Raw genomic sequence first — 57,671 nt, 5'->3', positions numbered from 1 at the left:
AGCTCCTTGACCGGACCGGTCAACTGCTGCTCGAACGGGGATGTATCCATCCGGGAAGTCATCGGCCTTGTGGAGAAGGCGACCGGCAAAACGGCCGTCATCCGGGAGCAGTCGGCGGACGAGCAGAGATCTCCTTTCGGCATCGGCAAGTCCTGGCATATGGACAACTCCCTCGCTGCGGAGGCCGGCTTTGAGTTCTACAGCCTTGAGCATTGGCTGCCCGAGCTTGCGGAAGAGCTCGCTGCAGCGGCGAAGGCTGCTCATGCCGGGAACTGATCTGCTGTACGGCTAGGCCGCTGTAGCATTCATGGCGGCCTGGATCGATCCAAGCTGCATTCTAGAAGCCGCTCCTTGCCGGAGCGGCTTTTCTGTTTTTGAGATGGCGGAGCAGGAGTGCGGCCGCCAAGGCGCAGAGCAGCGCGCACAAGCCGATGAACAGGAAGCCGGCCTGCATGCCGCGCATCTCGCCGCTGCCGGAGCTGCCGAACAGACGACCGAAGCCGTCGGTAATGGCTCCGATCAGGAGGTTGCCCGCTACGCTTGCAAACCCGAGCATCGTCACCGTAAACGTGATGGCCGCATCGCTCCGGCCTGCGTAGCGGACAGCCAGAAAGGCCATGACCGTCGGATAGATCGGAGCGATGCCGGCTCCGGCGAGAGCGAACAGCCAGGCTCCAGGTTCCCCGGCGAAAACGGCCGCCACGGTGCAAAGACCGGAAAACAGGGAGAAAATGAGAATGGAGCGGATAAGGCCGATTCGGTCGGTAAGAGGGCCAAGCACGAGCCGCGCAGCGGTGAAGCAGACGAAGAACCCGGAGAGCATGGCGGAAGCGGCCGTCCCGTCCCAGCGGTAGGCTTTTTCCAGAAAGGCGGGAAGCCAGCCTCCGAAAGCCATCTCGGCTACGACTCCCGCAGAGAGGATGGCAACGACAAACCAGGCGACGGGATCTCTCGCGTACTGGCGCACCGAGAGGCCGCCCGCTGCGGCCGGACCGTCAGGCTCCGCCTCTTGCTTCCCCGCGGAAGCTGGATCTTCGGGGGTTTCCTTGCCGGGGAAACGTGCGAGCAGAGCCGGAATGGCAGGCAAAATGGAAAGGGCCATGACGAGGGCATACATCCCTCCCCAGCCGAGGGGACCGCCGTCTCCCGGACGGAAAGCCATCAAATACGCGGCGGCCAGAGGCGCGGCCATGGAGCTGAGACCGTAAAAGAAATGCGCGAGATTCATCATCGTCCCCGCGTTGCGCGTAAAGATCCGCGCTCCCAGCAAGGAAAGGACGATCTCGAGGGCGCCGTTGCCGATGTAGAGGAAAAAGTAGGCGGCCGACAGCGAAAAAAAGCCTGAGGAGGCCCAGATGAACAGTCCCGACACGGCCATCGCCCCGAAGCTGGCGACCGTCGTCGCGCGCATGCCGAGCTTGCGCACAAGCAAGCCGGTGAAGGAGCAGGCGATCAAGTAACCGAGGGAGTTGAACGCTAGCAGCAGGCCAACCTGGAATTCGCTGATCCGCAGGTCGGCCTGCATGCGCGGAATGGCGGGGCCTTTAATGTTTTCCGATAGGCCGAAGACAAGATAGCCGGCAAAAACGACGGCAAGCAGCAAAAAAGAATTCCAAGTAAAAGAGCCTGCTCGCCCGCGCAAAGAATTCATAACAGGTGCCGCACCTCCGGGGACTGGCATCCGGTAAGGCCGGACACTTTTTCGTACCAATGTACCACACTGCCCGAGGGTGGACAATAACAGGCTTGCTCCGGCATTTTCGGGGAAGAATGAGAGGATGAGAAGATTCAGGAGAGGAAATCGCGTCATGAAATCCTGGGGAAGGCATGCGATAAACATAGCCGCCATTCTGGCCGGCTCCGCCCTCATGGGGTTCGGAATCAATGAAATCAATCTGGCCAACGGCTTGGCGGAAGGCGGAATTACGGGCGTCGCCCTGCTTCTCAATTACGTGCTTGGCTGGAGTCCAGGCTGGTCAAGCCTGATCATTAATGTCCCTATCTTTTTGCTGGGCTGGAGATACATGGGGCGAACGAGTTTTATTTATGCTGTGATCGGTTCGGTCAGCCTCTCGCTGTTCCTCATCTTTTTCGAACCGTTCCGGCTGCCGCTTAAAGACTTGCTGCTGGCTTCCCTATATGCGGGGGCTATCGTCGGAGCGGGGCTGGGAATCGTATTCCGGTACGGCGGCATGACCGACGGGGTTGATGTCCTGGCGATGCTGTGCAGGAAATCGTTCGGCTGGAGCCTCGGGAGGACGATCTTCGTCACCGATGCGGCCGTTGTGCTGCTTTCGTTGATTTATTTGGACCTGACAAGGGCCATGTATACGCTGATTGCGATGCTGGTCGGTGCGAGATTGATCGATCTCGTCCAGGAAGGCTCCTATTCGGCCAAAGCAGCGATTATCGTATCTCGGAAGCCGGAGCTGATCTCAAGCGAGATTTTGAGCGAGCTCAAGCGGGGAGCGACGTTTCTCGACGGGAGAGGCGCATTCGATAACAGACGCGCCGAAGTGATCTACTGTGTCGTCAGCCGCAAGGAGACAGGCCGTCTGAAACGGCTCGTGCATGAAGCCGATCCCGGCGCTTTTGTCACATTCAGCGACGTGCACGAAGTCGTCGGCAAAGGCTGGAGGCAGGAGCGGGATGAATCGGGTTTCTAGCATTGCCAGATGCTCATTCCTATGATATAGTATATCTATATGGGAACAAACGTTCTTGTCGGGAGGTAAGCTCATGAGCGCGAAGCGGTTGGAGACGGTCGTCGTCAAGCAAGCGATGACCCGGGTCAAGGAAGAGAAGATGCCGTTCGGCTGGTCGATCAATCCGTACCGCGGCTGCGCCCATGGCTGCAGCTTCTGTTATGCGAGAGCGTTTCAATCGTTCATCGGCCTTGGAAGCGACGAGTTCCAGGATCATATCCTCGTCAAGGACAATGCCGCGGAAGCGCTTCGCAAGCAGCTGCACAATATGGCGGCTTCCCGGCGCTTCGACCTTCAGGAGCTGGCGAGGGACGTCGGCCATATCGCGATCGGCACGGCTACGGATCCTTATCAGCCTGCCGAGAGCAGCCGGCAGGTGACGCGGGAGTGCCTCAAGGTGCTGGCCCGCTACCGAGTGCCGGTATCGATCACGACCCGTTCGCCGCTGGTCCTGCGGGATATGGACATCCTGGCCGATCTGAATCTGCTCTCGGTCAACATCAGCCTGAATACCCTCGACGATGAGCTCATCCGGTTCCTGGAGCCCGGCGCGCCGCTGCCGCGGCAGCGGCTTCAGGCTCTGGCCGAGCTCCGGAATGCCGGCTTGCCGGCCGGCGTGTTCGCTGCGCCGATCCTTCCGCTGCTGACCGACTCCCGTTCCCGGCTCGACGAGCTGATGGGAGCGGTCAAGGAGGCCGGCGCGGGTTATATGATGACTTCCTTGCTGCGCCTGACGCCTGACGTGAAGAGCTGGTACTATGGAATGCTTCAGCGGTACGATGCCTCTCTGCTTCCGGCTTACGACCGGATCTTTGCCGGAGCCTATGCGAGCCGGGATTATGCGGAGCGGATTCATGACATCGTCTCGGAGCTCAGGGTATTGCACGGAATTCCGGAGGACCGTTTTTATAGGGAAAGCGCGGGAAGCGTGCGGGAGAGTGGATTGGGACAGGCAGCTGCCATGCTTGCCGTTCCTATGCGTGAGGGAAGAACCGTACCCGTCGGTTCAGAATCAGCCAAGTCCTTGAGTGAAGGGATATCGAAGCCGAATGCCGGGGCCGATCTCTCCCCGGCGGCAGCGGATGGAGATGATGCGCAACGGCTTCTCTCCGAAGAGCCCGGCTTGGCGGGCAAGCTGGCCCGCCTCAGGGAAATCCCCGGCGCGGGATGCACGCCGGGGACGGAGATCGAAGTATTGGAGCAGATGTCTCTCCCATTCTGAGGCTTAGAAGCCGGTGTGATATTTACGCGCGCTGGAGGAATCGTTTTTGGTCTTGGTCTTGTCCTTCTCGTCCTGCTGCTCGATCGTCAGGTCTTCCACCGGAATGGAATCCACGTTCATCTGGGATGGATCTGCATCCATCAGGCTTTCCTTCTCCGTCGGCAGCTGCTCCGGATTGTCCCGGTCCTGGATGCTGGAGCCCTCAGGCTGATGGTCCAGCTTTTTCTTTGATGGTTCCGTCATTATGATCACCTCGTTGGATAGGTTGTACTTCTTTACCCGGCCGGGCCTGGAAGTGAACCTGGACGGTGCCATGACGAAGGATGGCAGCCTGCAGACGGCGGCCTGCCATGGATTGAATGCAAGGAGGGAACCCGATTGAAGCTGGAAAGACTGCTCGGCATCACGATGCTGCTGCTCGGCCGCAGGCGTGTCGGGGCTCAGGAGCTAGCCGAGCGCTTCGAAGTGTCGCTGCGCACCATATACCGCGACCTGGAAACGCTGAATATGGCCGGTATCCCCGTCATTTCCTATCCGGGCCTCTCGGGAGGCTACGAGATTATGGAGAGGTATCGTCTGGAGCGGCAATATTTGAGCTGCGATGAGCTGCAATCCATCGTGACAGCGCTGCGCGGAGTCGGGTCTGCCTTGAGCGGAGAGGAGCTCTCTTCGCTGATCGACAAGGTGATCGCCTTGGTGGAACGATCCGGCAACGGGAGCGGGAGCTCCTCCGGCGAGCGGGTGCTGATCGATCTGCATCCATGGAAGGAGAAGGAGCGGCATCAAGCGATGCTGAGAACCATCCATGAAGCGTTGGATGGATGCAGGCTGCTGAGCATCGTCTATCTCGACTGGCAGGGAACGAGCAGCGAGCGGATGGTGGAGCCGGTCGGACTTGCGCTGAAGGGTTACATTTGGTATTTGCACGCCTACTGCCTGAAGCGGGGCGATTACCGAACTTTCCGCCTCAACCGGATGGAACAGCTGGATCTCCTGCCGGAAACGTTCACCCGCCGTGATGTCGACCTGCGAGAGCTCGACAAGCGCATGGCGTGTCAAGACAGCCTCAAAATCGACTTGAAGCTGCTGTTTCACCCCTCGGTCAAGACAAGAGTGCTGGATGATTACGACCGGAGCTTCATTGTCATCCGGGATGACGGCTGGCTGGAGGTCGCGGATCGCGAAGAACAGGGCTATTGGCTCTATTCGCGGCTTCTCAGCTATGGGCCTCATGTCAAGGTCGTCGATCCTCCCTATGTAGCCCGCAAGCTCATGGATCAGGTAGCGGAAATCCAAGCGTTGTATGAAGCCTGATGGGCTGCCCGAACGCGGCTGGAACAGCCCGGCACGGCCGTATGGCGGAAGGCTGCATCTAGCAGAGCTCAGCTGCTCGTATGAGTGCTGCAAGCCGCTGTGCATGAATGAAGTAAGCCGCATGTATGATGAAGCGAGCCAATCTGCATGAATGAAACGAGCCGCAATGAATGAATGAATGAATGAAACGAGCCGCAATGAATGAATGAATGAATGAATGAATGAAACGAGCCGCCTTGTCTGTTGACAGGGCGGTTTTTGCCATGATAAAGTTCGATTATCAAACTATTTCAACATCGAACTTGTACAAGAAAGGAGGACTGGCGATGAGGGAAGAGCTGCTGCCGGACATCATCAAGCGGTACGAGGCCGCGAGCTTTGTCGTGACGAGGCGCTTCAACGCTTTGATCCAGGAGAAGCTTCCGGAGGATATGACCAGGGAGCAATTCGGCATTGTCCGTTATTTGAACTCGCGAGGCGAGTCGGGCGGAGGCTGCACTTCAACGGAGCTGGCGGACGCTTTTTGCGTGGGCAAGAGCACGATTACTTCCTTGATTACGCGGCTGGTCGACAAGGACTTGATCCAGCGCCATCCAGACGGCAAGGACCGCAGAGTCACGTATTTGTCGCTCACAGACAAAGGAATTCGGACAGCGAAGGAAACCGACCGGATCATCAAAGACACTCTCGGTCGTTATATCCAGGCATTCGAGGACGAAGAAGCTTTGCAGTTCATTGAAACGTTCGAGTTTCTAGCCGACAAACTAAAGAATTGATAACCGGAGGGGAATCATACGGTGAGAACGATATTGAAATGGCGCTGGGCCATATTGATTGTGTGGATAGCGGCGGCAGCCGGATTGATGCTGTCCGCTCCGGACATGCAGCAGCTCGTCAGGGACAAAGGCCAGATTACCGTCCCGGACGGCTATTCCTCGTCGATGGCTTCCAAGCTGATCAAGGAGAAGAACGCCCAGTCCTCCGACTCGTCCAAGAAGGATGAGTTGTCGGCCGTCCTGGTGTTCCACCGTGCCGAAGGGCTGAGCGCCGACGATAAAACCGCCATCCGTACGGGGCTGGACGCCATGAAGCAATCGGGCGGCAAGGAGGGGATCGTATCGGTTACAGGTCCCTTCGACCAGAAGGAGCTTGAGGACCAGCTCATCTCCAAGGACGGCAAAACGATGCTCGCCCTCGTGGGCATCCAGAAAAACGGCCGTGAAGCCGTCGACCTGCAGGATGCGCTGTACAATGCGGCTTCCGGCATCAAGACGGAGCATTACTACACTTCCGAATGGATGATCAACGAGGATCAGGTCAAAAGCTCGATGGAGGGCTTGGCGAAGACCGAGTCCATCACCGTCATTTTCATCCTTGTCATTTTGTTCATCGTTTTCCGCTCGGTCGTAGCGCCGTTCGTGCCTTTGCTCGCCGTAGGCTTGAGCTATCTGCTGTCGCAGTCGGTCGTGTCGTTCCTCGTCAAATACGCGGACTTCCCGCTCTCCAACTTCACCCAGATTTTCATGGTGGCGATTATGTTCGGCATCGGAACGGATTACTGCATCCTGCTGATCAGCCGGTACAAGGAAGAGCTGTCTCATGGACTGGACCGCACGGAAGCGATATTGGCCACTTACCGCACAGCCGGGCGCACGGTGCTGATCTCGGGGGCGGCGGTTCTGGTCGGCTTCGCTTCGATCGGCTTCTCCACCTTCGTGCTGTACCGCTCGGCGGTTGCTGTCGCCGTCGGGGTCGCCGTGCTTTTGATCGCGCTTGTCACGCTGGTTCCGTTTTTCATGGCCGTGCTCGGCAACGCGCTGTTCTGGCCGGCAAGAGGTTCTCTCGAGCATAAAGAAAGCCGCATGTGGGACCGCATGGGCCGCTTCTCCCTGCGCAAGCCGATATGGGCTCTCGTTATCCTCGCCATCTTCATCGTGCCGTTCATGGCCGCATACAAAAATACGATTTCCTTCAACTCGCTGCAGGAAATCGGGGATGAATACCGTTCCGTCAAGGCGTTCAATCTGATCTCCGACAGCTTCGGTCCCGGAGATTCAATGCCTTCGACCGTTATCCTGAAGGCGGATAAAAGCTTCGACAGCAAGGAAGGCCTGGCTGTCGTCGAGCAGATCAGCCGCGAGCTGTCGAAAGTGGACGGCGTCAAGCTCGTACGCAGCGCCACCCGGCCAGCCGGATCTCCGCTGGAAGACCTCGAGGTATCCAAGCAAGCCGATACGCTGGGCGGCGGCATCGGCCAGAGCACGGATGGACTCGACAAAATCGGCAAGGGGCTGAAGGAAGCCAGCACCAGCCTCGCGGACAATGCGCCGAAGCTGAAGCAGGCTGCCGACGGAGCCGGGGAGCTCGTCACCGGCACCGCCAGGCTGCAGGACGGAGTCGAGCAGCTCGGGCAAGGACTCGAGCGGATCCGCAAAGGGCTTGTGGACGGAACGGCAGGCGCCAAGGAACTTGGCGCCGGACTTGCGCAAGCGCAGCAGAGCGCCGAGCAGCTGGCGGCGGCAAGCGACAAGCTGCTTGCGGGCTACAAGAAGGTCGGAGGCGGATTGGGGCAGCTGTCTTCCGCATATGGAGACGCCGCCGCCAGCCAGAAGGAGCTGGCCCAAGGACTTGCCGGATTGGAGCAGGCCTTCCAGGCGCTCGGCGACAAATATCCGGAGCTGGCGGCCGACGCTCAGTTCCAGGGAGCGATGCAATCGCTCGGCCAGCTGTCCGGCGGAGCTTCCCGGCTTGCCGGTGGACTGGAGAAGCTCAATGCCCAGCTGAGCTCGGCTGCCAAAGGCATTGCGGATGCCAATGCCGGCTTGTCGCAGGCAGCAGCCGGTCAAGCGGCGCTTGGCGACGGCCTGAAGAAGCTGGCCGCGGGACTCGAATCGCTGCAGCAGGGGATTTCCCAAGCGGCAGCCGGCCAAGGTCAGGTCATCGGCCGCCTGCCGCAGGTGACGAGCGGCTTCAGCTCCCTGCAGGAAGGACAGAAGCAGCTGCAGACCGGCTTTGCCGATCTCAACAAGCAGCTGGGGCAGCTTACCGGCGGGCTTGACCAGAGTGTCGACGGAATCAGCCAAGTATCGAACGGACTCGGCGAAGCCCGGACTTATCTGGATGAGCTGTCGGCACAGCCGGATTCGGGACTCAGCGGCTGGAACCTGCCGGAGCAGGCTCTTGCCGATGCGGACTTCAAGAAGGCTCTTGAAACCTACTTGTCTCCTGAAGGCGACATAACGACTCTCGATGTCGTATTCTCTACGAATCCGTATGAAGAAACCACGCTCAATAAAATTCCGGATGTGAATGCGGCCGTGGAGCGCGGTCTGAAAGGAACCGGCTACGAAGGCTCCCAGTATGCGGTCGGAGGCATCACGAGCACGCAGCATGATCTCAATACGATTTCGGACGAGGATTATTCCCGTACCGTCATCCTGATGCTGATCGGCATATCCGTCATTCTGATCCTCCTGTTCCGTTCGATCGTCATTCCGGCCTACATCATGGCCTCGCTGCTCATTACGTACTATACGTCGATGGCTATCGCCGAGGTCGTCTTCACCCGGATTCTCGGTTATGACGGAATCAGCTGGGCCGTGCCGTTCTTCAGCTTCGTCCTGCTCATCGCGCTCGGCGTCGACTACAGCATCTTCCTGCTCGACCGCTTCCGCGAATACAAGCATCTGGCTCCCAAGGAAGGCATTCTGCGCGCCATGCGCAATATGGGATCGGTCATTCTGTCCGCCGCCGTCATTCTCGGCGGAACGTTCGCGGCGATGCTGCCTTCCGGCGTGATGTCGCTCATGCAGATCGCCACGATCGTCTTGTGCGGATTGGTCTTGTACGCATTCCTCATGCTTCCGCTGTTCGTTCCGGTCATGGTCAGGACGTTCGGAGCGGCGAACTGGTGGCCGTTCATGCAGCGCGAGAAAAGCGCGGATCATGGCTCCGAGATGCAAGGGGAGCCGTTCATGGCGGACCGGTAACGATCTGCAAGTCCGAAAGAGCAGCCCGTGAAGCCTCGCTTCGCGGGCTGCTTTCTTTTTCTCTGCATGCAGCCTTCTCCCTGCCGGATGCCGGAACCGGCGGCGTCAAGCGCCGGAATAGACGGCGCCAAGCTTGTGCTTGCAGGGCAACAAGCTTGTCAATTCGTATAGAACAGGTCGAAAAAAATATGGTACTCTAGTAGAAGCGGAATTTAGAGAGGAGCGGATATCCATATGAGCAGCGCGAGCAGTGCATTTGAGGGCATCTATCAGGGACAAAAGGCGATTTATCTGCGAGCGGGAGCCTACGAAGCGGTCATGCTTCCCGAAATCGGAGGCAATCTGGTTGCCTTCCGCGATCTGGTCAACGGATACCGGTTCCTGCGCGAGCCGGCACACGAGGACATGCAGAAGTTTCGGGAAAATTCCATCGTCTGGGGAATCCCGGTGCTTTTCCCGCCCAACCGGTACGAAGACGGCAAGTTCCCTTGGAACGGCAGAATTTATCAGCTTCCCATCAACGAGCCGGCGACGGACAACCATCTGCACGGTTTTCTCTATCAAACCCCCTGGGAAGTAGAAAGCTTCGGCCATAAGGGCGACGAGAGCTTCGTGACGGTATCGGTAAAGGTCGACGAGGACCATCCCGCCTACCGCCGGCTGCCTTTCAACTATACGGTGCGCCTGCACTACTCCCTCGGACCGGACGGCCTGTCCCAGCGGGTCACGCTCCGCAACGACGGAAGCGAATCGATGCCTTGCCTGCTGGCGTTCCATACGACGCTCAACGCGCCGTTCTCTCCGGGGAGCAAAGCGCAGGACTGCAAGCTCAAGCTGACGATCGGCGAGCGCTGGGAAATGAGCCCGAGGATGCTGCCTACCGGTTCCTTCATGCCTCTGAGCGCCGAAGAGGAGAACATGAAGGAAGACGGAGTCGATCCGTTCTGGACGGCGTTGGACCACCACTACACAGCCGTTCCCCAAAATGGCCGCAACCGGATGGAACTGACCGATACGAAGCGCGGCGTCACGCTCGTCTACGATGTCGGGACCTCCTACAAGCAGTGGATGCTGTACAACAATCAGGGCCGGGGAGAGTTTTTCTGTCCGGAGCCGCAAGTGAACCTCGTCAATGCTCCCAACATGAGCCTTCCAGCCGAGGAGATGGGGCTGTTCGGACTGGAGCCGGGCGAGATTTGGGAAGAGCGCGCCCGTTTCTACGTCAAGGTAGGCCGCTAATCTCCACAACCGAACCGGACGACAGGACGCGACATTGACGTCGATTTCCCGGGAAATGCAAGAGCCGATAGAGATCGATTCGATATCATCGAAGGAGGTTGACCATGGATCTCAACCTGAGCGGCAAACATGCGGTCATTACGGGAGGCAGCAAAGGCATCGGATACGCCACGGCGCTCACGCTGGCGCGGGAAGGCGCTCATGTCGCCCTGATCGCCCGCACGATAGAGGATCTCGAAGCGGCGGCGGAACGGATTGAGGAGGAGACCGGGGCCGGCGTCCTGACGGCGGCCTGCGATGTTGCCGATGCCGATGGAGTCAAACAAGCCGTCCTGGCCATCGCGGAGAAGTGGGACGGGAAAATCGACATTCTTGTCAATAATGCGGGAACGTCTGCGGCAGCCCCGTTCGAGGAGGTCGGCTTCGAGAGCTGGGAGGCCGATATCGGCTTGAAGCTGATGGGAGCCGTCCATATGACCCGCGAAGCGCTGCCGTTCATGAAGCGGGCCGGAAGCGGCGCCATCGTCAACGTGACGGCGATCGGAGGAAAGTCGCCTGGGGCGGCCGCGCTTCCTTCCTCGGTGACCAGAGCGGCAGGAATCGCGCTCACCAAAGCGATGAGCCGGGATCTCGCAGCCGACGGCATCCGCGTGAACGCGGTCTGCATCGGTTTGATCCGCAGCGATCAGATCGAGCGGAAGTGGAGATGCGACGCTCCCGAGCTCAGCTGGGAGGAGTATGCCCGGGATCCGCGCCATGCCGTCCCGCTCGGACGGATCGGAGAGACCCGGGAGGCAGCGGATGCCATCGTCTTCCTCGTTTCCGGCGCGGCTTCTTATATAACGGGGACGGCGCTGAATATTGACGGGGGCAAATCGCCTGTGACCTGATACCGGAGGCCGATTCGGCATCCGTCTCGAGCATTTGAGGGATAAATCCGGCGCAGAGCCAGCTTGTGCGCCTTCGCCGGCCAGAACAGGGGATAGAAAGTTGTCGAGCCAATCGAAGCGGAGAATTACGATCAGAACCAAGATTATCGCCGGTTATGCCGTCATTTTGATATGCCTGGCGATTTCGATTTTTGTCGTCTTCAACCAGCTGGACAAGGTCCAGCAAGAAACGAACTACATTACAAGCCATGATATCGAAGTGCATAATCTTACGAACAAAATCGAAAAAAACGTGCTGGACATGGAGACGGGCCAGCGGGGATTCATTGTCACCGGCGAGGATAATTATCTGGAGCCTTACCGGAACGGATTTTCGCAATGGCAGACCAACTATGACAGCTTGATGGCGCTAATATCAGACAACCCCCTTCAGATGAAAACATTGGAGTCGATCCGCTCGGTCATTGAAGAATGGCTGGCCATTACGATGCCTGTCATCGACTCCAAGCAAGACGGGGATGAAGAGGCGGTCAGGAAATTCTATGTCATCGACCGCGGCAAGCAGGACATGGACAAGCTGCGGGGAATGTTCGAGGGATTCCGCAGCACGGAGAAAACCCTTACCGCCAAGAGGCTTGCCAATCTGGAGGAAGGAAACAGCATGCTCCGCACGACGCTGCTGTCTCTGTTCGGACTGTCGATCTTCCTGTCGGCTCTGATCGGCTGGCTGCTGTCGCGCTCCATCGTCCGCACGATCCGAAATGTGACGGATTGCCTGGAGGGCATGTCCGGAGAAAGCGAGCAGAGCGCAGCCGATCTCTCGATTCGGGTCCCGATCTCGACCTCGGATGAGGTGGCCGATCTAGCCGCAGAGACGAACAAGCTGCTGGAGAAGCTCGAAGGCGAGAGCTGGATTCAGCGCTACAGCGTAGAACTGGGCTCCCGCCTGCAGGGCGCGGAGAATCTGAACGAGACGGCCGACATGGTGGTCCGCTACATCGCGGAGGCTCTGAAGGCGCCATATGGAGCGCTTTATATTTCCAATCCGCAGCATTCCCGAGCCAAGCTGACGCTTGCCGCGTCCGTCTCGGGCAGCGGATCGGGTCTGGAGGAGGCATCCGCTTCGTTCGGCTTCGGAGAAGGGCTTGTCGGCCGAACGGCTGCCGAAAAGCTCAAGCGAAGCTACACAGTGCCGGAGACGTATATTCGGATTTCCTCCGGACTGGGCAGCGCTCCGCCATCTCATTTGCTGCTGGTTCCGGTCCTGTTCGAAGGCAAGACGCTAGGCGTGCTGGAGCTCGCCTCCTTCAAGCCTTTCGAGCATCATCTGGAGACATTCGCCGAGAAAGCAGCCGACATGCTGGGCAGCGCCCTCAACAGGCTGTTCACGCAAATGCAAATCCAGAGCCTTCTTCGCGAGTCGCAGGCGATGACGGAGGAGCTGCAGGTCCAGACGGAAGAGCTTCAGACCCAGCAGGAGGAGCTGTCCGCCTCCAACGAGCAGCTTGGAAGGCAGTTCGTGCTGTCGGAGGAGAAGAACGACGAGCTGAGCCAGATTCAGGAGGAGCTGAAGCAGTATTCCGAACGGCTGGAGCAGACTTCCCGCTACAAAAGCGAATTTCTGGGCAACATGTCCCATGAGCTGCGGACGCCGCTCAACAGCATGCTGATTCTGTCGGAAATGCTGGCCGAGAATCCGGCCGGGAATCTGTCCGAGAAAGAAGAAGAATTCGCCCGCGTCATCCATTCCGCCGGGGAGGATCTGCTGGATCTGATCAACGACATCCTTGATCTGACGAAGATCGAGGCCGGACGCATGGATCTGCATGTGGATGCCATCAACATGTCGGAGCTGCCGGAGAGCGTGTTCTCCGGATTTTCCGGCATTGCGCACAAGCATCAGCTGGACTTCAAGATGAACTGCGGCGAGGATGTTCCGGCCACTCTGTACACGGATGAAAGAAAGCTGCGGCAAATTCTCAAAAACCTTCTTTCCAACGCCTTCAAGTTCACCCCTCAGGGAGGAGTGTCTCTGGAAATTGCGCTCGTCCCCGCTGAAGAAGCCGCTAAGCTGCTTCCGCAAGCCGGCGGGGAGAAGATCGTCTCCTTCAAAATCAGCGATACCGGAATCGGGATCGATCCTTCCAAGCAGGAAGTCATCTTCGATGCCTTCCAGCAGGCCGACGGCACGACGAGCCGCCAATTCGGAGGCACCGGCCTCGGCCTCTCGATTTCCCGCGAGCTTGCCGGATTGCTGCGCGGGCTCATCACGCTCGACAGCAGCCCGGGAGCGGGCAGCGCGTTCACCTTGTATGTTCCGTCGTTGTCCTCCTTGGCGAATGCCGAGGGAGGAACGAAGCAATCGGCTGAAGCTGAATCGCCTTCCTTCCAGGCGACGCCGGAGCGGAGAGACCGGGAGCGGTCTTCGGCAACGGCCGAAGCCGCCAAGCAGCAGGCAGCCGCGTCATCAGACCGGATCCCCAGCCATCCGGCTCTGGCAGGCCGGCTTATCCTGCTCGTCGATGACGATATCCGCAATGTCTACAGCCTGTCGAATGCCCTGGAGATCGAAGGGGCGGAGGTGCTGACGGCGAACAACGGCGAGGAGGCGCTTCAGCTTCTGGACGAGCGGGAGGATATCGACGTCGTCCTGATGGATATGATGATGCCGGTCATGGACGGTTATGAAGCGACGAGGCGGATCCGCGAGCATCCCCTGTACCGCGATATTCCCGTCATCGCTCTGACCGCGAAGGCGATGATGCAGGACCGGGATCTATGTCTGGCCGCAGGGGCTTCGGATTACATCAGCAAGCCGATTGCGATCGAGCAGCTGTATTCCCTGATCGAAGTGTGGATGCCGAAGAAAAAAAGGGTTTGAACGGGCATGGCGTCCGGGTAAAAGGGAACAATATCCAATGAAGAGAAGGCTTGAGGTGATTTCCGATGAAAACGCAAGGTCTGTTAATATCCGGCTTGGTTTTTGCCTTGCTTATTGCCATATTCGCTGTCATCAACGTCGATCCGGTGCTGGTCAACTTCATGTTCGCGACGACGAGCGCGCCGCTTATTCTGGTCATCCTGATCTCGGCTTTGCTGGGCGGCCTGAGCACGGGGCTGTTCGGAATCATCCGCCAGTACCGGCTCCAAAGGGAGATCAAAGGATTGAAGAGAGAGCTGGATGAATCCCGGGCGCTGCACAGCTCCGACCGGCCCGTCATCCAGGATCGGGACCTGCTTGCGGAGCATGACAACGGATTGTTGAAACCGGCTGAATAAATTTCGATGCCCAAAGGCTGCGCCGTTCAAGCGGCGCAGCCTTTGCCATTGGCGAAGCTTGTCCATTTAGGAGGTCAACGATGAACTGCGAGGATCTGACGCTTCATACCGACAAATACCAGGTCAATATGATGTATGCCCACTGGAAAATGGGCACGCATAACCGTAAAGCCGTCTTTGAGATGTATTTCCGCAAGCTGCCCTTCGGCAACGGGTTTGCTGTTTTTGCCGGCTTGCAGCGCATTGTCGATTACATCTCCAAGCTGGCCTTCAGCGAAGAGGATCTGGACTATCTCCGCGCCCAGGAGGAGCGTTACGAGGAGGCTTTCCTCGACGAGCTGCGCTCCTTCCGTTTTACGGGTACGCTTGAAGCGGTGCCGGAAGGAACGCTCGTATTTCCGGGAGAGCCGCTGATCCGGGTCGAAGCGAGAATTATGGAAGCCCAGCTCGTGGAGACGGCCCTTCTGAACGCGGCCAATTTTCAGACGCTGATCGCGACCAAGGCATCGCGGGTCAAGCAGGCGGCCGGAGACGATACGCTGCTCGAATTTGGGACCCGGCGCGCCCAGGAAATGGATGCGGCCGTATGGGGAGCAAGAGCGGCTTATATCGCCGGCTTCCATGCCACCAGCAACATGAGAGCCGGCATGATGTTCGGCATGCCGGCAAAAGGAACCCATGCCCATGCCTGGGTCCAGGCGTTTGACAGCGAGCTGGAAGCGTTCATGAATTACGCCAAGGCGCTCCCGGATGGAGTCACGCTGCTTGTCGATACGTACGATACGCTCAAAAGCGGCGTCCCCAATGCCATCCGGACGGGAGAAGAGCTGAGGAAGGAAGGCAAGGAGCTTCAGGGCATCCGGCTCGACAGCGGCGATTTGGCGGTGCTGTCGAGGGAAGCCAGGCGGATGCTGGACGAAGCCGGATTCCCCGATGTGAAGATCGTCGCTTCCAACGACCTGGACGAGCACATCATCATGAATCTCAAGGCTCAAGGCGCGCGGATCGATACATGGGGCGTCGGCACGCAGCTGATTACGGCGGCGGATCAGCCCTCCCTCGGAGGCGTATACAAGCTCGTCGCCCGTGAGAAGGACGGCCGTTACGAGCCGGTGATCAAAATCTCCGGCAACCTGGATAAAGTGTCGAATCCGGGCGTCAAGGACGTTTACCGCCTGATCGATCGCCGAAGCGGCATGGCTGTGGCCGATTTCATGACTTTGCGCGGAGACACGGCGCCGGTGGAAGGAGCGGTGCTGAAGCTGGTCGATCCGGCCCACCCGTATGTGACGGCAGAGGCGGAGGATTATGCGGCCGTTCCGCTGCTGAAGGCAGTTTTCCGGGACGGACGGCTGACGGGAGAGCTGCCTGCACTGGATGAGATTCGTGCCTACCACGCCGGGCAGCTGAAGCTGTTCCGCCAGCCGCATCTGCGCAAGCTGCATCCGGAGCCGTATCCCGTTGCTTTCAGCGAGTCGCTATGGAGCCTGAAGACGGAGATGATCCAGCGTGTCAAGCCAAGAACGGGAGGGCGCTGATTCCGCGGAGCGCCCGCTCGGCCCCCGCTCGCTGCCGCTTCGGCTGCTGCTCGGCATCGTCCATGCCGGATCTTGGATGACGGGCTTGACCTTGCCGCGGATGCGCCCTCGCATGAGGCTGTTCATGAAGGGCTTGGATGCGGCCGCAGCCCTGCGGGTGGAAGGCAGGGCAGTCTGGAAGGACATAACCGCGACTGCCCATGACGGCCGCATGATTCCTGTTCGCCTGTATCGGCCCGAGAGCGCAAGCGAGTCGGTCAAGCTCCCGATTGTGCTGTATTTCCATGGCGGCGGCTTCGCTCTTGGCGACCACACCGCCCGGCATCGATACAATCGGGCCTGGTGCGTCCTGAGCGGCTGCATGCTGCTGTCGGTCGGATACAGGCTGGCGCCGGAGCATCCGTATCCGGCCGGAGTGGAGGATGCTTACGACGTGTTGAAATGGGCCTCGATCCATGCGTCCGGCTTGGGAGGAGACGGCGGCCGGATCGCCGTGGCGGGCGAGAGCGCCGGCGGCAATATCGCCGCTGTGACGGCTTTGCTGGCCAAGGAGCGCGGAGGGCCGGACATCGCCTGCCAAGCGCTGCTGTATCCGGCGGTCGATCTGACAGGCGGCGCCGGCAGCGCGGCACAGCCTTCGCTGCGGGAGAACGGCAGGCAGTATATGCTGACGCTGCGGCTGCTGCAGCAGTTCGCGTCCGGTTATGCCCCGGAGGACAATCGAAGAAAGCCCGCTGTGTCTCCGCTGTTGGCGGATACGCTGGAGGGCTTGCCCCCTGCGCTCGTCGTCACGGCGGAGCTGGACCCGCTGCGCGACCAGGGGCATCAGTATGCCGAGCGTCTGCGGCGGGATGGAGTCGCGGTGGAATACCGCTGCTACGCGGGAATGATTCACGATTTTACGGCGATGATGCCGGGCTGGATTCCGGCTGCCGGACACTCGCTGCGGCTGGCGGCCGCCTTTGTTCGGCGGGAGCTGGCCGCTGCAGGCAGCAGGATGGCGTTCGATGCGGATGCGGATCTGGAATGTTCCCCTGACGGGGAAGAGAGCTCGGCGCTCATGGACTCGATCTTGAGGGAGCGGAGTCCGGAGCTGATAGTCCGGGAGGAAGGATGGAGCTAAATGAATGCTGAAGAGCGTATGAACAGGCTGGAGGAAGAGAACATGCAGCTGCGGGACCGCCTGTCCGGGTTGGAGCAGGAGAAGGCTTCTCTCGAAATGGAAGTCGCCAGGCTAACGGCGGAGATGCAGCGGCTGCGCCGAAGAATGGGCGGCAGCGGCTCGTCCATGTCGACCAAGCTGCAGGATGCGCTGCGGGAGTAGAGGCTTGGACTTGGGGGGCATGCATTCGTTATAATAGAAGAAAGGCTCCATACATGGGTCCTTGCCTGATGACTAATTACGATACCCCAGGAGGGATTGCGATATGGCAAACGAGCAAGTAGCAACATTCGCCGGTGGCTGTTTCTGGTGCATGGTATCTCCGTTCGAGGAGCAGCCGGGCATTATCAAGATCGTCTCCGGCTACACAGGCGGACATAAGGAAAACCCGACTTACGATGAAGTGTGCGCAGGCAATACCGGCCATACGGAAGCCGTGCAAATCACTTTCGATGCCGATGTGTTCCCGTACGCCAAGCTTCTGGACATCTACTGGCAGCAGGTCGATCCGACGGATGCGATGGGCCAGTTCGCGGACCGCGGCGACTCATACCGTCCCGTCATCTTCTACCATAGCGAGGAGCAGCGCAGGCTGGCGGAGGAATCCAAGCGCAGCCTGGAGGAGAGCGGACGCTTCGACCGCCCGATCGTCGTCACGATCGAGCCTGCGGCAACGTTCTACGATGCGGAGGACTATCATCAGGACTACCACAAGACGCATCCGTTCCGCTACAAGATGTACCGCAAAGGCTCCGGCCGCGACGCCTTCATCAAGGAAAATTGGACGATGAAGAAAAACGAGGACGAGCTGCGCGCGCGGCTCAACCCGATGCAGTACGAAGTGACCCAGAACAACGGCACGGAGCCTCCGTTCCGCAACGAGTTCTGGGATCACAAGGAGGAAGGCATCTACGTCGACATCGTTTCGGGAGAGCCTTTGTTCAGCTCCCTCGACAAGTTCGACTCCGGCTGCGGCTGGCCGAGCTTCACCCGTCCGCTGAACAAGCAGGGCGTGAACGAGAAGACGGACACGAGCCATTTCATGGTCCGTACCGAAGTCCGCAGCACCCGCGCCGATTCCCATCTCGGCCATGTGTTCGACGACGGACCGCAGGACCAGGGCGGTCTCCGTTATTGCATCAATTCCGCTGCGCTGCGTTTCATTCCGAAGTCGGAGCTGGAGCAGGAAGGCTACGGCGAGTATGTTTCCCTCTTCCAGTAAGGTTTAACCGGCATGCACAAAACAGCCGCCCGGCGTCATCGCGAGATGATGCCGGGCGGCTGCTTGCGTTTATCCGGTCCAGGTCCAAATCCAGGTCAAGGGCTATCCCTGCGCGGAAACTCCGTTCAGGAAATAGAGCTCGAACAGCTTCATGATTTCCTCTTCCTTCATCGGCTGCCCCGATGCGGCCGGCCAGTCGCTGACGAGCGTGATGAACAGCTTGATCAGCACATAGGCGGTAAGCTTGGGATCGCAGGGCTTGATCTCGCCTTTGGCGATGGCGTCCTGGACGGCGCCGCTGACAAAGCCGTTCAGCGCTTCTTCGGTCATGCGGATGCCGAAGCCGGCCGCCGCGGTTCCGAATTCCTTCATCTCCAAGGAGAGGCGGACGCTGAGCTCATGCTCGCGGCGGTAGGTGAGCACGTCGAGCAGGCAGCGGTGAAGATTTTCGGCGAATGGCTTGTCCGGATCGATGGCGGCCTCCGCCACCGCGAGAATCTCTTCAATGAAGTTGTTCATGATTTCTTCGAACAGCTGCTCTTTATTATCGAAGAAAGTATAGATGGTTCCTTTGCCGACTCGCGCGATTTTGGCCACCTGATCCATCGTAGTGGCTTTGTAGCCGAACATGGCAAAGGATTTGGCAGCGGCGTTGACGACTTCCGTTCTCCGGTCGATGGACATGAAAGGGATCGCTCCTTTATATCGGGGTTCCTCAGCCATGACATTCATTGACCGTGGAACGAAAAATGTATTGTGGTCATTCGAAACAATCATAACTTTTCTATACGGAGAACCGCAACGGCCGTTTCATTTTTTATTTGAAGAGACAGCTTTTATTTGAAGAGACAGCGCTTGCACTTCGGAGGAGCTCTTGCAAGATGACGGAGAGCGTGTTAAAGTAGTTTTTGACCAACTGACCGAAATTGATTTTTGGTCATAACTTGGAGGAGAGCTCAATGACCCGGCGGATTGTTCTCGCTGGTTAGCATGCGCAAGCCGGCCGAAAAAGATAAACGAAAGATAGGGTGAGGAATGCAATGAAAGCCTTGAACGTCGTCGGCAAAGACCTGAAGGACATGTTCAAAAAGCCGATGCTTGCGATTTCGTTCATCGCCGTCGCGTTTGTTCCTATTTTGTACAGCGGATTTCTAATCAAGGCTTCATGGGATCCATACGGCCATCTGGAGAAGCTGCCGGTTGCCGTCGTGAACGAGGATGCCGGAGCGGTGTACAAGGGAAAAACGCTTGACGCAGGACATGATTTCATCGACGAGCTGAAGAAAAACGAGAAATTCGACTGGCAGTTCGTAAGTCCGGAACAAGCGGAGCAAGGAATGAAAAACAACGATTATTATATGACGATCCGGGTTCCCAAGGATTTTTCCGCAAAAGCGACGACCTTGATGAACGACAATCCGGAGCGGGCCGAAATTATTTTTGAGCCTAACGGCGACTACAACTTCATTGCCGGCCAGATCGGCAACAGCGCGATGAAGGATATTCGCGCCGATCTGAGCTCCGGCATTACGAAGGCGTATACCGAGAGCATGTTCGATCAGGTCAAGGAAATATCGGACGGCTTCTCGGAGGCCAGCAACGGCGCCGGGGAGCTGAAGGAAGGAGCCAGCAAGGTCGATGACGGAGTGGCGAAGCTCAAAAGCAATCTCGCCAAGCTCGCGGAAGGCACGCAGAAGCTGCAAAGCGGCATGGATCCGCTCAGCGAGGGAGCCGGCAAGCTGAAGGACGGCACGCAGTCGCTCGTCAGCGGCAGCGGAAGCCTTGCGAGCGGCCTCGGCCAGCTGCATGCGGCTGGAGGCCAGCTGGAACAGGGGGCTTCCGCGGCCAAGCAGGGAACCGACAAGCTGGCCGCAGGGCTGCAGCAGTCGGCGGACGGAAGCGCCAAGCTGCAGCAAGGGCTGCAGCAGTCGGCGGACGGAAGCGCCAAGCTGCAGCAAGGCTTGCAGCAGACGGCGGACGGAAGCGCCAAGCTGGCGGATTCGCTGGCCTCGGCCGAGGAAGCCGGCGCCAAGGTGGCCGGCGGAGCCGAGCAGGTCGCGGCTGGCTGGGAGCAGCTCGTCAAGGCGAATCCCGAGCTCGCGGACAACGAGCAGGTGAAGCAGCTGCTCGCCGCGACGCAGCAGGTCGCGCAGGGCAGCAGCCAGCTGAGCGCGGCTCAGAAGCAGCTGACCGCAGGCGGCCAGCAGCTGGCTGCCAGCCAGCAGCAATTGCTTGACGGCGGCAAGTCGCTGAACGGAGCCCAGCAGCAGCTGCTGGCAGGAAGCACCTCGCTCAGCGCCGCTCAGAAGCAGCTGCTCGCCGGAGCGCAGCAGCTGCAAGCCGGCACCGGCCAGCTGGAGACGGGACTGCAGCAGTTCAATAGCAAGCTCGGCGACGCTGTATCCGGCGGAACCAAGCTGGCGAGCGGAGCGAAGGATCTCAGCAGCGGCGCCTCGCAGCTTGCGGGCGGCCTCGGCCAGCTGGCCGGCGGCGTCGGTTCCGTCGCGGACGGAACCGTCAAGCTGGAAAATGGCGCAGGCGAGCTGAAGGACGGCACGACCAAGCTGATCGACGGCTCGGGAGAGCTGCAGACCAAGCTGAAGGAAGGCGCCGACAAAACTTCCGACATCAAGGACGGGCAGCAGACGGTGGATATGTTCGCCGATCCGGTCCAAATCAAAGAAGACGGCTCGCGCAAAATCGAGCTGTACGGCGTCGGCATCGCCCCGTACTTCATCTCGATGGCGCTGTTCGTCGGAGCGCTGTTCTTCACGACCGTCATTTCATCGCGCCATTCGTTCCAGGAGAGCGCGGGCAGGCTCGGACGCTTCATGAGCCGCACATCGGTGTATGTGCTCATGAGCATCAGCCAGTCGGTCGTAGCGACGCTGATCCTGATGTACGGACTCAAGCTGACGATCGCGGATAAGCCTTTGTTCGTCGCCCTCGTTTTTGCCGCCAGCCTGACCTTTACGCTCATCGTTCAGGCTCTCGTCACCTGGGGCGATCAAGTCGGCCGCTATCTGGTCGTTATGCTGATGATTCTGCAGCTCACCTCGAGCGCGGGCACCTTCCCCAAGGAACTGCTGCCTGAATGGATGCAGGCCGTGAATCCATGGCTGCCGATGTCCCACAGCATCACGGGGCTCAGAGCGGCGATCGGCAGCGGCGACTCGTCGGTCATTTACTCGCAAATGGGTTGCCTGGGCATCTATGCGGCGATCGCGCTTGCCTTGACCGCTCTTTACTTCGGTATATCCGGCCGCAAGAAATCAAGCATCGACGCGGTGCAGGAGCCGGCCGTGCCGGTCTGATCCTTTCGTAATGAATTATGAACTAAAGAGACTGCCCTACCGTCATGACAATGACTGGGCGGTCTTTTTTTTGTTTTAGCGCAATTGTTCGAGGAGGCATACGCATGCATGAGGCTGAGTGAATCCCGCATGGCGGAATGAGAAGGGCGGCAATCCCACACGGCGAAATGAGAACCAGCTGTAGAATTAATGGGGAAAAGGGGATAAATCAGGACTTAAAAAAGGACTTGAAAAAGGACTGGGAACACGGATTCGGCAAGCGAAAGATTTCAATTGCCAGGATGTTCAATGGATGGTATAACCTACCTTGGAATCGTTTTTATGTGGATTATATGGAGGAATATGGGTGGGGAACAAGAGAATCGGCATCAGAATTGTGGCTGCAGGACTATCGGGCTTGCTCGCTGCGACGATCGCAGCTCCATCGAGCGGATTCGCCAGCGGGACAAGCGCCGGCACGACAGCCGCGGCATCGGCGCCTTCGGCTTCGAGGGCGAGCGATATCCAGGGGCACTGGGCCCAGAGCGAGCTGGAAAAATGGCTGGCGGAAGGCAAGCTGAAAGGGTATGACGACGGAAGCGTGCATCCCAACGATCCGGTCAAGCGCAGCGAGCTCGCCGCTCTGATCAACCGGGCGTTCGGCCTTCAGGGCGCTTCGGCAGCCGGTTTCAAGGATATCAAGCCGGGCAGCTGGGAATATTCCACGGTGGCGACAGCCGTTTACGCCGGTTATGCGGGCGGTTATGAGGACGGCACGTTCCGTCCGTCCGCCAAGGTCACTCGCCAAGAAGCGGCGGTCATGCTGGCGAGCGCATCCGGCAGCAAAGGCGGCGCGGAAGCTCCGGCGGCATTCGCGGATGCGGACAAGCTGGCTTCCTGGAGCCGGGCGGCAGTCGCGTCTCTCGTATCTCAAGGCGTGCTGAACGGCTACAAGGATGGCACGTTCCGTCCTGGAGGCCATCTGACGAGAGCTGAAGCCATCGTCGCGATCGGCAAAGCCGCGCAGGCTGCCGAGGCGGCAAAAGGCACGCTCTACAGCAGCGAAGGCGTCTACGGTCCGCTGGCGGGATCGCGCACGCTCAAAGGAGACGTGTCGGTCACGGCCCCCGGCGTCACGATCCGGAATACCGTTGTCGAAGGAGACCTTGTCCTTGGCGAGGGCATCGGCGAGGGCGACGTCTTCCTTGCCGGAGTCGCCGTCAAGGGAACGACGTATGTGCGCGGAGGCGGCCTTCACTCCGTCCATATCCAGAACGGAACGCTTTTCCGCGTCTTCGTCGAGAAGAAGGGCTCTCCGGTACGGATCGCCGCAAGCGGCGGCACCGTTCTGGATGAGCTGACCTTCCGTTCGACTACGGCAGGCTCGCTTCTTGAACTGAGCGCTGGGACGACGGTCCGCAAGCTTGTTCTGGATGCTCCTATTGAAGCGAGTGGAACAGGCGTTATCAAGGAAGCCCTGCTTGGAACGGGAGCTTCGGCGTCCAAGTTCGAGACAGCGCCTCAAGCCTTGAGCGGAGCCGGTGTCCCAACCCCATCACCGAGCAGCGCGCCGATCGTCGGCGGGGGAGGCTTCTTCCCGGTCCCGGTGCCCTCAGCGACGCCAGCGCCTACGGCGACTGTTGCGCCGACGCCGAGCCCAACGCCGACGGCGACTGTTGCGCCGAGCCTGAGTCCAGCACCTACGGCGACACCGTCCGTCGCACCTACACTGACGCCAGCGCCGACTATAGCGCCAACGCTGAGCCCTCCGCCAACGGTGGCGCCGACCGTCCAGCCGACGACAACTCCGCCGCCATGGTTTCCCGGGCAGCAGGCCGCTCTTTCTTCCTTGTCCATCAGCGGTTATCCCCTTGCTTGGTGGGGAGACAGCGGCAAGACAGGATTCGATCCGAAAGAGCATGAGTACAAGGTCGTCCTTCCTCTTAGCTATGCAGCCGGACCGCTGCAAGTGAACGCCGCCGCTTCCGGCGATCTGAAGGTGAGCGTAGAAGTTCAGACGGTATATGGAGAAGAGGTAGCTCCCAAGGCGGCTCTGAAAAACGGCTCGTTCACTTATGTTCAAGCTGCGCGCCAAGCCAATTATGTCTATGTCGGCATGGCTGGTCTGGACGGAGAGAGCCTTGGAGGCTATACAATTCTCGTTACCTACGAGCGTACGCTTGCGGAGAAGACGACCGTCAGTCCGGGCTTATTCGACATCAGTGGGCTTAAAGCAGGCGATCGCGTAAGCCTGTTCCTGAATAAATCGGATGAGACGGCATACGATGCACAAGTGGCCACTAACGATTCCGTTTCTCTAAGGGCAAGCACCAGCATGGAAGGAACGGTCTGGCTGAGCCTCAATGGGGGGGAGAAGGAGGCTTGCTCCTACAATTTCTATCCTTTGGAGCCGAACTCCGCCGCTGGTCTGACGGCCTCTCAATTGACCGATGCGGAAATGAAAGACAGACATCTTGACGGCAACTATTCCATCCGGTTGAGCTTTGACGGACAGCCTCTAAGCGTTGCGGGTGCTGTCTACGCGGCAGCCGGCAGCTGGAGAGCCGATCCCGGGCAGCATGCCACCCGCGAGGAGGGCAAACGCTATTTGGCGACGGATGGCGCCCTCCGAAAAATTAATACTCCTTTCACGGAGATTTATTGGGACTGGGGATACGCTCCGAGCGATTTTGATACGTACTTCAAGGTCTTTCTCTACGATGCTTCCTATCATGTGGTAGGCTTTGCCGTTGTTCCGCTGCATGTCAAGACGGCAGTCAATCCGGCTGTTGTCCGCGAGATGATCAAACGGATTCCGGTGCCTGTGACATTGGATTTCGAGAGCTTGGTCATCGACGCCCGAGCCGCTTACAACAGGCTCAGTCAAGCGGAGCAGGCTTTGGTGACGAATTCGGCGGACCTGCTCTCCGCCGAAGCTGCGATAGCCAGGCTGAAACAGCCTGAACAGATAGGCGACGTCATCAAAGGCTTGACTGTGGAAGGAATGACGCTCGATAAGCCTTTTGATCCGATGACACAGGTATATTTCGCTTCGGGCGGGATAGCAGGCTCGGCGACTTCCGTAAAGTTCAATTTTGACTTTAATGCAGAAAAAGTTTCCATCCATGCTCAAACGGAAGGCATGGTTCAGGACAAGCAGGTAAAAGCAAAGCTCAACAATGGATCCTTTGAATTTAATTTCGACAGCAGATTCATGAGTACGGTTCGATTTGATGTAAGTTCGAAGACGGGTGATCTCATTAGTTATTCCTTCCTGCTCGCTCCATCTTACCGGCTTGGCTTTACGGCTGCTGGATATTTTTCCGTCATCGGCGCTGGGGCAGATACGGTGGTAAAGGTTTATTCAAGCCCGGAAGCGGTTGAGCCGCTTGTTCAAGGAAGAGGATACAGCGATATAAGAGCGTTCTCGACAAAGCTTTGGAACAGGGATCTCCAAGGGGAGAAAGGAAGCATTTGGGTTTCGATTGCCAAGGATGGGCAAGCCGAATCCCCGAGAATAGAAGCGAAGTATGACTTCACTCCCTTGAATTTCATTCCTGGAAACCAATTCCTGATTGCGACCGACAATCCCAATGGAGACCTGGAAATGATGCAAAATGTGGGATTTTCATTCGTTTCAGCTACTGGATTAAAGGCAAATCCCGCTGCTATGGGCATGAATGTCCGTTATGTTTCGTATATCCAGAGTCCTTTTGAAGGTCAAGGAATAACGGTACAAACGGCCGTTCAAGACGTCTTCTATTCTGATGTCGATAGTTCTCGCGGTATCGTTACCTATAATTCCGACGCCCGCAAGAGAACAATCACGAAAATCGTTGTCATGTACGACGAGAAGTTGAACCCCATCGGATTCAACTTCAATGATTATCCGGTCGCCATTCATGTGACGCCTAAAGTAGTCATCACTCTAATCAAGCAAATATCCGTCTTCAACTCGGAAGCTTACTTCGTTGAAATCGCACGGGCTGCCTATGATCTTTTGAACGAGGAGCAAAAGGGCCAGGTTACGAATCTGGCCACGTTGACGGCAGCTGAAGCGGCGTTGAGCCATCCTTAATCGTCATGCAGCGCCGACCAGTCTTCCGGAGTCCGGAATGGCTGGTTATCGAAGCGGAGCCGGCAATCGGTTGATCGCGTTCCAAAGGCAGGTATGCACGGGACACAAAAAAGACAAGGATGCGGGGAATTCCCGATTCTTGTCTTTTTGCGCTGCTCTCCCGCTTCTGAGATCTCCGCGACGGCAGAGCTCAATGAAGGACCGCCTCGTCCTCGGGAGCTCCTGCCTCTCGGGAGATCGCGGCCTCAAGCAGCTTGATGAAATGCTGCAAAGCGGGGTTGAGCCATTTGCGCTTATGATACAGATACTGGTTGGACATGGAGATGTCGGGATGGCTGAACGGAAGTTCCTTGAGGATGCCGAGCGCAAGCTCGCGCTCTACCGTGATGCGGGGCAGCAGGCCGACGCCGAGACCGAATCCGACGCACTGCTTGATCGCTTCGAGGCTGCCGAACTCATGATGGATCCGATACTCGATCCCGTGCCGCGCCAGCAGCGCCTCGAAGGCGGAACGGTAGACACAGCCTTGCTCGGTGGCGACGTACGAGAAGTTCTCGAAGCAGGCCAGCCCGCGCTCCGCGTCCTGGAAGATGGGGTGGCAGGGTTCCGCTACGAACACAAGCGGCTCCTCTCTCAGGACGGCGGTATGAAGGCCGTCTTCGCTTACCGGCTTGCCGAGGAACAATCCGATATCCAGGTCGCCGTATCGAACCTTCGGGATGATGCATTCTTCGACAACCGGCCGAACTTGAATGGTGATGTCCGGATAGGCGCGCCGGAACTTCTGGATGACAGGGGGGAGGAAATAGGCGATCATGGACTCAATGGTGCCGATGACGAGGCTGCCCTTCATCTGTCCGGATACGAGCTCCTTGGAGCTGTCGTACAAGGCGAGAATTTCCACGAAACGGTCGAACAGCTGCTCTCCCGCGGAGGTGAGCTTCATATGCCTGCCGTAGCGCTCGAACAGGCTGGCGTTGTACTCCAGCTCCAGCTTCTGGATCTGCTGCGTGACGCTGGACTGGGCATAGCCCAGCTGCTCCGCGGCCTTGGTGAAGCTGTTGCATCGTGCCACCTCGATAAACGTGCGCAAATAATTGAGCTCCATCCTGACACCGCCGTTTCAATTGGGGTTCTTCTTCTGCGCCGTTCTGCCGAGCGCCGGAAGCATGTTCGCGGCGAAGGCCAGCAGGCGGCGGAGCCTGCTCCTGCTCTGCGGGCATGCTTGGGCCGCAAGCAGCTCCCTGTCCAGCATGGTGCTGATTTCCATTTTCTTCTGTTTCGCTAGTGTATCCGCAAAATATTCATGCGACAACATTTACTTTTCCCCCTCGCAGGGCGAGAACGCCATCCGGAATAGATTCAGCGTATCATCATTCCGAGAGGGGGATTCGGCACACTTTCCGATGTCGGCCATCGTCTCCAACGATGGAAGCGCAATCATGGCACGCTATGGAAAGACGGTCTTCAGACTGCCATGCTTGCCAGAGGATGACTTTGTTTTTGCGCGTGTCATAACGTAAAATGTTAAGTACTATATTAAAGGACCCCTTAATTCGATAAAGAAGCGGTGAGAGCATGTTCGATCGATTGAACGGGTGGATAGACGCCCTGGTCACGGCCAGCGGCCTGGATGGGCCGTATATCCTGCTTCTGACGATCCCCCTAGCTATTATCCAAGGACTGTTCGGCGTCTTTCCCTTCGCCACGATCATCATGCTGCATATCTCCATCCTGGGCATTGCAGGAGGACTCGCGGCGAGCTGGGTCGCCGGCACGGTATCCGCGCTCGTCGTGTACTTGCTGTTCCGCTTTTTCTTCTACGGCAAGGTCCAGCGGCGCTTCCAGGCGCGGATGGACCGCTACGAGCGGTGGCAGGGCAGCCTGGATCAATACGGAGCCTGGCTGGTCATCCTGCTTCGTACGATTCCCATCATGCCGAACAACCTGATTTCGTTCATGTCTGCCGTCGCCCCGGTCAAATTCGGCCCCTATCTGTGGTCGTCCCTCGTCGGAAACCTATCCCATATATGGATGTTCGGCATCATCAGCTCTTCGCTGATTTTTCCCGATGCGGATCTTCGGGTGCTGATCTTGTCGTATTTTATCTTTCTCGCCGTTCTCGGCATCGTCTTCCTGGCCAGCCGGGCGGCCAAGAGCCCGAGGGTTCGGAAATGGAGGGGAGAAAGCAAAAAAAATTCTCCGTCCGACAAGCCCGATCTTCCTGTCTAAGCGTGCAGAATCTTGTGGATAATTACCTGAACAAGAGCCCGGGGACACTTTCCCAGGGCTCTTTCGGTTCTTATCAACAGCTGTGAATAAGTCCATTTTCGGGGTGGTGTTTTCAATTCGCCGGCATAAGGGTATATACGTGTCAACGGCTTGACAGCCACAATATATGGTGTTAAATTTAACACCTAGACCTACATATAGCAGTTTGAAGCATGAAGCGGACAAGCTGTCAAGACCCAATATATGCTTCTTCCGGATACTCCGCAGCATGGCCCGGCCACCCCGGGCCATGCTGCGGAGAGGGCCATCGGCAGCGTTTCGGCCGCCGCCCCGAACGGGAGTCCGGGCCGAGCGATTTGCTTGCGGAAGGCAGCTTCCGCGGCCAGACACAGACAGGATCAGACAACACGACCATACACACCGGACACAGCCTGATGGAGCGGCAGCAAGAGCAACAACCTCCAAGCAGGTCCTTTTTATTGTCTTTTCGACAGTAATCGGCAGCGCGGGCTCCTTATACCCCGTTCCGGTTCGAGACACAACATCTAGTTGCCACACATTTTTTTGAAGGAGTGAACCGCCATGCTGATCGCTTACGCCTCGCGTACCGGCAATGTGAAGAGATTCGTCAGCAAGCTGGGATTCCCGGCCGTGAAAATCGACGATTCCACAACCTTGGAGGAGCCGTTCGTCCTCGTGACCTATACGACCGGCTTCGGCCAGGTGCCGCCTGCCGTGGATGCGTTCCTGCAGCGCAGCGGTTCCTATCTTCGAGGCGTGTCGGCCAGCGGCAACCGCAACTGGGGACCCAACTTCGCGGGCAGCGCGGATATGCTGTCCGAGCAATACGAGGTGCCGGTCATTTGCAAATTCGAGCTATCGGGCACGACGCGGGACGTCGAACAATTCATGCGGGAGGTGCAGCCCCTTGCGGCATATTGAGCTGAACAACGAGATTATGAAGCGCGGAGCGGACGGATTCTTCAAGCTGGAGAAGGATCGGGAGGCCGTAGCGGCATTCATGGAAGAAGCGCGGGCCAAGAGCCCTGTCTTCGCAAGCCATAAGGACAAGATCGATTATCTGATCGCGAACGACTATTACGAGAATCTGTACAACCATTATACGGAAGAAGAAGCGGTTGCCGTATTCGAGCTGGCGCACAGCCTGGAGTTCGAATTCCCTTCCTATATGGCGGCCTCCAAGTTCTACACGGACTACGCGATGCGCAGCAACGACCGCTCGCAGTTCCTGGAGCATTATCCGGACCGGGTAGCGGTCACGGCTCTGCATCTGGGCCGCGGCGACGCGGAGCTGGCCAAGTCGCTGGCGGTATCCATGATGGAGCAGCGCCTGCAGCCGGCGACTCCGACCTTCCTCAACGCCGGCAAGAGCCGCCGCGGCGAGATGGTCAGCTGCTTCCTGCTGGAGATGGACGATTCCTTGAACTCCATCAACTACAACCTCTCGACCTGCATGCAGCTGTCGAAGATCGGCGGCGGCGTCGCCGTCAACCTGTCCAAGCTGCGCGGACGCGGCGAGCCGATCAAAGGCGTGGAGGGCGCGGCGAAGGGCATCATGCCGGTGCTCAAGCTGATGGAGGATGCCTTCTCCTATGCCGATCAGATGGGCCAGCGCAAAGGATCGGGAGCGGCCTACTACAACATCTTCGGTTGGGACATCATGGAGTTCCTCGACAGCAAGAAGATCAACGCCGACGAGAAAACCCGCCTGAAGACGCTGTCGATCGGCCTGATCGTGCCGAACAAGTTCTATAAGCTGGCCGAAGAGAACAAGCCGCTGCATGCTTTCGCCCCGTATTCCGTCTTCAAGGCTTACGGCTCCCATCTCGACGATCTCGACATGGATGAGATGTACGACGAGCTGATGGCCAACCCGGCCGTCAAAAAGAAGCTGATCATGAGCGCCCGCGACATGCTCGTGAAGATCGCCACGATCCAGCTGGAATCCGGCTATCCGTATATTATGAACAAGAGCAACGCGAACCGTAACCATGCCCTGAAGGATATCGGCTCCATCAAGATGTCCAACCTGTGCACGGAGATTTACCAGCTGCAGGAGACGTCCGAGATCGGCGACTTCGGCGAAGCGGACACGATCCGCCGCGACATCAGCTGCAACCTGGCTTCGATGAACATCGCCAACGTGATGCAGCACCGCAAAATCCGCGAAACGGTGCACGAGGGAATGGCCGGCCTGACTTCCGTCAGCGACATGACCCGCGTCTCCAATGCGCCGGGCGTCGTGAAGGCCAACGAAGAAATGCACTCGGTCGGCCTCGGCGCGATGAACCTGCACGGGTATCTGGCGAAGAACAAGATCGCCTACGAAAGCCCGGAAGCCAAAGACTTCGTCCGCACGTTCTTCATGATGATGAATTTCTATTCCATCGAGAAGAGCTCCGACATCGCCGCGGAGAAGAACGAGCGCTTCCGCGACTACGAGCGTTCCGAATATGCGAAGGGCACATACTTCGACCGGTACCTCGCTACCGACTACCGTCCGACAACGGCCCGCGTCAAGGAGCTGTTCGAGGGAATAGCGATTCCGTCCCCGGCAGACTGGGCGGAGCTCAAGGAGAAGGTAGCGCGCCAAGGCCTGTACCATGCCTACCGTCTGGCGATCGCGCCGACGCAGAGCATCTCGTACGTGCAAAATGCGACTTCCAGCGTCATGCCGATCGTAGAGCCGATCGAGACCCGCACCTACGCGAACTCGACGACCTACTATCCGATGCCGTTCCTGTCTCTGGACAATTTCTTCTATTACAAATCCGCCTATGCGATGGATCAGTTCAAGGTCATCGATCTGATCGCCGAGATCCAGGAGCATATCGACCAGGGCATCTCCGCCGTGCTTCACGTCAACAGCAGCGTAACGACGCGCGAGCTTGCCCGCTACTACCTGTACGCAGCGCACAAAGGGCTCAAGTCGCTCTACTATACCCGCACGAACCGCCTTGGGGTGGAAGAGTGCGTCAGCTGCGCCGTTTGATCTTTCCATGACCATCACCGAGAGCCGCATTGATGCGGCTCTCGTTAATTAGGGCCGCCGAGCCGCGATATACAAGGAGGAAACCCCATGAAACCGATCGATCTCGCTACGCAGGATACGCCTTCTGCCTCTGGCCTGAACACGGAAGCCGCCGCTTCCGCTCCGCTGCGCGCCGTCAACTGGAACCGTCCGGACGACGACTACACCGCAACCTTCTGGAGCCAGAACCTCATGCAGTTCTGGACGGACGAGGAAATTCCGCTCTCCGACGACAAAATGAGCTGGATGTACCTGAACGACCAGGAGAGAGACACCTACATGAAAGTGCTCGGAGGCCTCACCCTGCTCGATACCGTTCAGGGAGGAGTCGGCATGCCGAGCCTCGTGGAGCATGTAGACGGCCTTCAGCGCAAGGCGGTGCTCGGATTCATGGGCATGATGGAGCAGATCCATGCGAAGTCCTACAGCAGCATCTTCACGACGCTGGCTTCCACGGAAGAGATCGACGCGGTATTCAAATGGGTGGAGAAGCATCCTTTGCTGCAGAAGAAAGCCTCGGTCATCTCGGCTTACTACCGCAACATCGACTCGCCTCGCTCGCTGTATATGGCTATGGCGGCATCGGTCCTGCTGGAGAGCTACCTGTTCTACAGCGGCTTCTTCTATCCGCTCTATCTGGCCGGTCAAGGCAAGATGACGAGCAGCGGCGAGATCATCGATCTGATTCTGCGCGACGAGAGCATTCATGGCCTCTACGTCGGCGTGCTGGCCCAGGAGGTCCATGCCTCCCTCAGCGAGCAGGAGCAGGCGGAGACGCTGCAGGAGCTGCGGACTCTCCTGACGACGCTGCACGAGAACGAGGACCGCTACACGGATGAGCTGTACAGCGGCATCGGACTTCAGGACGAGGTCAAGACCTTTGTCCGCTACAACGCCAACAAAGCGATGATGAACCTCGGCCTCGAGCCGCTCTTCGAGGAAGAGGATGTCAATCCGATCGTGTTCAACGGCATCAGCACCCGCACGAAGCAGCATGACTTCTTCTCCAAGAAGGGCAACGGCTATGTGCGGACCCTCAACGTCGAGCCGCTTCGCGATGAGGACTTTACCTTCAATTTCTAAACACGGACCGGCAGGTTTTGAAGCTGCGTTCAAGCTGCCTGCCAGCTGCCCCCAAGCGCATAAGCTTGAGGGCAGTTTTTTTGTGCACGAATGCGGCCCGACTCGCCGGAACCGTCTTAGTTGCTTGAGTCTCCAATGGCAGCGAAGCAGGAAAAGCCTCAAGAGCAGACTGCCTCCATACGGAAGGGGCTACTGTCCGAAAAAGCAGCGGCAGCAGCTCCATAGGCTGCGGCTGTGCTGTACGTGGCTGGACAAACCCAAAAAAGCTCCAAGCCGATTGCAAGCAACGGCTTGGAGCTTTTTTGGGGGGGCGTGAATGTTATTTCAGCTCGATGATTTCATTGATATCCTTGATCTTAAGCGCTTCCGCGATGGAACTGAGATGGTAGATGTTGAGCGTTCCGCGCTGCAGATGGCAGATTTCGGTGATGACATTGGGGCGAACCCCGGCCAGGCGGGCGAGAGCGCCTTTGGTGAGTGGTTTGTACAGGCGTTTGGTTTCGCTGCTCAGCTCGGTGTAGGACCGGATGGGGAGAAGCGTGTTGGTCGATTCATCGATGAAATACTGGCGGATCAGCGTTTCCAGATTGCTTTGAATCCGATGCGTGGCTTTGTCATACGTGCTGGTAATGCTCATAGCAAACTCCCTCTCCTGTATATGTAAGTCCATTGACCTAATTAACTCTTATATCGGAAAGAAATCGGGAAATTTGCACTATTTATATCAACATTCGTAAAATTTATTTTTGAATTACCGATTTTAACTTATTCGAATTGAGAACAAAAAAGAAGCTTTTTTCCTTCTCTGCTAGCGGAGAATGGAAAAGAGCTTCTTTATTTGGAGCGGAAAGCATGACTGCCCAACCAAAAATGGGTGATTATGCCTGTTGTATTGCGGAGCGGCGAGCGCGAACTTCACGGGCGGCGGCCACCATATGGGCAAGCGAAGCTTCCGTTTCCTCGCGTCCCCGCGTTTTGAGGCCGCAATCCGGATTGATCCAGAACAGCTCCGGATCAAGGTTGCGGAGCGAGCGCTCGATCATGGCGATCATCTCTTCCGTGGAAGGAACCCGAGGGCTATGGATGTCGTAGACGCCGAGTCCGATTCCCTTGCCGTACGTGTTCTCCTCGAAGCTCTGGATGAGCTCTCCATGCGAGCGCGACGTTTCGATCGAGATGACGTCGGCGTCGAGATCGCGGATCGTGTCGATGATATCCGAGAATTCGCAGTAGCACATATGCGTATGGATCTGCGTTTCGTCCTGGACTCCCGTCGTGACGAGGCGGAAAGCGTCCACGGCCGCTTCGAGCTCTTCCGGCCAAAGGCTTTTCTTCAGAGGAAGGCCTTCGCGCAGGGCGGGCTCATCCACCTGAATCATGCCGATGCCTGCCGATTCCAGAGCTTCGACTTCCTTGCGCAGCGCCAGGGCGATCTGGAAGGCGACCTCCGTGCGCGGCAAGTCGTGGCGGACAAACGACCAATTGAGAATCGTAACCGGACCCGTAAGCATGCCTTTGACCGGATGGCTCGTCAGAGACTGGGCGTAGACGGTTTCCTTGACCGTCATCGGCTTCGTCAGCTGGACATCGCCGTAGATGACGGGCGGCTTCACGCAGCGGGAGCCGTACGATTGGACCCAACCGCCCCGGGTGAAAGCGAAGCCTTCCAGCTTCTCGCCGAAAAATTCGACCATGTCCGTACGCTCGAATTCGCCGTGAACGAGCACGTCAATGCCGATGTTCTCCTGCACAGAGATCCACTTGGCGATTTCTTCGCGGATGAAGGCCTCATAGGCATCATCAGGCAGCTCGCCTTTGCGCCAGCGCGCCCGGGCGGAACGGACTTCGGCCGTCTGCGGGAAGCTGCCGATCGTCGTCGTGGGCAGGAAGGGCAGCTGCCATTTTTTCTGCTGGACCGGCCGGCGGTCGGAGAAGCTGCTGGAACGGAACGTGCGTGCAGCCGCAAGCCGCTTCGCTTCTTCGCGCACGGCGGCGTTATGGCGCTCCGGCAGGGCTTCGAGAGCTTCGAGCGCCGCGCGGTTGGCGGCCAGGCCGTCCCGGATGCGCTCTGCGCCGGCAAGCTGCGGATCGCCAAGCCCGGCGGTGCCGAAGGCGGCTGCAGCGGTCAGAAGCGTCAGCTCCTCCAGCTTTTCATCCGCGCCGGCGAGAGCTCCCCGCAGGCCTTCCGGAAGGCCGGTTTCGCCGCTGAGGCTGACGGGCACATGCAGCAGGCTGCACGAAGGCTGGATATGGAGACGATCGGCAGGGACCACGGAAGCGATCTTCTCCACGAGCGCCAGCGCCTTGGCCAGATCGGTTCTCCAGATGCCGCGTCCGTCGATGATGCCCGCTCCGAGTACGCGTCCGGACGGATAGCCGCCGGAGAGGAGAGCTTGCAGATTGACGCCGCGGTCATGGACGAAGTCCAGGCCGATGCCGGCGACCGGAAGCGCGGTAAGAGCGGCATAGTCGGCAGGAGCATCGAAGTAGGTTTGGAGCATCAGCTTCAGCTCCGGAGCGGCGGCGGCGAGCTCGCTGTAGATGGTCTCCAGCCGCTTCCAATCCGCCGCTTCGAGCTCGCCCGTGACGGACGGCTCGTCGATCTGCACCCATTCGGCCCCGGCATCGCGAAGCTCCGCGAGCACGCGGCCATAGAGAGGGACCAGCTTGGCGATCCAGCCGTCGAACTCGCCGGCCGTGTAGCCTTTGGACAGCTTGAGGAAAGTGAAGGGACCGATCAGCACCGGCTTGGCTTGCAGGCCGAGCTTTTCCTTCGCTTCGAGATAAGCCTCAAGCGGGTAGTTGCGCACCAGCTTGGCTTCCGCATGCTGAAGCTCGGGGACAATATAGTGATAGTTTGTATTGAACCACTTTGTCATCTCGCAAGCGGTAGCGTCTTTTCGGCCGCGGGCCATGGCAAAATACAGATCGTTCGTCACAGGGCCGTCTTGATAGCCGAAGCGTGCCGGAATAAGACCGAACATGGCCGACGTGTCGAGCACCCGGTCGTAGAAAGTGAAGTCGCCTACCGGCACGAGACCGATTCCTGCCTCCGATTGGCGGCGCAGGCGGCCGATCCGGATTTCTTCCATGCGGGAAAGAAATTCTCCCTCTTCGATTTTGCCGGCCCAAAATGCCTCCAGCGCTTGCTTCCATTCCCGCTTGTTCCCGATGTTGGGGTAGCCCAAGCTGCTGCTGATCGCGTTCATTCCGTATCCTCCCGAAAATAAATGTGCGGCGTTCCTGATCTTGCCTTAAACGAAACATAACATGATTGCTCGGATATAGACTAAGGCTTATAAGCTATAGCTGGCCATGCTCTGCGGCTATACCCGAAATTTCGCGATGAGCGAAAGTCTGGAGTTCAAGGCAAGAGAACTGCAAGGAAAAGGGAAAAGCCGAAGGGGAGAGGGAAAGAAAGTTGAAAGGAAAAGAAAGTTGAAAGGGCAAAGGAAAGAGCAAAAGGAAAGTTATCATTCATTTATGTGAGTTTTGTGTTAGATATATAGAGAGACGACGGTGGGATAAACAAAAAAGGATTGTTGGATGGATGATCTCAATTTATAATGGTAGATAACCTAACATAAAGAAAGATCAAGCCAGCGCGAGGAGGAACCTCAATGCATTTGACCGTCGAAGATGCGCTGTCCGTCTATCCCCTGTCGGAAGGAAAGCTCGTTGCGGGAGCAGCCGGGAAAAACCGCATCGTCAAATCCGTCAATGTCATGGACGCTCCCGATATCTGGGACTGGATCAAGGACGGCGAGATGCTGTTCACGACAGGCTATCTGATCAAGGACGACCCTCAGGGCGGAGCGGGGCTGCTGGAGCAGCTGAACCGCAGAGGCTCTTCCGGACTCGGCATCAAGCTGGGCCGATTCTGGGAGCAGATCCCTCCTGCGCTTATCCTCATGGCCGACAAGCTTGGCTTTCCCCTCATTCAGCTTCCGTACGAATTCACTTTCTCCGATCAAATGAACGGGCTCTACAGAGCCGAAATGCAGCGGAGCACAAAAGCTCTGCAGGCCGCGATGGAAAAGCAGAAGCGGCTCATGCGCTTCGCCCTCCAAAGCGATCCCATTCTCCAGCTGTTCGAGGAAATCAGCGGCGTTGTCGGCTATCCTCTCGCGGTCGTCAGCGCGGAAGGAAGAGCTCTGTTCAACAACAGCGGCGTGCCGGAAGAGAGCCTTCTGCGGGCATGGCCATGGACGGGGCGGCATCCCTGGGTGAAGGGGGAAGGCTGGCAATGCTACCGCGTGCCTCTCCTCAGCGGAGCGAAGCCGGCGGGATACGCCTGCTTTGTCACGGGCGAGCCTCTCTTCACGACGCTGGAGGAAGGGCTGTTCCATCAGGCGGCGGAGCTGATCGCCTATCAGATGGAAGCGCGAATTCAGTCCGCGGACAATCGCAGCAGGCAGTACGAGGACCAGATCCGGGCCTGTCTTGCCGGCGCATTGCCTCCCGCCGAGCTCGCCGCCTACGGAGAGGGCTCCGGCAATTCCGTGCTGAAAGGAGCGTACATCCCGGTTCTGACCTCGCCGGGCGGCACTTCCGACGCTGCGGGGCGCAGCGCCAGAATGGAGAGGATCCGCCAGGAATACGGGAGCCATCCCGTCCTGTCGGCACTAGGAGCCCTTCATCTGGATATGGAGGAGGGCGTCCTGTCGCTGTTTCCCGATGGAGCCGGAGCCGATGAGCTGGCGGAGCATCTCGCGTCATGCTCCGGCAATCTGCGCAAGTCGGCCGGCTGTGTCGCAAGAGCGGCCATAGGCGGGCGCAGGAGCGGAGAGCAGTCTCTCGCTTCGGCGTGGATGGAGCTCAAGGAGACGCTGCGGCTCGCCGCCGAATGGGGAGTGCCGGATCCGGTCGTGCCCTACCGGAAGCTGGAGCTCGCCTATCTGTTCGAGCATTGCCCGAAAGAGAGGATGGCGGCCTTTTGCGACCGGGTGCTGGGGGGATTGCTGCGCAAAGAGCCGGAATACAGGCAGGAGATGCTGCGGACGCTGGAGGTTTACCTCGACAACGACGGCCAGCTGAGCGAGACGGCCAAGAAGCTCTACATCCACCGGAATACGGCTTCCTACCGGATGGATAAGATCAGCGAGCTGCTGGAGGTCGATCTCAAGAAGACGGACGATCTGCTGCGGCTGAAGCTGGCTTTCCAGCTGCGAGGCATGTCGGCGAAAGCGGAGGAGCCGGCTGCGGCGCTGCGAACGGCCGGAAGGAAATAAAGAGGGGATCAACCGCGAGCGTTCCGCGTAGAACGGCCGTCGGGTAGGACGATAAGGAGGGATGCTCATGGATGCGCATCGGGTGTTTTCATCCTGGGATGGCGAGCGGCCGGCCGTCCTGGCGACGATTGTGGAGGTAAATGGACATTCCTACCGCAAGCCGGGAGCCTGCATGCTGCTGGGCCGCGGCGGCTGGAAGCGCGGCAGCCTCAGCCCCGGCTGCCTGGAAGCCGATCTCGAGGCGAGGGCCGAGGCTTTGCTGGATATGGGCTCTCCGCCCCCCGAGCCGGCTTGGGCAACGGTGCGGTACGAAATGGAATCGCCCGACGACTTGCTGTGGGGCGAGGCGATCGGCTGCGGCGGAACGGTGACGGTCCTCCTGGAAAGGGTGGAAGGGGAGCTGGCCTCCTGCATCCGAAGGGCTGCGGCTCATGACGGCGAGACCGCCGTGCATTTGGAGCGGGTGCTGGGCTCGGCAGGACGGGCGATCGAATACCGGCTGCTGGAAGCATCGAGCTTTTCCGGCGGTGTCGAGAACGACGGAGCCGGCATCTATTCCTTTCCGATTCATGCCCGCCCTCGCCTGATCGTCTTCGGGGCCGGAGCCGATTCGCTTCCGGTTGCGCGGCTGGCGGAAGCGGCAGGGTTCCGCCTTGCCGTGGCCGACTGGCGGGAAGAGCTATGCACGGCGGAGCGGTTTCCGGGAGCGCAGCTGGCGCTCGGAACGGCGGACTCCATTGTGCGGAAGCTGAACGTCGGTCCTGCCGATTATGCGTTCATCTGCAGTCATCAGCTTCAGCGGGATCGGGCGATGCTGGAGCTGCTCGCTCCCTGCCCGCTGCGATATATCGGGATTCTGGGCTCCCGCAGGCGGGTGGCGGCGCTGCTTGACGGCCTTCTGCCCGCTGCTCCCGTCTACGCGCCGGTCGGTCTCGACATCGGGGCGGACGGTCCGGAAGAAATCGCGGTCAGCGTCGTCGCCGAGCTGATCGCCGTGCGGCGGCTGGCCGCGCGGGAGGAGAAGCCCGCAGCAAGGACTTCCATTCGTCCGCGGCGTTCGCTTGTCCCTCTTCCTCGAGACCGGGAGGCGGGTCTACTCGGAGCTGCCGGAGGCGAAGCCGGCTTCGCCTGCCCGATTAAGCCGGGAAGGACATGAGTCGTCCGCTGAAAATAACGGGAATCTGTCTGGCCGCGGGCTTCAGCCGCCGGATGGGAGCCCCGAAGCTGCGGCAGCTTCTGCCGGATGGAACGCCGCTGGGCGCTTCAGCCGTTCGGGCGATGGCGGGCGCGGGGCTGCAGCGCCTGCTTGTCGTCGTGCGGGAGGACGACGACTGCTCCTGGCTGCCGGGTGCGTCCGGCGAAGCGGCCGGCAAGACGGCGGTGGAAGTCGTGCTCTGCCGCGATGCTTCCCTTGGCATGGCCCATTCCTTGCGCTGCGGCCTGGCGGCGGCCGCTGACGGCGCCGGCGGCGAGCCGCCGGATGCGGTGCTCGTCGTTCTCGCCGACCAGCCGCTCGTCGACGCCGGGCTGCTGGCCAGGCTGGCGGATGTCCTGCATGGGCATCCGGAGCTCGACTGGGCCGCATGCGGCCTGCAAGGCGTACCGATGCCGCCGGCGATCATGCGCGGCTCCATGTTCTCGGCACTGGCCAGGCTGGAAGGGGACCGCGGGGCGCGGCAGCTGTTCGCCGGCGCGGGCTTCAGGGGCGAAATGCTCGCGGATGTGGCGGAGAGCAGCCTGTACGATGTCGATACTCCCGAGGATTTGGAGATGATCGCCCAGACATGGCTGAATGGCTAGCCGGCGGACCGGAGCGCGCAAGTTCGATAGGGACAGAAGACTCGAATCTCCTTTTCGGAGGCTCGGGTCTTTTTTTGGATGGGGGAAGGCAGATCATGGGCCGGATCAACCCACTCGACGAAAAGGTAACATTTATCTGACACGATTTTTATCGAAGCGCGGCAACAGGCATCATTTCCATCTCCTGTTCGTGCATCATGCACAATGAAAACCGATACAAACCAGCCTTGATCCCAAATGTATGTCAGGTTAATTGACGCAAACAAAGCGTGAATCTTATAGTTGGGATCAGAAAGCCTCTGCCGCGGCCCCGAGCCAGGCAGCCGATCTAAGGAGGATAAGAGATGAAGAGGGTCATTTCGTTCAAAGCAGCGACGGTCATGCTGATGGCACTTATGCTTGTGACGGCAGGATGCGGGAACAGCTCGAGCTCGAATTCCGGCACGGCGGCAAATGCAGGTACGGCGGCAAATACAGGCACGGCGGAGGGCGGGAGCGGCAAGCCGGCGATCGAGAAGCCTCGGGTCGCCTTTGTCTACATCGGGCCGCCAGGAGACGGCGGCTGGACCTACGAGCATGACAATGGCCGCAAATATATGGAAGAGCAGACCGGCATCAAGGCGGATACCGTCGAGAACGTCCCGGAAAGCGCGGACGCCGAGCGGATCATCACCGAGCTGGCGCAGGACCATGACATCATCTTTACGACCAGCTTCGGCTATATGGACTACACGCTGAACGTGGCGAAGAAGTTCCCCAAAGTCATTTTCGAGCATGCGGCGGGCTATAAAACGGCGGACAACATGGGCACCTACTTCGGACGCAACTATGAAGCCAGCTACCTGTCCGGCATCGCGGCCGGCAAGATGACGAAAAAGAACCTCATCGGCTATGTCGGGGCGTTCCCGATTCCGGAGGTCATTTACAACCTGAACGCCTTTGCCCTCGGAGCGCAAAGCGTCAACCCCGACGCCAAAGTAAGCGTCATCTGGTCCAACACCTGGTACGATCCGACGGCGGAACGGCAGGCGGCGGTCAGCCTGCTGGACAAAGGCGCGGACGTACTGCTCGCCTACCAGGATTCCCCGGCTACAATCCAGGCGGCGGCCGAGCGCGGCGCGTTCGCGGGAGGCAACGATTCCGACATGAGCCGGTTTGCGCCGGACAACTATTTGACCAACCCGACCTGGAACTGGGGTCCGTATTACACGAAGGTCGTCAAGTCCGTCATGGACGGAACGTGGAAGAGCGATCAATACATGGGCGATCTCAAGGACGGCATGGTCGGCCTCGCCCCTCTGGGAGCTAAAATTCCGGAAGATGTGAAGAAGCTGGTCGAGGATGCCAAAGCCAAGCTGCTGGACGGCACGCTGGACGTATTCGCAGGTCCGATCGCCGATCAGTCCGGAGCGGCCAAGGTCGAGCAAGGCAAGTCGCTCAGCCTTGACGAGATTCTCGCCATGGATTGGCTCGTCAAAGGCGTCGACGGAAGCATTCCGAAGTAAGGACAACCGATCATCCGAACCGGAGCGGGGCGTGTTCAGATCCCTTGTCCCCAAGGGGTCTGAACCGTTTTTGCACCCGCGCTTCATACTGAAGGAGGACTGCCGAGATGAATGCCATTCCAGCCGTCGACATGCGAGGAATCGTGAAGAGGTTCGGCTCCGTCACCGCCAACGACCATGTGGACTTCCAGGCGGCCAAGGGAGAAATCCATGCGCTGCTCGGGGAGAACGGGGCCGGCAAAAGCACGATGATGTGCATGCTCTCCGGAGTGTACCGCGCTACCGAGGGAGAGATCTGCCTGAACGGCAAGCCTGCTCGGATCCGCTCGCCCAAGGAAGCCTCCCAGCTCGGGATCGGCATGGTGTTCCAGAACTTCCGCCTCGTGCAGACGCTGACCGCTGCAGAGAACATGGTGCTGGGAGAAAAGGGCTCACTCTGGAGAGGGCGCGGCTGGCTGAAGCGGAAATCAAGGGAAATCGAGGAGCTTGCCGCTCGTTTCGGACTCGGATTTCCGGTGGACCGGCCGATCTGGCAGCTGTCCGTCGGCGAGCAGCAGCGGGTCGAGATCGTCAAGACGCTGTATCGCGGCGCCGACATCATCATTCTCGACGAGCCGACTTCCGTGCTGACGCCGGGCGAGGCGGAGCAGCTGTTCGCGACGCTGCGGCAGATGCGGGCCGAGGGCAAGACGATCATCATCACGACGCACAAAATGAAGGAGGTCATGAGCGTCGCCGACCGCATCTCGGTCATGCGCAAGGGCAGAATGATCGCCTCGCTGGCCAAGGAGGATACGGACGAGCGGGAGCTGGCCCGTCTGATGGTCGGCAAGGAAGTCGTGCTGGAGCGCAAGGAACGCGGGGAGGCGGGAACGGAGCCTCTGCTCGCCATCCGCAGGCTTAAAGCGGCCGGACACGGCGGGCGCCAAGCGCTGGACGGACTCGATCTGACGGTGAACCGGGGCGAGATCGTAGGCATTGCCGGCGTCGCGGGCAACGGCCAGAAGGAATTGGCCGAGGTGCTCAACGGGCTTCATGAGTGGAAGTCGGGCGAAATCGAGTTCGACGGCAAGAAATGGAGGAACGCCTCGGTGCGGGACACGATTGAGGCCGGAATTTCCCATATTCCGGAGAACCGGATGAAGAGCGGCCTTGCGGGGAGCCTTGCGCTGACGGACAACCTGATCGCCAAATCGTACCGGAGCAGCGAGCGCTCCTCTCGTCTCGGACTGCTGCGCGGGCGGGCCAACAAGAGCTGGGCGGCGGAGCAGGTGGAGCGCTTCGACGTCCGCACGCCGGGCATCGACACCCCTGTCCGGATGCTGTCGGGAGGCAATCAGCAGAAGCTGCTGTTCGCCCGCGAGATCGCAAGGGAGCCGAAGCTGCTCGTCGCCGTCCACCCGACGCAGGGACTGGATGTCGGCGCGGCCGACAGCGTGCATCGGATGCTCATGGACATGCGGGAAGCAGGCAGCGGCGTGCTGCTGATCTCGGAGGATCTGGATGAGATCCTGCAGCTGTCCGACCGGATTCTCGTCCTCTTCGGCGGCCGGATCATCGGGGAGCTGAAGCATGATGAAGCGGACCGCGCGGTCATCGGCATGCTCATGACAGGAATGCGGGAAGCGGCTGCTGCAGCCGAAGCCGAGCAGGTAGGCAGTCCGGACCGCGGCAAGAAGGAGGCGTTGGTATGAGCAAGCTGAAATTCATCGCTGTCGGCGCTTCGGCCGCAGGGGCGGCCTTGGCTCAGAGGCAGGCTGCGATGCAGGAGGACCGGAGCGGCGCCTTAACTGGCGGAGCAGACTTGGCGGAGAGGCGGCAAGGGATGCCGGAATACACGAGAGGCGTTTCGACTGGCGGATCGGCATCGGAACAGCGGCTGCAAGAGAAGCAGCCGGCAAGGAGCGCGCAGATGCTGGCTTCCGCCGGGGGGGATATCGTCTATATCCCGGCAGCTCCGATTAAGGCGGCATCGGCGGGCAGATCGGCAGGATCGGCCGAAGCCGCGCCAGGAAGTTCGAGCAGCGCTGGAGCGCCGGGGACGGATAAGCCGCGCTTTCCGTTCCGGCTGGAGATCGATCCGGCGGGTAAAGGCTCGCCCTGGTGGACGCCGGTCGTCTCTATCTTCATGGGCTTGCTCATTTGCGCCGTCTTCATCGGGGCGAACGGCATGAACCCCGTCACCGTATACGCCAAAATGTTCCGCGGGGCCTTCGGCACCGAATTCGGACTTGCCGAAACGCTCGTCAAAGCGATTCCGCTGCTGCTGTGCGGACTAGGCGTCTCGATCGCCTATCGGATCTCCGTGTGGAACATCGGCGCGGAGGGGCAGTTCCTCGCAGGCGCCATGGGAGCGACCGCGGTTACGATCTACGCGCCGGGCTTGCCGCTCTGGCTGTCGATTCCGTGCATGCTGGCCGCCGGCATCGCCGCCGGAGCGTTCTGGGGGCTGCTGACCGCCATTCCGCGGACGTATTTCCAGGTCAACGAGCTCATTACTTCCCTCATGCTGAACTATATCGCCCTGCTCGGCCTGAATTATGTCGTTTTCGGTCCGTGGAAGGATCCCAAGGGCTTCAACTTCCCGGGCACGCCGATGTTCGGCGACAACCAGTCGCTGCCGGTGCTCGGCGATTCCCGCCTTCACCTCGGGCTGCTGTTCGCCGTGGGCGCCGTCATCCTGTATGCGGTCATGATCCGCTATACCCGCTGGGGCTACGAGCTCAGGCTGATCGGAGCCAATCCCGACGCGGCGCGGGGAGCGGGCATCAACATCCGCCGCCACATCCTGATCGTCATGGGCATCAGCGGCGGACTCGCCGGCATCGCCGGCATGGCGGAGGTGTCGGGAGTCGCCCACCGGCTCATGTACGGCATCTCGCCGGGCTACGGCTATACCGCCATCATCGTCGCCTGGCTCGCCAAGCTCCATCCGGCGGGACTGCTCGTCACCTCATTCTTTTTTGGCGGCCTCATCGTAGGCGGCTACAGCGTGCAGACGATCGGCATGCCCTCCTCCATTTCTTCCATGATTCAAGGAGCGATCCTGTTCTGTCTCATCGCAGGCGACATGGCGGCCAAGTTCCGAGTCCGCCGCACCGCCTGACACCGCGCCGGGAGGCTATCGACCTATGGACTTTCTCATCATGCTGCTCGCAGCCGCCATCGCTTCCGGCACACCGCTGCTGATCGCGACTCTGGGCGGAATTCTGAACGAACGCGCCGGCATCATCCAGCTCGGCACCGAGGGCATCATGCTGATGGGCGCGGTAACTTCCTGCCTGCTCTACTTGCGGACGGGTAGCCTCGGCCTGGCGCTGCTGGCGGCAGCCGGCGTCTCGGCTGCGCTTGGCCTCATCCATGCCTTCATGACGGTGTCGCTGCGGGCCAACCATATCGTCACGGGCCTCGCGATGACGCTGTTCGGCACCGGCCTCAGCGCTTACCTCGGCAAGCCGGTCAGCGGCCAGCCGATGCCGGCTCCGGTGCCGAAGGTGAATCTGGATTTTCTGGACGGCGTGCCGGTGCTCGGCGAATTGTTCGCGCATCTGGATGTGTTCACCTGGGCAAGCTTCGCGCTCGCCGTTCTCCTGCATCTGCTCATCCACCGGACCTCGTGGGGGCTGCATTTGCGGGCGATGGGCGACAATCCGGCGACTGCGGACGTCATGGGCATCCGCGTCCAGCTGTCCCGCTATTTGTACGTCACGGCGGGAGCCATCCTGATCGGGCTGGCCGGAGCGGATCTGCTGCTCGTTTATTCGCCGGTCTGGAACGAAGGCATGACGGCCGGCAGAGGCTGGATCGCCGTGGCGCTCATCATCTTCGCCCGCTGGAATCCGCTGCGCGCCTTGCTGTGCGCCTACTTCTTCGGGGCACTGGACTCGCTCGGCTTCCGCATCCAGCTGGAAGGCACCGCAATTCCGTCGTATTTCCTGAAAATGATTCCGTACGTCGTCACGATTCTCGTGCTCATGTATCTCGGCTGGCGCAACCGCGGCAAGCCGTCCGGCTCGCCCGAAGCGCTGGGCAGCCCGTACATTCGGGAGCAGCGCTTGTAAGGACGGCCGGGACGGATAGACCGGAGCCTCGATGGAATCCTGCAAGAGGCACGGCGTTCATTCCGTGCCGGAAGGAGGAATAGACATGGCGGTTCAATCCATGCCTGGCATGCAGACGGCGGTTCTGAAGCCGATGTCGCTGCAGGAAGCCTGGCTGCTCCGGGCGGGCCGGGAAGCGGCGGCCGTGCCGGTCGCCGGAGGATCCCTGCTGCGGACGCAGTGGGAGAACGGGGCGGCGCTTCCGCCGTATTTGCTGGACTTGAGAGGAATCCCCGGGCTGGCGGACATCGCGGCTGATTCCGAAGGGGTTCTTGTCGGCTCGCAGGCCACGCTTGCGGCCGTAAAGCGTTCTAAGCCCATCCGCGAGCGCTGGCCGCTGCTGCATGAGGCTGTCGGCACGATCGGCGGTCCGGGCATCCGCAACCTCGGCACGCTGGGCGGCAATGCCGCCTCTTCGATCGGGGACTCGCTTCCGGCGCTGCTGGCGCTGGAAGCCGGACTCCTCTGGTACGACGGAGCCGGTCTGGCCGAGCAGCCGCTGGATGAATGGCTCGATGAGCGCCGTACCTCGGCGGAGCCGGAACGGCGTCTGCTGGCCGGAATCCGGCTTCGGGAGAGCCGGTCGGAGCCGCAGGCTGCCGGCGGCTGGCATTGCTGGCGCAAGGTCGGGCGCCGCGAGTCGTTCACTCCGTCGCTCGTCAGCTTCGCCGCGTCGGGAACGATGCTGCCCGGGCAGGGCGGTCGGCCTGCGCTGCGGCTTGCCGCCGGCGGCGGCTCCTGCATCCCGCAGCGGCTTCGCCTCGCGGAGCGGGCCGCTCTCGGCGCCATTGCCGGCGGCGCGAGCGCGGCCGAAGCCGCCGCTGCCGTCCATGCTGCTGCGCTGGCCGAGTTCCTGCCCGCCGGCGACGTCTTCGCGGATGCCGATTACCGCCGGCGGACGGCGGCCAATCTTGCTGCGGCAGCGGGGTGGGAGGCTTGGAGCGGAAGCTGACTTCCGGCTTCGGCCGAGCGGAGTTCGGCCTGGCAGGGGTTGCCGGCTTCGGCGGAGCGGAGGGGCAGGCGGGAAGCCGGCTAGCCAAAAATGTGGATGGCGGGCAGCGGGCGAAGCCGCTGCGTGTACGGAGAGCTTGCAGCCGCAACTGCTGGAGAAGGGTACGGAGAAGAACGGATGGCTCTGGAGAAGCGGCAGCGTTCGCCTTTGAAGACGGATTTCCCTTATCAAGGGTGAAAAATCAAGAAATCCGTCTTCAACAGCGATCGGAGGAGCCATCCGTTTTCGGAGCTGGGCCTGCCCGCGTCCAGCAATTCGTTTTCGGAGTTGGGGCCACTTGCTCCATAGGCTAGCCATCCGTTTTCGGAGTTCGGGCTATCCGCTTTTGTCTTTTTTACCATACCGGAAGGAGAGGGACGCGATGATTCTTGACCGTGAGTCCAGCGGAGAGCGCTGGCGGACCCGGCCGGACGGTCCGGACAAGGTGAACGGAAGGCTGACGTATTTGACCGACATGAAGCTTCCGGACGCGCTGTGCGGACGCGTGCTCCGAAGCGCCCATCCCCACGCGGCAATCAAGGCGATCTCTATCGATAAGGCGCTGGCGTTGCCCGGCGTGCATGCGGTGCTTACCCATAAGGACGTACCGGGCCTGAACCGGTTCGGCATCGCTTTTCCCCATCAGCCCGTGTTCTGCGAGGACCGGGTCCGGTATATCGGGGACGCTGTGGCGGCGGTCGCCGCGGACAGCGACGAGCTTGCGGAAGCTGCGCTCGCCCTCATCGAGGTGGACTACGAGCCGCTGCCGGTGCTGAGCGATCCTGCGCAGGCGCTGGCTGAGGAGGCCCCGCGCCTGCATGAGGACGGCAATCTGCTGCATCGGACGGAATACAAGACGGGGGATGCGGAGGCGGCTTTCGCCGGATGCCGTCATATCGTCGAGAACGTCTATTCCACTCCCCGCCAGATGCATACCTACATGGAAACCGAGGGCGGCCTCTTCATACCGGAGAAGGATGGCAGGCTGACCGTGTATTCGGCGACTCAGCACGGCCTGATGGACCGGATGCAGCTGGCGCGCATCCTGAACTGGGAGGAGGAGCGGATCCGCGTCGTATCCAGTCCGATCGGCGGCTCCTTCGGAGGCAAGGATGAATTGAACGTCCAGCCTTACGGCTGCCTGCTCGCGCTGGCGACGGGCCGGCCGGTGCGCCTGCACAATTCCCGCATGGAATCCGTCCGGGCAGGGCTGAAGCGCCATCCGATGATCATCTCCATGAAGACGGGCACAGGAAAGGACGGCAGGCTGCTGGCCCACCGGGCGCGCATTTTATCCGATACGGGGGCTTACGCCACGCTGGGAGCCGAAGTGCTCAATTTCTCTACCGAGCATGTCATCGGACCCTATCTTCATCCGAATCTCGATGTGGAGGGCTCGGCGGTGTATACGAACAACGGCGTATCCGGGGAATTCCGCGGCTTTGGCGGCAATCAGGCCATCTTCGCCCTGGAGGGGCAGATGGATGAGCTGGCGGAGCTGCATGGAATGGATCCATGGGAGTTCCGGCGGCTCAACATGCGCCGGACGGGGGATCCGGGACCGCTCGGCCAGCCGATCGCGCAGACGGACGGAGCGCGGCAGGTGTGGGAAGCGCTGGAGCGGAGCCCGCTCTGGAGGCAGGGCCGGGAGAAGCTTGAGGAGAAAGTTTCCAGCCCCGGCAAGAAGCCGTGGATCCGGACCGGCGTCGGAGCCGCGATCACGATGCACGGAGCCGGTCTCGGCTATGGCATTCCGGATCCGGCGGGAGGCATTCTGCAGCTTGCGGAGGATGGCGTAATCGAGGCGGTTTTCGGCTACGAGGAATTCGGCCAAGGGCTGATCGCCACGCTGCAGGGGATGCTGATCGAGCAGTTCGGGTTCGGGGCCGCCGATGTGCGCGTCGTCATCGGGGACACCGACAAAGTTCCGAACAGCGGCTCCAGCACGGCCTCCCGGGCGACGAGCATGATGTGGATGGCGCTGCGCAGGCTGCGCCCGGAGCTGACGCGGCGCCTCAAGGAAGAAGCATCCGATGCTTCGGGCCTCCGGCCCGAGGAGCTGGAGACCGGCGAGGGAGGAGTCCGCGATCGGCAGGGAGGGCTGATCCTCTCTTACCTGGAGCTGTCGCAGCGCCTGCGCGCGTCCGGCCGCACGCTGATCTGCGAGACGACGTTTCATTACCCTGTGACGACGAAAAAGCATGTCGGAGCCCACTTCCTCTACACTTATGCCGCAGTGGCAGCCCGTGTGGAGGTCGACCTGCTGACCGGCAGGGTCAAGGTGACCGATCAGTACCACGCCGTAGCCGCCGGCCCCGTTGCCAATCCGCAAGGCTATCTCGGTCAGATCGAAGGAGGAGCCTCCATGGCGCTAGGCTTCGCGCTGTGCGAGGATGCCGTCATGGAAGAGGGACGGTATCTGACCCGCAACCTCGATACGTATCTCGTGCCGACGGCGGCGGACAGCGGGCGGTTGACGGTGGAGGCCATCGAGGAGCTGCCGGAGGACGATGCCTACGGTCCCCGCGGAGTCGGGGAGATCGGCTCGGTCGCGCTGTCTCCCGCCATCGCGGCTGCGATCCGGCAAGCGACCGGCATCCGGGTAAGGAAGCTTCCGGTACAGCCGGAGCTGCTCCAGCGTTCTTTCCAGGCAGAGACGCAGGCGGAGACGGAAGGAGGGGAAGCGGATGCCGGATAACGACAGCCCGAAATATCCCGAGGGCGAGGCGAAGCTGGAGATCAAAAGGCATTCGGCAGCGGCTTCGATCCAGGATGAACGGATAGCGGAAGAGAGCGGGCCGCAGGAGCCTTCCATGCCGGAGCCGGTGGAGGAGGAAGGCGGCGGGGAGCCGCCGTTCGAGCTGACGTTCCGCCTCAACGGCGAAGAGCGGACGATCGGAACATGGCCGGCCCGCCGCATGCTCACGTTGCTCCGGGAGGATCTGGGCCTGACGGGGACCAAGCGCTCCTGTGAAATCGGACGCTGCGGAGCCTGCATGGTGCTGCTGGACGGAGAGCCGGTCAACAGCTGCCTGCTGTCGGCTTACCAATGCAGCGGCGCGGATCTGGTGACGATCGAGGGGCTGCAGGGAGAGCGGGCCGGCCGGGTCAAGGCGGCTTTTCTTCAGGAAGGAGGCTTTCAATGCGGCTACTGCACGCCGGGAATGGTCATCTCCGTCTCTTCGCTGCTGGAGCATAATCCGTGCCCGAGCCGTTTGGAGACGGAGGAGGCGCTGGCCGGCAATATTTGCCGATGCACCGGGTACGGAAGCATATTCCGGGCCGTATGCAGAGCCTCGGAAGGACAGGGCGAGATGCCTCCCGCCGAATAGTCCGAAGCCGGAAGGGCAGGGAGCTTTCGTCCTTGGAGCTGTGCAAGGGTCAGAGAAGCACGCCATCGGAACCAGCCCTAATATCATAGAGAAGTCAGGAGAGGAAAAGGAATGGAGCCAAAAGACCATCTGCCTTTTTTGCAGCTTGCAGTGGAGGTATCGAAGCGGGCGAGGGCGGAGGGCAACACGCCGTTCGGAGCGATTCTCGTCGACAAGGAAGGCCGCGTGCTGCTGGAGCAGGGCAACATCGAGATTACGGAGAGCAATTGCACCGGACATGCGGAAACGACGCTGATGGAGCGGGCCTCCGCCGTCTATGACAGGAAGTTCCTGTGGGACTGCGTCATGTACACGACGGTCGAGCCCTGCGCCATGTGCGCGGGATCGATCTATTGGGGCAATCTCGGTACGGTCGTCTACGGCATCAGCGAGAAGCGGCTGCTGGAAATGACCGGCGACGACGAGCAGAATCCGACGCTCGATCTGCCGTGCCGGGAAGTGTTCGCGGCCGGAAGCAAGCCGGTGACGGTCATCGGCCCGTTCGCCGAGATCGAGGAAGCTGTCGTCGCCGTCCACGAGGGGTACTGGTCGTGAGCGCGAAGTGGACGATGGAGCAGCTGAACGGATTGCCTGCCGCATCATTCGTGGAAGCTCTCGGCGGCATCTTCGAGCATTCTCCCTGGGTAGCCGGGGCAGTCGAGCCGCTGCGGCCGTTCGAATCTGCGGAGGAGCTGCATGCGGCCATGGTGAATGCCGCCCGGAGCGCGCCGGAAGAGAAGCTGCTGGCGCTGCTGCGCTGCCATCCCGATCTCGGCACGAAGCTGGCGATGAGCGAGCTGTCCGTATCGGAGCAGAAGGGAGCGGGTCTGGACAGCCTGAGCCCGGAGGAATACGAGCGGTTCAGCTCGCTGAACCGGGACTATGTCGGCCGCTTCGGCTTTCCGTTCATTTTGGCGGTGCGGGGCAAGAACAAGGACGACATCCTCGCTTCGCTGGCCGAGCGCGCAGTCAGGGAGCGCGGAGAGGAGCTCGACCAGGCGCTGCGGGAAATCGCGCGCATTACCGGCTTCCGGCTCGCTGATCTGGTCGCGGAATGACGACAGGCCGCCTGGGGCCGGGGAGCTCGGGCAGCGAAGCGAGGTCAATTCGAGGAGGAGCTTGAATGGAAGGGAAATTGACGACCCATGTGCTGGATATGGCCCATGGCGGCCCGGCCGCCGGCATGAAGCTGCAGCTTGCGCGGCTGGCGGGCGCCGGCGGCAAAGGCATCATTCGGGAACGCTCCACGAACGAGGACGGAAGGCTGGATCAGCCTTTGCTCGAGGGCGAAGCGTTGACGCCGGGCGTTTACGAGCTGCTGTTTTTCGCAGGCGATTACTTCCGATCCCTGGAGCCAGGTGTGGAAGGGCGGGCCGGAGCGGCCGGGGAACTTTTTCTGGAGCAGATTCCGATCCGCTTCACCGTGACGGCTGCCGGCGGAAATTACCATGTTCCGCTGCTCGTCGCTCCTGGCGGATACAGCAGTTATAGAGGAAGCTGACCATCACACGAAAAGAGGCGGATGGAATGGAAGAACGCGGATTCCAAAAGATCGTGCGCGGCGGCCTTGTCGTGCTGCCCGGCCATGACGAGCCGCAGCAGGCGGACATCGGCATCTGCGGCGGCCGGATCGCAGCAGTCGGAAACGGGCTGGAAGCGGCCGGAGCGGAAATCATCGACGCCGGGGGCTGCCTGGTCATGCCCGGCGGCATCGACGTCCATGTCCATTTCAACGAGCCGAACATGGGCCACTGGGAAGGGTTTCCGACCGGCTCCGCGGCGCTGGCCGCCGGCGGCTTCACCGCGTATGCCGACATGCCGCTGAACGGCTTGCCCGCGACGGTGGATACCGCGGCGCTCGCGCTGAAGGCGGAGGCGGCCGAGGGCAGGTCGGCGGTCGATTACGCCTTCTGGGGAGGGCTTGTGCCCGGCAAGCTGCAGGAGCTCGAGCCGATGGCCGAGGCGGGCGTCGTCGGCTTCAAGGCGTTCGTCTCCAAGCCGGGCGGCGAAGGGGAGGGCCGCTTCGTCGAGGCCGACGACTGGACCTTGTATGAAGGGATGCGCCGGATCGCCTCCTTCGGCGGGGTGCTGGCGCTGCATGCGGAGAACGACAGCATGACGACGGCTCTCGGAGATGCCATGCGGCGCGAAGGGCGTACGGGCGCGCTTGATTTTGCGGCGTCTCGTCCGCCGATCGCGGAACTCGAGGCGGTCAACCGGGCGCTCTTCTACGCCGGCAGGACCGGATGCCGCCTCCATTTCGTGCATATCAGCCATCCTGATTCCGTAGAGCTGATCCATAGCGCCAAGAAGAGCGGAATGGACGTCACGGTGGAGACTTGTCCGCACTATCTGATGCTGACCGAGGAGGATATGGCCAGGCTGGGAGCCGTCGCCAAATGCGCTCCTCCGCTGCGCGGCGCGGAGAGCAGGGACCGCCTGTGGGAGCAGCTTGCCGCGGGCAAGATCGATCTCGTCTCCTCGGATCATTCCCCCTCGCCCTTCGAGCTGAAGGAAGCTCCCGGGCTGAGCTTTTTTGACGGCTGGGGAGGCATCTCCGGAGCCCAGAGCACGATGGAGCTGCTGCTCCACGAAGGCGTGGGGAAAAGGGGGCTGCCTGCCGGACTTGTGGCGAGGGTGCTGTCGCAGGCGCCGGCAGCGCGCTTCGGCTTCGCGGCCAAGGGAGGCATCGTTCCCGGACTCGACGCCGATCTTGCGCTCGTGGACATGGAGCATCGCTACACGCTCGAGAAGGGGCATCTGCAGTACCTGCATCCCCACAGCCCGTACGAGGGCATGGAATTCGGCTGCAGAGTGGCCGGGACGCTGCTGCGGGGCGAGCTTGCCTATTCCCTGGAAAGCGGCGTTCTGCCCGGTGGCGGGGCGAGAATACGCGCCGGCCTCGGCAGCTATGCCGGCAAGGCTTGATGGATGGGAAAGGAGGCCGGCCCATGGCCAGACATAGAGAGGCTGCCGCCGCGGACGGGGCGGCAGCCTGCATGATGGATATTCTGGAGGAGCTGGCTCGGATCGGAGCCGAAGAGGCCGGGACTGAACTGCCCGGGACGGAAAGGATGGCGGCCGGCACGAAAGCTCAAGCTCGAATGATGGCAGCCGGCCCGGAAACTCAAGCTCGGACGGCTGCTGCGGAGGCTGATTCCGGCGGTTCGGGAGAACGGCCGGGCAAAGCGGAAGCCAGGCGGGGCGATGCGAAGGAACAGCCGGACATGGCGGGAGTTCCGGCCGGCGTAACGAGGCTGCTCTACGACGAGGCTTGGCTGGATGCCCAGCGCCATCTGGAGGCGCGGCTTGCCGGCCTCGGCCTGGAGACGCGCTGGGACCGGACCGGCAGCCTGTACGGGCGGCTGCCCGGAAGGGATGGCGGGCGGACGATTCTGACCGGCTCGCATGTGGACACGGTCCGCCGGGGCGGCCGTTACGACGGCGCTTACGGCATCGCCGCCGGCATCGCCGCGCTGGATGCGCTCAACCGGCTCTATGGGCCGCCGCGCCGGACGCTGGAGGTCGTATCTCTGTGCGAGGAGGAAGGCAGCCGGTTTCCGTTGTCGTACTGGGGATCCGGCAATCTGACGGGACGGTACGGTCCTGCGGACGCGGGGAGATACCGCGACGCGGATGGAGCGACGCTGGAGGAGGCGATGCATGGAGCCGGCTTCGGCGGGGAGAGCCTGCCGGATCCGCGGCGGCATGACCTGGATGCCTTTGTCGAGCTTCATATCGAGCAAGGCGTCGTGCTGGAGCGCACCGGCGACGATGTCGGCATCGTGGAGGCCATCGTCGGCCAGCGGCGCTACGCGATGACGCTGGCCGGCGAGGCGAATCACGCCGGGACGACGCCGATGGGGCTGCGGCGCGACGCGCTGGCGGGAGCGGCGGAAATGCTGCTCGCCGCCGAGAAGGCGGCGCGGGAGCATGGAGATCCGCTCGTCGCGACCTGCGGGCGCATAGAGGTGCAGCCGGGCACGGTCAACGTCGTGCCGGGCGAGGCGGCATTCACGCTGGATGTGCGGCATGACGATGCAGCCGGGCTGGACGCCTTTTGCAGCGGGCTACTCCGCACCTTCGGCGCGATCGCGGACCGCCGCGGCTTGAAGCTGGAATCCACGCTGTGGATGGATGCGGCTCCGGCTCCGATGCATCCCGGCCTTGCGGCCATGCTGGAAGCTTCGGCTGCGGGCCTCGGCCTCTGCAGCCGCCGGATGGCGAGCGGAGCCGGGCATGACGCGCAGCTGCTGCAGGGCATCTGCCCGACCGCGATGCTGTTCGTGCCGAGCCGCGGCGGCATCAGCCATTCCCCGCTGGAATATACGGAGCCTGAGGACCTGAAGCGGGGGCTGGCCGTTTTGATGGACGTATTATACGAGCTTGCTTATGAGGAGAGAGTGCCATGAAACGATATGCCGACCTGTCCCCGTCTCCGAGAATCATCATGACGCCTGGACCTGTGGAGGTCGATCCCCGGGTGCTGCGGGCGATGAGCCACGGCATCCTCGGCCAGTTCGATCCGGAGTTCACGGGCCTCATGAACGAGACGATGGAGATGCTGCGGGAGCTGTTCCGGACGACGAACCGCTGGGCTTATCCGGTCGACGGCACGTCCAGATCCGGCATCGAGGCGGTGCTGACCGCTCTGATCGAGCCGGGAGACCGGGTGCTCGTCCCGATTTTCGGACGGTTCGGCTATTTGCTGCAGGAAATCGCCCAGAGGCTCGGGGCGGAGGTTTATACAATAGAGAAAGAATGGGGCACTGTCTTTGAATCCAACGAAGTCATCGCCGCTATCGAGGAATGCAGGCCGCAGGTTGTGCTGATCGTACACGGCGAAACATCGACGGGCCGTGTGCAGCCGCTCGCCGAGATCGGCCGCGCCTGCCGGGACCGGGATATTCTGATCGCCGTGGACGCCGTCGCCACGCTCGGCGGTGTGCCGGTCGAGACCGATGCCTGGTGCCTGGATGCCGTCATCGGAGGGGCGCAGAAGTGCCTCTCCGTGCCGTCCGGCATGGCGCCGGTCACCTACAACGACCGCGCCGAACGCAAGCTGCTCGCGCGCAAGCGGGTGGAGCGCGGCCTGCAGGCGCCGGCTGCCTATGCGCCATCCGTGTCAGCATCATCCCCGTCAGCGCCATCCGCATCCAGCGCAAGCTCTGCCACAACAAGGCGCGCCTTGCTGCAGCCGCCTGCCGAGGCGGAGGGAGGGCGGAGCGTCATCCGCAGCAACTACCTCGATCTCGGCCAGCTGCAGGATTACTGGAGTCCGGCACGGCTCAACCACCATACCGAGATGACCTCCATGCTGTATGCGCTCCGCGAAGGCGTGCGCCTCGTGCTGGAGGAAGGGCTGGAAGCCCGCTTCGCCCGCCACCGCCTCCATGAAGGAGCGCTGATGGCAGGCCTTGGCGCCATGGGCCATGTCTTCTACGGAGATCCGGCCTGCAAGCTGGCGGTCGTCACCTGCATCGAGATACCGGCCGGCATCGACGGCGAATCGGTGCGGTCCATGCTGCTGGAGCAGTTCGGCATCGAGATCGCGAGCTCCTTCGGTCCGCTCAAGGGGAGGATCTGGCGGATCGGCACGATGGGCTACAGCTGCAGCAGGCGCAACGTTCTGCTGCTGCTCGGTGCGCTGGAGGCGGTGCTGCTGCGGCACGGGGCCGACCTGCCTGCAGGAGCGGCCGTGCAGGCGGCGCTGCAGGCTTATGAGGAGGCGGTGTCATGAAGCCGGTCATGCCGATGGGCTACCAGGGCATGGTGGCGGCTCCCCACTACATCGCGAGCGAGGTCGGACGCGACATGATCCGGCGCGGAGGCAGCGCCGCCGATGCGGCGGTAGCGATCAGCGCGTCGCTTGGAGTCGTGTATCCCCATATGACCGGTGTCGGGGGAGACAGCTTTTTCATGCTCTACGATGCGGCGAGCGGCGGGCTGCAAGGATACAACGGCAGCGGCCGCGCCGGCAGCGGGCTGCATCCCGGCGTTTACCTCGATGCGGGGGAGAGCGCCATTCCCCAGCGCGGGGTGCGCAGCTCCATCACGGTGCCGGGCATGGTCGACGCCTGGTGGGAAGTATGGCGGCGCAGCGGACGCCTTCCGTGGGAAGAGCTGCTGGAGCCCGCCGTCCAGTATGCGGAGAAGGGCTTCCCGGTCTCTCCGAACCTGCATCGCTGGATGCTCGCGAACGGGAAGGAGCTTGCGGCCTGCGCTCCGCTCGCGGAGATCTACCTCCCTCATGGCATTCTGCTCGGCATCGGCGACCGGCTGATCCAGACGGAGCTGGCCCGCACGCTGCGGGAGCTGCAGGCCGGCGGCCGGGACGCCTTTTATTCCGGCTCCGTCATGCAGAGGATCGTAGACGGCATGCGGCGCGACGGCGGCCTGCTGACGGAAGGGGACTTCGCCTCCCATCAAGGCGAATGGGTGAAGCCGATCTCCGTCAACTACCGGGGCTATGACGTTCATCAGATGCCGCCGAACTCGCAGGGGTTCTCGGCGCTCATGATGCTGAACGTGCTGGAAAATACGGATTTGTCGGCCGTGCCGAGGGAATCCGCGGAGTTTTACCATCTCATGGCCGAGACGGTCAAAAAGACGTTCCGCGACCGCGACCGCTATTTGACGGATCCCGACTTCGCGCATATCCCGCTGGAGCGGCTGCTGTCCAAATCCTATGCCAGGCATTTGTATGAGGAAATCGACCGCAGCTTCCCCGATCCGGCTCCCCATCTGTCTCCGGCGATGGGCCAGGATACCGCGTATGCGGCAGTCGTGGACGGGGAAGGAAACGCGGTATCTTTTATCCAGAGCTTGTATTATGATTTTGGGGCGGCCTACATGCCCGAGGAGACCGGCGTGCTCATGCAGAACCGGGGCTCGTTCTTCTCGCTGGATCCGGCGCGTCCCAATGTGCTCGCGCCCAGCAAGCGCTCGTTCCATACGCTGATGCCGGCCATGATTACGAGGGACGGCAAGCCGTACGCCCTCGTCGGAACGCAGGGTGGCGAAGGCCAGCCGCAGACGCAGCTGTCGGTCATCACCGGCCTGCTCGACTACGGCTGCAGCATCCAGGAAGCGCTGGCGCTGCCACGCTGGATCTACGGCCGGACCTGGGGCTCGGGCAGCGATTCGCTCAAGCTGGAGAACCGCGGCCTGGAGCAGGCCGCCCGGACGCTGGAGCAGTGGGGCCACGCGGTCGAGCTCGTCGGAGCCTGGGACGGCGTCACCGGCCAGTCGCAGGGCATCGTCATCAGCGGCGAGGGGCTGCTGACCGGCGCGGCCGATCCAAGAGGGGACGGCATGGCCATCGGCTGGTAGGCCGGCTCGGCTCCACTAGGAAAGGAAGTTCGTCTTATGCTCTCTACATTATGGAATTTGTTCTACTCTTTCGGCGTCGCCACGCTGCTCGGCTACGGCGGCGGGCCGTCCATCATTCCGATCTACCAGGATCAGGTCGTCAACCGCTACGGCTGGATGAGCTCGGAGGAATTCGGCAAGGCGCTGGCGTTCGGCAACGCGCTGCCGGGACCGATTGCGACCAAGCTTGCCGGTTATATCGGCTACAAGGTCGGCGGAGTGGCGGGCAGCGCCGTCGCCCTCGTCGCGGTCGTGCTGCCGACGGCGCTCGTCATGGTCGCGCTCTCCGGCATCATGATCAAGCTGAGCGACAACCCCGTCATCAAAGGAATGATCAAGGGCATCCAGCCCGTCATCTTCGTCATGATGGCGATGCTGGCCTATGATTTCTCCAAGTTCGCCTTCAAGCCGGCGAACGGGATTGTCAGCTTCCTGCCGTTTCTGATCGCGGCCGTCTTTTTCATCATGGTTCAATATCTGAAGCTGAACGCCGTATGGGGCATCCTGCTGTCGCTGGCGGTAGGCGCGCTGTTCCTGCGGGGGTAGGCGGTCATCGGAAAAAAAGGGCGGGGCAAGGCAGAATTTCTGCCTTGCCCCGCCCTTGATGCAGTGACGAGCCGTCAGTTCCGGAAAGCGAACGTCAGTTCCGGAAAGCGAACGTCACGCTCGGATTGTCTGCGCTGACCGTATAGGCGCGGTTGGCGCCGCTTTCCCAGACGACGCTGCCGGAGGCGTCTTTTTTGATCGCCTTGAACTCGATCGCGGAGCCCTCGGTCAGCGCGACGGTCAGCGTCCAGCTCGGATAGCTTGCCGCGGATGCGGGGCCGGCGGCCTTGGCCGTGTCCCAGCTCGGCGACATTGCCGGAGACGTAGACGTTCTGTCCCATGACGGTCGTCGCGTTCGACTCTGCCCAAACAGGAGGATTGCTGTCATCATGAGAAAAAACCAATCCGGCCTGCATCCGGATTGGTTGAACAAATACCCCGTTTTTTGAGGCTGAGCC

47 protein-coding genes (2 of these 47 only partly in view) are annotated in these 57,671 nt (G+C 60.6%); 38 read left to right on the top strand and 9 right to left on the bottom strand.

What is annotated here, in order from left to right:
• A protein-coding gene (locus VE23_RS11650) for an NAD-dependent epimerase/dehydratase family protein (protein WP_049868027.1) crosses the window boundary here: on the top strand, positions 1-276 show its 3' portion. 621 nt of this gene lie to the left of the window's left edge; 276 of the gene's 897 nt are visible here — the last part of the coding sequence; its start codon lies off the left edge, out of view; its stop codon occupies positions 274-276.
• Between the two features lie 61 nt (positions 277-337).
• On the opposite strand, the gene VE23_RS11645 is transcribed toward VE23_RS11650, so the two are convergent.
• On the bottom strand, positions 338-1,651 hold the full coding sequence (locus VE23_RS11645; protein ID WP_049868025.1) for an MFS transporter: 1,314 nt from the start codon (positions 1,649-1,651) through the stop codon (positions 338-340).
• 157 nt (positions 1,652-1,808) lie between these two features.
• Here VE23_RS11645 and VE23_RS11640 point away from each other — a divergent pair, with 157 nt between their 5' ends.
• Both VE23_RS11640 and VE23_RS11635 read left to right on the top strand, forming a co-directional pair.
• Positions 1,809-2,666: a YitT family protein gene (locus tag VE23_RS11640; RefSeq protein ID WP_049868023.1), complete on the top strand. Its 858-nt coding sequence runs from the start codon at positions 1,809-1,811 to the stop codon at positions 2,664-2,666.
• Positions 2,667-2,739: 73 nt separating this feature from the next.
• Positions 2,740-3,927 carry an SPL family radical SAM protein gene (locus VE23_RS11635; RefSeq protein WP_069202465.1) on the top strand — a complete coding sequence of 396 codons (1,188 nt, stop codon included), beginning with the start codon at positions 2,740-2,742 and terminating at the stop codon, positions 3,925-3,927.
• A 3-nt stretch (positions 3,928-3,930) separates the two neighbouring features.
• Here the strand turns inward: VE23_RS11635 and VE23_RS11630 are convergent, their stop codons facing one another.
• Complete coding sequence (locus VE23_RS11630; protein WP_048745585.1) at positions 3,931-4,170, bottom strand: hypothetical protein; 240 nt, start codon at positions 4,168-4,170, stop codon at positions 3,931-3,933.
• A gap of 135 nt (positions 4,171-4,305) precedes the next feature.
• Between VE23_RS11630 and VE23_RS11625 the strand changes: the two genes are divergently transcribed.
• The 11 genes from VE23_RS11625 (at position 4,306) to msrB (ending at position 18,560) form a co-directional block, all read left to right on the top strand.
• Positions 4,306-5,241 (top strand): helix-turn-helix transcriptional regulator, encoded by a 936-nt coding sequence (locus VE23_RS11625; RefSeq protein WP_049868021.1) that lies wholly within the window; start codon positions 4,306-4,308, stop codon positions 5,239-5,241.
• A 326-nt stretch (positions 5,242-5,567) separates the two neighbouring features.
• Entirely contained in the window at positions 5,568-6,017 is a 450-nt protein-coding gene (locus VE23_RS11620; protein WP_048745583.1) for a MarR family winged helix-turn-helix transcriptional regulator, read from the top strand.
• 21 nt (positions 6,018-6,038) lie between these two features.
• On the top strand, positions 6,039-9,230 hold the full coding sequence (locus VE23_RS11615; RefSeq protein ID WP_049868020.1) for an efflux RND transporter permease subunit: 3,192 nt from the start codon (positions 6,039-6,041) through the stop codon (positions 9,228-9,230).
• Between the two features lie 234 nt (positions 9,231-9,464).
• Positions 9,465-10,469: an aldose 1-epimerase gene (locus VE23_RS11610; protein ID WP_048745579.1), complete on the top strand. Its 1,005-nt coding sequence runs from the start codon at positions 9,465-9,467 to the stop codon at positions 10,467-10,469.
• Between the two features lie 104 nt (positions 10,470-10,573).
• Positions 10,574-11,359, top strand: a complete 786-nt coding sequence (locus tag VE23_RS11605; RefSeq protein ID WP_048745578.1) for an SDR family NAD(P)-dependent oxidoreductase — start codon at positions 10,574-10,576, stop codon at positions 11,357-11,359.
• A 100-nt stretch (positions 11,360-11,459) separates the two neighbouring features.
• Positions 11,460-14,240 (top strand): CHASE3 domain-containing protein, encoded by a 2,781-nt coding sequence (locus tag VE23_RS11600; protein ID WP_049868019.1) that lies wholly within the window; start codon positions 11,460-11,462, stop codon positions 14,238-14,240.
• 65 nt (positions 14,241-14,305) lie between these two features.
• Complete coding sequence (locus tag VE23_RS11595) at positions 14,306-14,638, top strand: LapA family protein (RefSeq protein ID WP_048745587.1); 333 nt, start codon at positions 14,306-14,308, stop codon at positions 14,636-14,638.
• Positions 14,639-14,718: 80 nt separating this feature from the next.
• Entirely contained in the window at positions 14,719-16,176 is a 1,458-nt protein-coding gene (locus tag VE23_RS11590; protein WP_048745576.1) for a nicotinate phosphoribosyltransferase, read from the top strand.
• A complete protein-coding gene (locus VE23_RS11585) occupies positions 16,148-17,299 on the top strand; it encodes an alpha/beta hydrolase (RefSeq protein WP_048745575.1) in 1,152 nt (383 codons plus the stop codon). Before VE23_RS11590 ends, VE23_RS11585 begins: the two co-directional genes overlap by 29 nt.
• Positions 17,300-17,500 carry a hypothetical protein gene (locus tag VE23_RS11580; RefSeq protein ID WP_021881870.1) on the top strand — a complete coding sequence of 67 codons (201 nt, stop codon included), beginning with the start codon at positions 17,300-17,302 and terminating at the stop codon, positions 17,498-17,500.
• A gap of 103 nt (positions 17,501-17,603) precedes the next feature.
• The gene (gene msrB / locus VE23_RS11575) at positions 17,604-18,560 is read left to right on the top strand and encodes a peptide-methionine (R)-S-oxide reductase MsrB (RefSeq protein WP_021881871.1); all 957 of its coding nucleotides are present in this window, start codon (positions 17,604-17,606) and stop codon (positions 18,558-18,560) included.
• A gap of 102 nt (positions 18,561-18,662) precedes the next feature.
• On the opposite strand, the gene VE23_RS11570 is transcribed toward msrB, so the two are convergent.
• Positions 18,663-19,244, bottom strand: a complete 582-nt coding sequence (locus tag VE23_RS11570; protein ID WP_049868018.1) for a TetR/AcrR family transcriptional regulator — start codon at positions 19,242-19,244, stop codon at positions 18,663-18,665.
• Positions 19,245-19,600: 356 nt separating this feature from the next.
• Between VE23_RS11570 and VE23_RS11565 the strand changes: the two genes are divergently transcribed.
• Positions 19,601-21,874, top strand: a complete 2,274-nt coding sequence (locus tag VE23_RS11565; RefSeq protein ID WP_049868017.1) for a YhgE/Pip domain-containing protein — start codon at positions 19,601-19,603, stop codon at positions 21,872-21,874.
• 346 nt (positions 21,875-22,220) lie between these two features.
• Complete coding sequence (locus tag VE23_RS11560) at positions 22,221-25,931, top strand: S-layer homology domain-containing protein (protein WP_049868016.1); 3,711 nt, start codon at positions 22,221-22,223, stop codon at positions 25,929-25,931.
• Between the two features lie 190 nt (positions 25,932-26,121).
• Here the strand turns inward: VE23_RS11560 and VE23_RS11555 are convergent, their stop codons facing one another.
• Together VE23_RS11555 and VE23_RS11550 are read right to left on the bottom strand one after the other, a co-directional pair.
• The gene (locus VE23_RS11555; protein ID WP_049868015.1) at positions 26,122-27,039 is read right to left on the bottom strand and encodes a LysR family transcriptional regulator; all 918 of its coding nucleotides are present in this window, start codon (positions 27,037-27,039) and stop codon (positions 26,122-26,124) included.
• A gap of 15 nt (positions 27,040-27,054) precedes the next feature.
• Entirely contained in the window at positions 27,055-27,249 is a 195-nt protein-coding gene (locus tag VE23_RS11550) for a hypothetical protein (RefSeq protein ID WP_021880067.1), read from the bottom strand.
• A 260-nt stretch (positions 27,250-27,509) separates the two neighbouring features.
• Between VE23_RS11550 and VE23_RS11545 the strand changes: the two genes are divergently transcribed.
• The 4 genes from VE23_RS11545 to nrdF all read left to right on the top strand — a co-directional run bounded on the left by VE23_RS11545 (position 27,510) and on the right by nrdF (position 32,298).
• Positions 27,510-28,163, top strand: coding sequence for a TVP38/TMEM64 family protein (locus VE23_RS11545; RefSeq protein WP_021880065.1), 654 nt, complete (start codon positions 27,510-27,512; stop codon positions 28,161-28,163).
• Positions 28,164-28,745: 582 nt separating this feature from the next.
• Complete coding sequence (gene nrdI, locus VE23_RS11540; RefSeq protein ID WP_048747172.1) at positions 28,746-29,105, top strand: class Ib ribonucleoside-diphosphate reductase assembly flavoprotein NrdI; 360 nt, start codon at positions 28,746-28,748, stop codon at positions 29,103-29,105.
• Positions 29,092-31,176: a class 1b ribonucleoside-diphosphate reductase subunit alpha gene (nrdE, locus tag VE23_RS11535; protein WP_048747170.1), complete on the top strand. Its 2,085-nt coding sequence runs from the start codon at positions 29,092-29,094 to the stop codon at positions 31,174-31,176. Before nrdI ends, nrdE begins: the two co-directional genes overlap by 14 nt.
• A gap of 165 nt (positions 31,177-31,341) precedes the next feature.
• Positions 31,342-32,298 carry a class 1b ribonucleoside-diphosphate reductase subunit beta gene (nrdF, locus tag VE23_RS11530; protein ID WP_048747196.1) on the top strand — a complete coding sequence of 319 codons (957 nt, stop codon included), beginning with the start codon at positions 31,342-31,344 and terminating at the stop codon, positions 32,296-32,298.
• 319 nt (positions 32,299-32,617) lie between these two features.
• Here nrdF and VE23_RS27345 read toward each other — a convergent pair whose 3' ends face one another.
• Positions 32,618-32,935, bottom strand: a complete 318-nt coding sequence (locus tag VE23_RS27345; protein WP_021880059.1) for a hypothetical protein — start codon at positions 32,933-32,935, stop codon at positions 32,618-32,620.
• Between the two features lie 241 nt (positions 32,936-33,176).
• Positions 33,177-35,507, bottom strand: a complete 2,331-nt coding sequence (gene metE, locus VE23_RS11520) for a 5-methyltetrahydropteroyltriglutamate--homocysteine S-methyltransferase (protein WP_049868014.1) — start codon at positions 35,505-35,507, stop codon at positions 33,177-33,179.
• Between the two features lie 411 nt (positions 35,508-35,918).
• On the opposite strand from metE, the gene VE23_RS11515 reads away from it, so the two are divergent.
• The 18 genes from VE23_RS11515 to VE23_RS11430 all read left to right on the top strand — a co-directional run bounded on the left by VE23_RS11515 (position 35,919) and on the right by VE23_RS11430 (position 57,213).
• A complete protein-coding gene (locus VE23_RS11515) occupies positions 35,919-37,529 on the top strand; it encodes a PucR family transcriptional regulator (protein WP_049868013.1) in 1,611 nt (536 codons plus the stop codon).
• Between the two features lie 67 nt (positions 37,530-37,596).
• A complete protein-coding gene (locus tag VE23_RS11510; protein WP_049868012.1) occupies positions 37,597-38,685 on the top strand; it encodes an XdhC family protein in 1,089 nt (362 codons plus the stop codon).
• Positions 38,682-39,329, top strand: a complete 648-nt coding sequence (locus VE23_RS11505) for a nucleotidyltransferase family protein (RefSeq protein ID WP_049868011.1) — start codon at positions 38,682-38,684, stop codon at positions 39,327-39,329. The genes VE23_RS11510 and VE23_RS11505 overlap by 4 nt, the downstream gene beginning before the upstream one ends.
• A 344-nt stretch (positions 39,330-39,673) precedes the next feature.
• Positions 39,674-40,834 (top strand): BMP family ABC transporter substrate-binding protein, encoded by a 1,161-nt coding sequence (locus tag VE23_RS11500; protein ID WP_021881633.1) that lies wholly within the window; start codon positions 39,674-39,676, stop codon positions 40,832-40,834.
• 107 nt (positions 40,835-40,941) lie between these two features.
• Entirely contained in the window at positions 40,942-42,528 is a 1,587-nt protein-coding gene (locus tag VE23_RS11495; protein WP_049868010.1) for an ABC transporter ATP-binding protein, read from the top strand.
• Positions 42,525-43,940, top strand: coding sequence for an ABC transporter permease (locus VE23_RS11490; protein ID WP_232316886.1), 1,416 nt, complete (start codon positions 42,525-42,527; stop codon positions 43,938-43,940). Before VE23_RS11495 ends, VE23_RS11490 begins: the two co-directional genes overlap by 4 nt.
• A gap of 25 nt (positions 43,941-43,965) precedes the next feature.
• A complete protein-coding gene (locus VE23_RS11485) occupies positions 43,966-44,895 on the top strand; it encodes an ABC transporter permease (protein WP_048748252.1) in 930 nt (309 codons plus the stop codon).
• A gap of 85 nt (positions 44,896-44,980) precedes the next feature.
• Complete coding sequence (locus tag VE23_RS11480) at positions 44,981-45,886, top strand: FAD binding domain-containing protein (RefSeq protein ID WP_049868009.1); 906 nt, start codon at positions 44,981-44,983, stop codon at positions 45,884-45,886.
• A gap of 421 nt (positions 45,887-46,307) precedes the next feature.
• Positions 46,308-48,623, top strand: coding sequence for a xanthine dehydrogenase subunit D (gene pucD, locus VE23_RS11475; protein ID WP_049868008.1), 2,316 nt, complete (start codon positions 46,308-46,310; stop codon positions 48,621-48,623).
• Positions 48,613-49,257: a (2Fe-2S)-binding protein gene (locus VE23_RS11470; RefSeq protein WP_373864561.1), complete on the top strand. Its 645-nt coding sequence runs from the start codon at positions 48,613-48,615 to the stop codon at positions 49,255-49,257. The genes pucD and VE23_RS11470 overlap by 11 nt, the downstream gene beginning before the upstream one ends.
• 111 nt (positions 49,258-49,368) lie before the next feature.
• Positions 49,369-49,851: a nucleoside deaminase gene (locus tag VE23_RS11465; RefSeq protein ID WP_049868006.1), complete on the top strand. Its 483-nt coding sequence runs from the start codon at positions 49,369-49,371 to the stop codon at positions 49,849-49,851.
• Positions 49,848-50,354 (top strand): 2-oxo-4-hydroxy-4-carboxy-5-ureidoimidazoline decarboxylase, encoded by a 507-nt coding sequence (gene uraD, locus VE23_RS11460; protein WP_021881867.1) that lies wholly within the window; start codon positions 49,848-49,850, stop codon positions 50,352-50,354. Before VE23_RS11465 ends, uraD begins: the two co-directional genes overlap by 4 nt.
• A gap of 65 nt (positions 50,355-50,419) precedes the next feature.
• Positions 50,420-50,797, top strand: a complete 378-nt coding sequence (gene uraH / locus VE23_RS11455) for a hydroxyisourate hydrolase (RefSeq protein WP_021881868.1) — start codon at positions 50,420-50,422, stop codon at positions 50,795-50,797.
• Positions 50,798-50,823: 26 nt separating this feature from the next.
• Positions 50,824-52,224, top strand: a complete 1,401-nt coding sequence (gene allB / locus VE23_RS11450) for an allantoinase AllB (RefSeq protein WP_049868005.1) — start codon at positions 50,824-50,826, stop codon at positions 52,222-52,224.
• Positions 52,225-52,247: 23 nt separating this feature from the next.
• The gene (locus tag VE23_RS11445) at positions 52,248-53,708 is read left to right on the top strand and encodes a Zn-dependent hydrolase (protein ID WP_164763199.1); all 1,461 of its coding nucleotides are present in this window, start codon (positions 52,248-52,250) and stop codon (positions 53,706-53,708) included.
• The gene (locus VE23_RS11440; RefSeq protein WP_049868004.1) at positions 53,705-55,036 is read left to right on the top strand and encodes a pyridoxal-phosphate-dependent aminotransferase family protein; all 1,332 of its coding nucleotides are present in this window, start codon (positions 53,705-53,707) and stop codon (positions 55,034-55,036) included. The genes VE23_RS11445 and VE23_RS11440 overlap by 4 nt, the downstream gene beginning before the upstream one ends.
• Positions 55,033-56,628, top strand: a complete 1,596-nt coding sequence (gene ggt / locus VE23_RS11435; RefSeq protein WP_049868003.1) for a gamma-glutamyltransferase — start codon at positions 55,033-55,035, stop codon at positions 56,626-56,628. Before VE23_RS11440 ends, ggt begins: the two co-directional genes overlap by 4 nt.
• 36 nt (positions 56,629-56,664) lie before the next feature.
• Positions 56,665-57,213 carry a chromate transporter gene (locus VE23_RS11430; protein WP_048747368.1) on the top strand — a complete coding sequence of 183 codons (549 nt, stop codon included), beginning with the start codon at positions 56,665-56,667 and terminating at the stop codon, positions 57,211-57,213.
• Positions 57,214-57,307: 94 nt separating this feature from the next.
• On the opposite strand, the gene VE23_RS25815 is transcribed toward VE23_RS11430, so the two are convergent.
• Together VE23_RS25815 and VE23_RS11420 are read right to left on the bottom strand one after the other, a co-directional pair.
• On the bottom strand, positions 57,308-57,526 hold the full coding sequence (locus VE23_RS25815; protein WP_049868001.1) for a carbohydrate-binding module family 20 domain-containing protein: 219 nt from the start codon (positions 57,524-57,526) through the stop codon (positions 57,308-57,310).
• 144 nt (positions 57,527-57,670) lie between these two features.
• Position 57,671, bottom strand: partial view of a pyridoxamine 5'-phosphate oxidase family protein gene (locus VE23_RS11420; protein WP_048747364.1) — a 1-nt sliver only. Its footprint extends 434 nt past the window's final position; a 1-nt sliver of its 435-nt coding sequence is all that appears in the window; its start codon lies off the right edge, out of view; the stop codon is cut by the window's right edge — 1 of its three bases falls inside, at position 57,671.

The sequence above is a fragment of the Paenibacillus sp. D9 genome (assembly GCF_001188365.1).
Lineage (GTDB): Bacteria > Bacillota > Bacilli > Paenibacillales > Paenibacillaceae > Paenibacillus_O > Paenibacillus_O humicus.
This window is presented reverse-complemented; position numbering and strand designations above follow the sequence as displayed.

Excerpts from the sequence above, each read along its gene's own strand:
- VE23_RS11645 (WP_049868025.1), bottom strand. The coding sequence starts at position 1,651 with ATGAATTCTTTGCGCGGGCGAGCAGGCTCTTTTACTTGGAATTCTTTT.
- VE23_RS11640 (WP_049868023.1), top strand. The coding sequence starts at position 1,809 with ATGAAATCCTGGGGAAGGCATGCGATAAACATAGCCGCCATTCTGGCC.
- VE23_RS11635 (WP_069202465.1), top strand. The coding sequence starts at position 2,740 with ATGAGCGCGAAGCGGTTGGAGACGGTCGTCGTCAAGCAAGCGATGACC.
- VE23_RS11630 (WP_048745585.1), bottom strand. The coding sequence starts at position 4,170 with ATGACGGAACCATCAAAGAAAAAGCTGGACCATCAGCCTGAGGGCTCC.
- VE23_RS11620 (WP_048745583.1), top strand. The coding sequence starts at position 5,568 with ATGAGGGAAGAGCTGCTGCCGGACATCATCAAGCGGTACGAGGCCGCG.
- VE23_RS11610 (WP_048745579.1), top strand. The coding sequence starts at position 9,465 with ATGAGCAGCGCGAGCAGTGCATTTGAGGGCATCTATCAGGGACAAAAG.
- VE23_RS11605 (WP_048745578.1), top strand. The coding sequence starts at position 10,574 with ATGGATCTCAACCTGAGCGGCAAACATGCGGTCATTACGGGAGGCAGC.
- VE23_RS11595 (WP_048745587.1), top strand. The coding sequence starts at position 14,306 with ATGAAAACGCAAGGTCTGTTAATATCCGGCTTGGTTTTTGCCTTGCTT.
- VE23_RS11590 (WP_048745576.1), top strand. The coding sequence starts at position 14,719 with ATGAACTGCGAGGATCTGACGCTTCATACCGACAAATACCAGGTCAAT.
- VE23_RS11580 (WP_021881870.1), top strand. The coding sequence starts at position 17,300 with ATGAATGCTGAAGAGCGTATGAACAGGCTGGAGGAAGAGAACATGCAG.
- msrB (WP_021881871.1), top strand. The coding sequence starts at position 17,604 with ATGGCAAACGAGCAAGTAGCAACATTCGCCGGTGGCTGTTTCTGGTGC.
- VE23_RS11570 (WP_049868018.1), bottom strand. The coding sequence starts at position 19,244 with ATGTCCATCGACCGGAGAACGGAAGTCGTCAACGCCGCTGCCAAATCC.
- VE23_RS11565 (WP_049868017.1), top strand. The coding sequence starts at position 19,601 with ATGAAAGCCTTGAACGTCGTCGGCAAAGACCTGAAGGACATGTTCAAA.
- VE23_RS11555 (WP_049868015.1), bottom strand. The coding sequence starts at position 27,039 with ATGGAGCTCAATTATTTGCGCACGTTTATCGAGGTGGCACGATGCAAC.
- VE23_RS11550 (WP_021880067.1), bottom strand. The coding sequence starts at position 27,249 with ATGTTGTCGCATGAATATTTTGCGGATACACTAGCGAAACAGAAGAAA.
- VE23_RS11545 (WP_021880065.1), top strand. The coding sequence starts at position 27,510 with ATGTTCGATCGATTGAACGGGTGGATAGACGCCCTGGTCACGGCCAGC.
- nrdI (WP_048747172.1), top strand. The coding sequence starts at position 28,746 with ATGCTGATCGCTTACGCCTCGCGTACCGGCAATGTGAAGAGATTCGTC.
- VE23_RS27345 (WP_021880059.1), bottom strand. The coding sequence starts at position 32,935 with ATGAGCATTACCAGCACGTATGACAAAGCCACGCATCGGATTCAAAGC.
- metE (WP_049868014.1), bottom strand. The coding sequence starts at position 35,507 with ATGAACGCGATCAGCAGCAGCTTGGGCTACCCCAACATCGGGAACAAG.
- VE23_RS11515 (WP_049868013.1), top strand. The coding sequence starts at position 35,919 with ATGCATTTGACCGTCGAAGATGCGCTGTCCGTCTATCCCCTGTCGGAA.
- VE23_RS11510 (WP_049868012.1), top strand. The coding sequence starts at position 37,597 with ATGGATGCGCATCGGGTGTTTTCATCCTGGGATGGCGAGCGGCCGGCC.
- VE23_RS11505 (WP_049868011.1), top strand. The coding sequence starts at position 38,682 with ATGAGTCGTCCGCTGAAAATAACGGGAATCTGTCTGGCCGCGGGCTTC.
- VE23_RS11500 (WP_021881633.1), top strand. The coding sequence starts at position 39,674 with ATGAAGAGGGTCATTTCGTTCAAAGCAGCGACGGTCATGCTGATGGCA.
- VE23_RS11495 (WP_049868010.1), top strand. The coding sequence starts at position 40,942 with ATGAATGCCATTCCAGCCGTCGACATGCGAGGAATCGTGAAGAGGTTC.
- VE23_RS11490 (WP_232316886.1), top strand. The coding sequence starts at position 42,525 with ATGAGCAAGCTGAAATTCATCGCTGTCGGCGCTTCGGCCGCAGGGGCG.
- VE23_RS11485 (WP_048748252.1), top strand. The coding sequence starts at position 43,966 with ATGGACTTTCTCATCATGCTGCTCGCAGCCGCCATCGCTTCCGGCACA.
- VE23_RS11480 (WP_049868009.1), top strand. The coding sequence starts at position 44,981 with ATGGCGGTTCAATCCATGCCTGGCATGCAGACGGCGGTTCTGAAGCCG.
- pucD (WP_049868008.1), top strand. The coding sequence starts at position 46,308 with ATGATTCTTGACCGTGAGTCCAGCGGAGAGCGCTGGCGGACCCGGCCG.
- VE23_RS11470 (WP_373864561.1), top strand. The coding sequence starts at position 48,613 with ATGCCGGATAACGACAGCCCGAAATATCCCGAGGGCGAGGCGAAGCTG.
- VE23_RS11465 (WP_049868006.1), top strand. The coding sequence starts at position 49,369 with ATGGAGCCAAAAGACCATCTGCCTTTTTTGCAGCTTGCAGTGGAGGTA.
- uraH (WP_021881868.1), top strand. The coding sequence starts at position 50,420 with ATGGAAGGGAAATTGACGACCCATGTGCTGGATATGGCCCATGGCGGC.
- allB (WP_049868005.1), top strand. The coding sequence starts at position 50,824 with ATGGAAGAACGCGGATTCCAAAAGATCGTGCGCGGCGGCCTTGTCGTG.
- VE23_RS11445 (WP_164763199.1), top strand. The coding sequence starts at position 52,248 with ATGGCCAGACATAGAGAGGCTGCCGCCGCGGACGGGGCGGCAGCCTGC.
- VE23_RS11440 (WP_049868004.1), top strand. The coding sequence starts at position 53,705 with ATGAAACGATATGCCGACCTGTCCCCGTCTCCGAGAATCATCATGACG.
- ggt (WP_049868003.1), top strand. The coding sequence starts at position 55,033 with ATGAAGCCGGTCATGCCGATGGGCTACCAGGGCATGGTGGCGGCTCCC.
- VE23_RS11430 (WP_048747368.1), top strand. The coding sequence starts at position 56,665 with ATGCTCTCTACATTATGGAATTTGTTCTACTCTTTCGGCGTCGCCACG.
- VE23_RS25815 (WP_049868001.1), bottom strand. The coding sequence starts at position 57,526 with ATGTCGCCGAGCTGGGACACGGCCAAGGCCGCCGGCCCCGCATCCGCG.